Source organism: Nocardia sp. NPDC057440, assembly GCF_042802915.1.
GTDB lineage: Bacteria > Actinomycetota > Actinomycetes > Mycobacteriales > Mycobacteriaceae > Nocardia.
This window is the reverse complement of sequence record NZ_JBHVDF010000014.1, coordinates 101117-158787: the sequence shown is the minus strand read 5'-3', so window position 1 is coordinate 158787 and position 57671 is coordinate 101117. Positions and strand designations below refer to the sequence as shown.

49 protein-coding genes (1 of these 49 cut by a window edge) are annotated in these 57671 nt (G+C 67.0%); 14 read left to right on the top strand and 35 right to left on the bottom strand.

All coding sequences use genetic code 11. From position 1 onward, the window contains the following. The 8 genes from ACFU4Z_RS26555 to ftsY all read right to left on the bottom strand — a co-directional run. Nucleotides 1–400, bottom strand: the 5' end (the start) of a protein-coding gene (locus tag ACFU4Z_RS26555; RefSeq protein ID WP_379067618.1) for an LLM class F420-dependent oxidoreductase. 584 nt of this gene lie to the left of the window's left edge; the window shows 400 of its 984 coding nt (coding positions 1–400); it begins with the start codon at nucleotides 398–400; the stop codon falls past the left edge of the window. Between the two features lie 213 nt (nucleotides 401–613). Continuing rightward, nucleotides 614–1672, bottom strand: a complete 1059-nt coding sequence (locus ACFU4Z_RS26550) for an amidohydrolase family protein (RefSeq protein ID WP_379067861.1) — start codon at nucleotides 1670–1672, stop codon at nucleotides 614–616. 508 nt (nucleotides 1673–2180) lie between these two features. Beyond that, on the bottom strand, nucleotides 2181–3755 hold the full coding sequence (gene ffh, locus ACFU4Z_RS26545; RefSeq protein ID WP_379067616.1) for a signal recognition particle protein: 1575 nt from the start codon (nucleotides 3753–3755) through the stop codon (nucleotides 2181–2183). 120 nt (nucleotides 3756–3875) lie between these two features. After that, nucleotides 3876–4190 carry a hypothetical protein gene (locus tag ACFU4Z_RS26540; RefSeq protein ID WP_379067614.1) on the bottom strand — a complete coding sequence of 105 codons (315 nt, stop codon included), beginning with the start codon at nucleotides 4188–4190 and terminating at the stop codon, nucleotides 3876–3878. Between the two features lie 118 nt (nucleotides 4191–4308). Next, complete coding sequence (locus ACFU4Z_RS26535) at nucleotides 4309–6756, bottom strand: [protein-PII] uridylyltransferase (protein ID WP_379067612.1); 2448 nt, start codon at nucleotides 6754–6756, stop codon at nucleotides 4309–4311. 88 nt (nucleotides 6757–6844) lie between these two features. Next, nucleotides 6845–7183 carry a P-II family nitrogen regulator gene (locus ACFU4Z_RS26530; protein ID WP_040780799.1) on the bottom strand — a complete coding sequence of 113 codons (339 nt, stop codon included), beginning with the start codon at nucleotides 7181–7183 and terminating at the stop codon, nucleotides 6845–6847. Nucleotides 7184–7188: 5 nt separating this feature from the next. Continuing rightward, complete coding sequence (locus ACFU4Z_RS26525; RefSeq protein WP_379067610.1) at nucleotides 7189–8568, bottom strand: ammonium transporter; 1380 nt, start codon at nucleotides 8566–8568, stop codon at nucleotides 7189–7191. A gap of 257 nt (nucleotides 8569–8825) precedes the next feature. Then, nucleotides 8826–10364, bottom strand: coding sequence for a signal recognition particle-docking protein FtsY (ftsY, locus tag ACFU4Z_RS26520; protein ID WP_379067608.1), 1539 nt, complete (start codon nucleotides 10362–10364; stop codon nucleotides 8826–8828). Between the two features lie 111 nt (nucleotides 10365–10475). Here ftsY and ACFU4Z_RS26515 point away from each other — a divergent pair, with 111 nt between their 5' ends. Continuing rightward, complete coding sequence (locus tag ACFU4Z_RS26515; protein WP_328404030.1) at nucleotides 10476–10865, top strand: DUF2237 domain-containing protein; 390 nt, start codon at nucleotides 10476–10478, stop codon at nucleotides 10863–10865. A 290-nt stretch (nucleotides 10866–11155) separates the two neighbouring features. On the opposite strand, the gene ACFU4Z_RS26510 is transcribed toward ACFU4Z_RS26515, so the two are convergent. Beyond that, nucleotides 11156–11956, bottom strand: coding sequence for a TetR/AcrR family transcriptional regulator (locus tag ACFU4Z_RS26510; protein WP_379067606.1), 801 nt, complete (start codon nucleotides 11954–11956; stop codon nucleotides 11156–11158). A gap of 119 nt (nucleotides 11957–12075) precedes the next feature. On the opposite strand from ACFU4Z_RS26510, the gene ACFU4Z_RS26505 reads away from it, so the two are divergent. Then, nucleotides 12076–12993, top strand: coding sequence for an NmrA family NAD(P)-binding protein (locus ACFU4Z_RS26505; RefSeq protein WP_379067604.1), 918 nt, complete (start codon nucleotides 12076–12078; stop codon nucleotides 12991–12993). A 156-nt stretch (nucleotides 12994–13149) separates the two neighbouring features. Here the strand turns inward: ACFU4Z_RS26505 and ACFU4Z_RS26500 are convergent, their stop codons facing one another. Next, entirely contained in the window at nucleotides 13150–13956 is an 807-nt protein-coding gene (locus tag ACFU4Z_RS26500; protein WP_379067602.1) for a hypothetical protein, read from the bottom strand. Between the two features lie 88 nt (nucleotides 13957–14044). Further along, nucleotides 14045–17656 carry a chromosome segregation protein SMC gene (gene smc / locus ACFU4Z_RS26495; RefSeq protein WP_379067600.1) on the bottom strand — a complete coding sequence of 1204 codons (3612 nt, stop codon included), beginning with the start codon at nucleotides 17654–17656 and terminating at the stop codon, nucleotides 14045–14047. 843 nt (nucleotides 17657–18499) lie between these two features. Here smc and ACFU4Z_RS26490 point away from each other — a divergent pair. Beyond that, complete coding sequence (locus tag ACFU4Z_RS26490) at nucleotides 18500–19471, top strand: hypothetical protein (protein WP_379067598.1); 972 nt, start codon at nucleotides 18500–18502, stop codon at nucleotides 19469–19471. A 51-nt stretch (nucleotides 19472–19522) separates the two neighbouring features. On the opposite strand, the gene ACFU4Z_RS26485 is transcribed toward ACFU4Z_RS26490, so the two are convergent. Next, nucleotides 19523–19948, bottom strand: a complete 426-nt coding sequence (locus tag ACFU4Z_RS26485; protein ID WP_379067596.1) for a DUF1707 domain-containing protein — start codon at nucleotides 19946–19948, stop codon at nucleotides 19523–19525. Nucleotides 19949–20235: 287 nt separating this feature from the next. On the opposite strand from ACFU4Z_RS26485, the gene ACFU4Z_RS26480 reads away from it, so the two are divergent. Further along, nucleotides 20236–21828: a long-chain-fatty-acid--CoA ligase gene (locus ACFU4Z_RS26480; protein WP_379067594.1), complete on the top strand. Its 1593-nt coding sequence runs from the start codon at nucleotides 20236–20238 to the stop codon at nucleotides 21826–21828. Nucleotides 21829–21901: 73 nt separating this feature from the next. Here the strand turns inward: ACFU4Z_RS26480 and ACFU4Z_RS26475 are convergent, their stop codons facing one another. The 7 genes from ACFU4Z_RS26475 to ACFU4Z_RS26445 form a co-directional block, all read right to left on the bottom strand. Further along, nucleotides 21902–22351 (bottom strand): DUF350 domain-containing protein, encoded by a 450-nt coding sequence (locus ACFU4Z_RS26475; protein ID WP_379067858.1) that lies wholly within the window; start codon nucleotides 22349–22351, stop codon nucleotides 21902–21904. 28 nt (nucleotides 22352–22379) lie between these two features. Further along, nucleotides 22380–23543: a glutathionylspermidine synthase family protein gene (locus tag ACFU4Z_RS26470; RefSeq protein ID WP_379067592.1), complete on the bottom strand. Its 1164-nt coding sequence runs from the start codon at nucleotides 23541–23543 to the stop codon at nucleotides 22380–22382. Beyond that, a complete protein-coding gene (locus ACFU4Z_RS26465) occupies nucleotides 23543–24073 on the bottom strand; it encodes a hypothetical protein (RefSeq protein WP_379067855.1) in 531 nt (176 codons plus the stop codon). The genes ACFU4Z_RS26470 and ACFU4Z_RS26465 overlap by 1 nt, the downstream gene beginning before the upstream one ends. Nucleotides 24074–24549: 476 nt before the next feature. Beyond that, nucleotides 24550–24855, bottom strand: a complete 306-nt coding sequence (locus tag ACFU4Z_RS26460) for an acylphosphatase (RefSeq protein WP_379067590.1) — start codon at nucleotides 24853–24855, stop codon at nucleotides 24550–24552. A gap of 173 nt (nucleotides 24856–25028) precedes the next feature. Further along, a complete protein-coding gene (locus ACFU4Z_RS26455; RefSeq protein ID WP_379067588.1) occupies nucleotides 25029–25496 on the bottom strand; it encodes an OsmC family protein in 468 nt (155 codons plus the stop codon). A gap of 262 nt (nucleotides 25497–25758) precedes the next feature. Beyond that, nucleotides 25759–26466 carry a response regulator gene (locus ACFU4Z_RS26450; protein ID WP_379067586.1) on the bottom strand — a complete coding sequence of 236 codons (708 nt, stop codon included), beginning with the start codon at nucleotides 26464–26466 and terminating at the stop codon, nucleotides 25759–25761. Nucleotides 26467–26540: 74 nt separating this feature from the next. Beyond that, entirely contained in the window at nucleotides 26541–29351 is a 2811-nt protein-coding gene (locus ACFU4Z_RS26445) for an ATP-binding protein (protein WP_379067584.1), read from the bottom strand. A 449-nt stretch (nucleotides 29352–29800) separates the two neighbouring features. Here ACFU4Z_RS26445 and ACFU4Z_RS26440 point away from each other — a divergent pair, with 449 nt between their 5' ends. From ACFU4Z_RS26440 to ACFU4Z_RS26420, 5 genes are read left to right on the top strand one after another with little or no spacing between them, the layout of a single operon-like run. After that, nucleotides 29801–29899 carry a potassium-transporting ATPase gene (locus tag ACFU4Z_RS26440; protein ID WP_379067582.1) on the top strand — a complete coding sequence of 33 codons (99 nt, stop codon included), beginning with the start codon at nucleotides 29801–29803 and terminating at the stop codon, nucleotides 29897–29899. Further along, nucleotides 29896–29982, top strand: coding sequence for a potassium-transporting ATPase subunit F (locus ACFU4Z_RS26435; RefSeq protein WP_379067852.1), 87 nt, complete (start codon nucleotides 29896–29898; stop codon nucleotides 29980–29982). Before ACFU4Z_RS26440 ends, ACFU4Z_RS26435 begins: the two co-directional genes overlap by 4 nt. Then, a complete protein-coding gene (kdpA, locus tag ACFU4Z_RS26430) occupies nucleotides 29983–31653 on the top strand; it encodes a potassium-transporting ATPase subunit KdpA (RefSeq protein ID WP_379067580.1) in 1671 nt (556 codons plus the stop codon). 1 nt (nucleotide 31654) lies between these two features. After that, nucleotides 31655–33826 (top strand): potassium-transporting ATPase subunit KdpB, encoded by a 2172-nt coding sequence (gene kdpB / locus ACFU4Z_RS26425; RefSeq protein WP_379067578.1) that lies wholly within the window; start codon nucleotides 31655–31657, stop codon nucleotides 33824–33826. 1 nt (nucleotide 33827) lies between these two features. Further along, nucleotides 33828–34715 carry a potassium-transporting ATPase subunit C gene (locus ACFU4Z_RS26420; RefSeq protein ID WP_379067576.1) on the top strand — a complete coding sequence of 296 codons (888 nt, stop codon included), beginning with the start codon at nucleotides 33828–33830 and terminating at the stop codon, nucleotides 34713–34715. Between the two features lie 60 nt (nucleotides 34716–34775). On the opposite strand, the gene ACFU4Z_RS26415 is transcribed toward ACFU4Z_RS26420, so the two are convergent. Next, entirely contained in the window at nucleotides 34776–35381 is a 606-nt protein-coding gene (locus tag ACFU4Z_RS26415) for a QsdR family transcriptional regulator (protein ID WP_379067574.1), read from the bottom strand. 170 nt (nucleotides 35382–35551) lie between these two features. On the opposite strand from ACFU4Z_RS26415, the gene ACFU4Z_RS26410 reads away from it, so the two are divergent. From ACFU4Z_RS26410 to ACFU4Z_RS26400, 3 genes are read left to right on the top strand one after another with little or no spacing between them, the layout of a single operon-like run. Next, nucleotides 35552–37045, top strand: coding sequence for a carboxylesterase/lipase family protein (locus ACFU4Z_RS26410; RefSeq protein WP_379067572.1), 1494 nt, complete (start codon nucleotides 35552–35554; stop codon nucleotides 37043–37045). Further along, nucleotides 37042–37875, top strand: coding sequence for an enoyl-CoA hydratase (locus ACFU4Z_RS26405; protein WP_379067570.1), 834 nt, complete (start codon nucleotides 37042–37044; stop codon nucleotides 37873–37875). Before ACFU4Z_RS26410 ends, ACFU4Z_RS26405 begins: the two co-directional genes overlap by 4 nt. Then, the gene (locus ACFU4Z_RS26400; RefSeq protein WP_379067568.1) at nucleotides 37868–39355 is read left to right on the top strand and encodes an AMP-binding protein; all 1488 of its coding nucleotides are present in this window, start codon (nucleotides 37868–37870) and stop codon (nucleotides 39353–39355) included. The genes ACFU4Z_RS26405 and ACFU4Z_RS26400 overlap by 8 nt, the downstream gene beginning before the upstream one ends. A gap of 179 nt (nucleotides 39356–39534) precedes the next feature. Here the strand turns inward: ACFU4Z_RS26400 and ACFU4Z_RS26395 are convergent, their stop codons facing one another. Next, nucleotides 39535–40623, bottom strand: a complete 1089-nt coding sequence (locus tag ACFU4Z_RS26395; protein ID WP_379067566.1) for a winged helix DNA-binding domain-containing protein — start codon at nucleotides 40621–40623, stop codon at nucleotides 39535–39537. An 80-nt stretch (nucleotides 40624–40703) separates the two neighbouring features. Between ACFU4Z_RS26395 and ACFU4Z_RS26390 the strand changes: the two genes are divergently transcribed. Next, the gene (locus ACFU4Z_RS26390; RefSeq protein ID WP_379067564.1) at nucleotides 40704–40988 is read left to right on the top strand and encodes a hypothetical protein; all 285 of its coding nucleotides are present in this window, start codon (nucleotides 40704–40706) and stop codon (nucleotides 40986–40988) included. A gap of 91 nt (nucleotides 40989–41079) precedes the next feature. Here the strand turns inward: ACFU4Z_RS26390 and ACFU4Z_RS26385 are convergent, their stop codons facing one another. The 11 genes from ACFU4Z_RS26385 to ACFU4Z_RS26335 form a co-directional block, all read right to left on the bottom strand. Then, nucleotides 41080–43236 carry a glycogen debranching N-terminal domain-containing protein gene (locus tag ACFU4Z_RS26385; protein ID WP_379067562.1) on the bottom strand — a complete coding sequence of 719 codons (2157 nt, stop codon included), beginning with the start codon at nucleotides 43234–43236 and terminating at the stop codon, nucleotides 41080–41082. Beyond that, a complete protein-coding gene (locus ACFU4Z_RS26380; RefSeq protein WP_379067849.1) occupies nucleotides 43233–44333 on the bottom strand; it encodes a glycosyltransferase family 4 protein in 1101 nt (366 codons plus the stop codon). Before ACFU4Z_RS26380 ends, ACFU4Z_RS26385 begins: the two co-directional genes overlap by 4 nt. 348 nt (nucleotides 44334–44681) lie before the next feature. Beyond that, on the bottom strand, nucleotides 44682–45113 hold the full coding sequence (locus ACFU4Z_RS26375) for a carboxymuconolactone decarboxylase family protein (RefSeq protein WP_379067846.1): 432 nt from the start codon (nucleotides 45111–45113) through the stop codon (nucleotides 44682–44684). 93 nt (nucleotides 45114–45206) lie between these two features. Next, nucleotides 45207–46748, bottom strand: a complete 1542-nt coding sequence (locus ACFU4Z_RS26370; RefSeq protein WP_379067560.1) for a PstS family phosphate ABC transporter substrate-binding protein — start codon at nucleotides 46746–46748, stop codon at nucleotides 45207–45209. Between the two features lie 183 nt (nucleotides 46749–46931). Then, entirely contained in the window at nucleotides 46932–47990 is a 1059-nt protein-coding gene (locus ACFU4Z_RS26365) for a PHP domain-containing protein (protein ID WP_379067558.1), read from the bottom strand. Between the two features lie 5 nt (nucleotides 47991–47995). After that, nucleotides 47996–48577, bottom strand: a complete 582-nt coding sequence (locus ACFU4Z_RS26360; RefSeq protein WP_379067556.1) for a dihydrofolate reductase family protein — start codon at nucleotides 48575–48577, stop codon at nucleotides 47996–47998. 58 nt (nucleotides 48578–48635) lie between these two features. Continuing rightward, nucleotides 48636–49502 carry a bifunctional DNA-formamidopyrimidine glycosylase/DNA-(apurinic or apyrimidinic site) lyase gene (gene mutM / locus ACFU4Z_RS26355; RefSeq protein ID WP_379067554.1) on the bottom strand — a complete coding sequence of 289 codons (867 nt, stop codon included), beginning with the start codon at nucleotides 49500–49502 and terminating at the stop codon, nucleotides 48636–48638. 1 nt (nucleotide 49503) lies between these two features. Then, nucleotides 49504–50226, bottom strand: coding sequence for a ribonuclease III (gene rnc / locus ACFU4Z_RS26350; RefSeq protein ID WP_379067552.1), 723 nt, complete (start codon nucleotides 50224–50226; stop codon nucleotides 49504–49506). 22 nt (nucleotides 50227–50248) lie between these two features. Further along, nucleotides 50249–50431, bottom strand: coding sequence for a 50S ribosomal protein L32 (gene rpmF, locus ACFU4Z_RS26345; RefSeq protein WP_014987105.1), 183 nt, complete (start codon nucleotides 50429–50431; stop codon nucleotides 50249–50251). A gap of 62 nt (nucleotides 50432–50493) precedes the next feature. Next, a complete protein-coding gene (locus ACFU4Z_RS26340) occupies nucleotides 50494–51123 on the bottom strand; it encodes a YceD family protein (protein WP_379067550.1) in 630 nt (209 codons plus the stop codon). A gap of 102 nt (nucleotides 51124–51225) precedes the next feature. Next, nucleotides 51226–51972, bottom strand: coding sequence for a DivIVA domain-containing protein (locus ACFU4Z_RS26335; RefSeq protein WP_379067844.1), 747 nt, complete (start codon nucleotides 51970–51972; stop codon nucleotides 51226–51228). Nucleotides 51973–52367: 395 nt separating this feature from the next. On the opposite strand from ACFU4Z_RS26335, the gene ACFU4Z_RS26330 reads away from it, so the two are divergent. Continuing rightward, nucleotides 52368–52880: a GtrA family protein gene (locus tag ACFU4Z_RS26330; RefSeq protein ID WP_379067548.1), complete on the top strand. Its 513-nt coding sequence runs from the start codon at nucleotides 52368–52370 to the stop codon at nucleotides 52878–52880. A 120-nt stretch (nucleotides 52881–53000) separates the two neighbouring features. On the opposite strand, the gene coaD is transcribed toward ACFU4Z_RS26330, so the two are convergent. The 3 genes from coaD to ACFU4Z_RS26315 are packed head-to-tail and all read right to left on the bottom strand — an operon-like array spanning nucleotide 53001 to nucleotide 57466. Then, a complete protein-coding gene (coaD, locus tag ACFU4Z_RS26325; RefSeq protein ID WP_379067546.1) occupies nucleotides 53001–53486 on the bottom strand; it encodes a pantetheine-phosphate adenylyltransferase in 486 nt (161 codons plus the stop codon). Nucleotides 53487–53489: 3 nt separating this feature from the next. Then, complete coding sequence (rsmD, locus tag ACFU4Z_RS26320) at nucleotides 53490–54065, bottom strand: 16S rRNA (guanine(966)-N(2))-methyltransferase RsmD (protein WP_379067544.1); 576 nt, start codon at nucleotides 54063–54065, stop codon at nucleotides 53490–53492. Continuing rightward, the gene (locus tag ACFU4Z_RS26315; protein ID WP_379067841.1) at nucleotides 54062–57466 is read right to left on the bottom strand and encodes a pyruvate carboxylase; all 3405 of its coding nucleotides are present in this window, start codon (nucleotides 57464–57466) and stop codon (nucleotides 54062–54064) included. Before ACFU4Z_RS26315 ends, rsmD begins: the two co-directional genes overlap by 4 nt. Between the last annotated feature and the right edge of the window lie 205 nt (nucleotides 57467–57671).

Genomic DNA, 57671 nt, shown 5'->3' with positions numbered 1-57671 from the left:
GTTCGGTGAAGGTGCCGAATTCGAAACCATAGGACTGGTGTTCGAGCTCGAACCAGCCCGCGCCGATGCCGAGCACGGCCCGGCCACCGCTCACGACGTCGAGCGTGGTGACGGTCTTCGCGAGCAGCGCGGGATTGCGATAGGTGTTGCCGGTGACCAACGCCGACAACTGAATTCGCTCGGTCGCCGTGGCCAGCGCACCCAGCGCGGTGTAGGACTCGAGCATCGGCGCATCCGGCGCGCCGAGACCGGGCAGCTGATAGAAGTGGTCCATCACGAAGACGGTGTCGAAGCCCGCGGCTTCGGCCTCCCCGGCCTGCGTGATAACGGTCGGGAACAACTCCCGCACCGACCGGCCGTAACTGAAGTTGGGCATCTGATAACCGAGGCGAATGGTCACATCGATCGACCCTACGCCTTTGACCTCTCGTTTTCCGGCCGATCGCCCGCCTCTGCCGCAGAAAAGCCCGCGCTCGCCACCGCAGGCCGAGCCGCCACGAGAGACCCCACTGGAACGCAAACCCCGCGGACGCGCCGACCCGGCGGAACGCACCAACCCGGTGACAACGCGGATTGGGTGGGCGCTCGGATGCGGCCTACCTCCGGTCGACGTTCACCGATGTCCGGTCACTGGGTTCCTGGCCTTCACGACCCGCCCGCGCAGGACCACCGCGTAGGGCTCGGTGAGGGCAGCCGGGGTGACGCGAGGGTCGTCCAGGTAGACGACGAAGTCCGCGGGCGCAGCGTGCTCGATGCTGGGGCGGCGCAGCCACGCACGGGCATTCCAGGAGGCGGCGCCGAGGGCATCGTGGGCGGAGAGCCCGGCCCCGGACAGGGCGGCGATTTCGTCGGCGATGCGGCCGTGTCGGACGGAACCGCCCGCGTCGGTGCCCGCGAAGATCGGGACGCCCGCGTCGTGCGCATTGGCGACGGTGGTGCGGACGCGGCGGTGCAGGTCCCGCATGTGGGCGGCGTAGGCGGGGAATTTGGTCGCGCTGTCGGCGATCTCGGGGAAGGTGTCGATATTGACGAGGGTGGGGACGAGGGCGGTGCCGTGCTCGACCATCAGCTCGATGGTGTCGTCGGTGAGGCCGGTGCCGTGTTCGAGGCAGTCGATGCCCGCGTTGATCAGGCCGGGGAGAGCGTCCTCGCCGAAGACGTGGGCGGTGACGCGGGCGCCGTTGGCGTGGGCGGCGGCGATGGCGTCCTTCAGGATGGCGTCGCTCCACAGTGGCCGCAGGTCGCCGGCGGAGCGGTCGATCCAGTCGCCGACGATCTTCACCCAGCCGTCCCCGAATCGGGCCTGCTCGGCGATGATCTCGGGCAGGTCGCGCTCGTCGTCGAGCTCGATGCCGAGTTCGCGGATGTAGCGGCGAGGGCGGGCGATGTGGCGACCCGCTCGGATGATCCGCGGCAGGTCCTCGTGGTCGTCGATGAAATGGGTGTCGATCGGCGACCCGGCATCGCGCAGCAGCAGCGCGCCGGCATCGCGTTCGGTCTCGGCCTGCGCGATCGCGCCGTCCCGGTCCTCGTCTCCCCCGCCGTACCGGATACCGACGTGGCAGTGCGCGTCGACCAGCCCCGGCACGATCCATCCTGAGCGGCACAGTGTTTCGGCACCGGACACCGGTTCGAACGACACCAGCCCGTCGCGCACCCACAGGTCACGCATGTCGTCATCAGGGAGAACCACACCTCGCAGATGCACAGCTACCTCCTGGACGGCGTCGGCTGCCTACAACCTACTGTCCACGCCGCAGGACAGTCACGCTGGAGCGAGGGCACTCCGAATGCGTACGGCCGGTCGGGAGTGCGTCGAGCCCACCCTCGCAACGCAGCCACCGCTACTACCCGACAGGCCGGACGGACTCCCGCCTCTCCCCCGCAAATCGAGCGTCCTGCGCAGTCACCGGACGCTCGACCACTGACGGCACGTTCGGGGCGGACGCCCGATCGGCCGCAGGCCGGTTGACACCGAACGAACCGGTCCGTCCTCGACTGCCCCGACGGTGATGGGCCGCCGCTCACACTGTCGCCCCCGGGTTACGGCCACGAGCGTGGCACGCCATCTCGGGCGCATCCGTCGGCACGGCAGTGGAGCATGCGTTCGAGCACCATGAAACAGCAGTGCGCCGCACGCGAAATCACATGCGGCACACCACGATCTGCGGACTGGAGGACTACTTCTTGGGGAACTTGAGCTGCGAAAGGTCGATGCCCTCCAGACCCGGGGGCAGCTGGTCGAGTCCGGCGGGCATCCCCGACAGATCCGGCATCCCGGGAGGCATACCGGGCATTCCCGGCATCCCGGCAGGCAGGCCCGGGAAACCGCCGCGCACCTTCGGCGGCGTCGGTCCGCGACCGCCCTTCTTGCCCTTTTTGCCCTTCTTGGCATTGGCGCGCCGCGCTCCGGGCATGCCCATCTGACGGCCCATCGCGGCCATCATCTTCCTGGCCTCGAAGAAACGGTCGACGAGCTGGTTGACCTCGGAGACCTGGACACCGGAGCCGTTGGCGATGCGCAGCCTGCGGGAGGCGTTGATGATCTTCGGGTTGTCCCGCTCGGCGGGGGTCATGCCACGGATGATCGCCTGAACCCGGTCGAGCTGCTTGTCATCGATCTGGGCCAGCGCGTCCTTCATCTGGCCCGCGCCCGGCAGCATGCCGAGCAGGTTGCCGATCGGGCCCATCTTGCGGATGGCCAGCATCTGGTCGAGGAAGTCCTCGAGGGTCAGCTCACCGCTGCCGATCTTGCGGGCGGCGTCTTCGGCCTGCTGTGCGTCGTAGACCTGCTCGGCCTGCTCGATCAGGGTGAGCACATCGCCCATGCCGAGAATGCGGCTGGCCATCCGGTCGGGATGGAAGACGTCGAAGTCTTCGAGCTTCTCACCGGTGGAGGCGAACATGATCGGCGCGCCGGTCACATTGCGCACCGACAGTGCCGCGCCACCGCGGGCGTCGCCGTCGAGCTTGGTGAGCACGACACCGGTGAAGCCGACGCCGTCGCGGAAGGCCTCCGCCGTGTTGACCGCGTCCTGGCCGATCATGGCGTCGAGCACGAACAGCGTCTCGTCAGGCTGCACCGCGTCCCGAATGCCCGCGGCCTGCGCCATCAACTCGGCGTCGATGCCGAGACGGCCCGCGGTGTCGACGATGACGACGTCGTACTGCTTGCTGCGCGCCTCCGCGATACCGGACTCGGCCACCGCCACCGGATCTGCGGCCGAGACACCCAGCGCGTTCTCTCCGCCGCCGATGGAGGTGCCCGGGTGCGGCGCGAACACGGGCACGCCCGCACGCTCACCGACCACCTGCAGCTGGGTGACAGCGCCAGGGCGCTGCAGGTCGCAGGCCACCAGCAACGGCTGATGCCCTTGGCCCTTCAGCCATTTCGCCAGCTTGCCGGCAAGGGTCGTCTTACCGGCACCCTGCAGACCGGCGAGCATGATCACCGTCGGCGGATTCTTGGCGAGGGTCAGCCTGCGGGTTTCACCGCCGAGGATGCCGACGAGTTCCTCGTTGACGATCTTGACGACCTGCTGCGCGGGATTGAGCGCCCCGGACACCTCGGCGCCCTTGGCCCGTTCCTTGATCTTCGCGATGAAACCGCGAACGACGGGCAGCGCGACGTCCGCCTCGAGCAGAGCAAGACGGATCTCGCGAGCGGTGGCGTCGATGTCGGCCGGTGACAGACGCCCCTTACCGCGAAGATCCTTGAGGGCACCGGTAAGCCGGTCGGACAGGGATTCGAACACCGATCGCGCTCCTGATCTCGAGGGACGTCACTTTGGTATCCCAGGGTAATGGGGCCGCCCACCTGTTCGCGCAGGCGGTGTGTCCTTCGAGGTAGAAGAGCTCTGCTATTCGAGGAACGGTTACTCGAGGGTACGGCGGCGCGGTTTGGCCGTCTTGCGATAGTCGCGATTCTCGATGGCCACCATGTAGACCGCCTCGCGGGCCGTCAGGCCCAGGTCGAGGGCCAGATCGTCGAGCATGGCCCACGCTGCCTCGGTCGGCTCGTCGTGCGCCTCGACCGTGGTGGCAATCGTCATCGCCGTCACCGCCTGCTGGCCGGTGAGCGTCCGGCCGGGCAGCCATGAGACGACCCACCGGTCGCCGCCGACACACCGTGCCATGTGCGTGGTCTCGTCACTCGTCATCATCGACGCTGATACGACTTCAATTGCCACCGACTTGCTCCCCTCATGCTCGCGACAGCCAGACGCTCTGATGTTAGGGCCCACCGACCACCCTGCATACGACTTCTAGCAAATTGTGCGCAACAGTTTGGTTATTCGTCCGGCCGTGTCAGGAGCCGCTCCCGGAGCCGGGCGCACCAACGCCCTCGGGCGGCTTCGGCGCGGGCCGGGGAACGACGCCCATAATGGCCTTTTCGATGGCTTCGCGACGGCCAGGACCATCGTCGGGGCCGAGGTCGAGGCAGAAGGCGTCGACCACCGCGGAACCCATCGTGACCACCTTTGCCCAGCGTACCCCCGCCCCGCAGCCGGACAGCGCGGCGGCAAGCCGGCTCAACAGGCCGATCCGATCCTCGGCACGCAGCTCGAGGATTACCTGACCCGGCGTCGAAGTCGCCGACCAGATCAGCCGCGGTTGTGCCTGCGCGTACGGGCTCGGGCCCACTCCGGCGGCTTCGCGTTCTCGCTTGGCAAGCAGCGCGGGCAGGTCGAGATCGCCCGCGATGGCGCGGATCAGCTCCTGCCGCAACAGCCCCGCATCCGGCGGGTCACCGAACTTGGGCGACACCACGAAAGTGTTAACTGCCGCAGCGCCTTCGCCGCCGAGAGCCGCCGAGAGCACCCGCAGCGAGTGCAACGCCAGCACGCCCGCGGCATCGGAAAGCAGGCCGGGAGCGTCGGGTGCGATGACGGTAACGGTGTAGGTGTATTTGCCCTCGCCCGGCCGGAGATCGACGTGTACCCCGCCGGCCGCTGCCTTGGCGAGCAGCTCCGGCGCGATCGGCTCGGGTACCGGCAGCTGTTCACCCGCCATGACGAGGCGGCAGCGGCGGACGAGTTCGCCGATCAGCGAGGCCTTCCAGTCACCCCAGACACCAGGTCCGGTGGCCAGCGAGTCGGCCTCGGCAAGGGTGTGCAGCAGCTCGAGCAGCTGCACATCGCCACCGAGCGCATCGACAACGAACTGCACCGTGTCGGGATCGGCGAGATCGCGGCGGGTCGCGGTTTCGGGCAACAGCAGGTGGTTGCGCACGATGGCGCTGAGCGTCCGCACGTCCGAGGGCCACAGGCCGAGCCTGCGGCCGATATGGGTGGCAAGTTCGGCGCCGACGACGCTGTGATCGCCTGCGCGGCCCTTGCCGATGTCGTGCAGCAGCGCACCGAGCAGAAGCAGGTCGGGGCGAGCGACCCTGGTGCTGAGCGCGCTCGAGTAGGCGACCGTCTCCATCAGGTGGCGATCGACGGTCCAGGTGTGCACGGCGTCGCGCGGCGGCAGGTCGCGTACGGCGCCCCATTCGGGAAGTAGCCTGCCCCACAAGCCCGTTCGATCCAGCGCCTCGATCGCGTCGATGACACCGCGCCCGGTGCCCAGCAGGACCAGTAGGTCGTTGAGCGCGTCCTTCGGCCATGGCTCGCGCAGTTCCGGCGCGTCTTCGGAGAGCCGGTTCAATGTGGTCGCCGACATCGGCAGCATCGTCTGCGCCGAGGCAGCGGCCACCCGCAGAATGAGCCCGGGATCGCGCTGCGGCCGCGCGTCCCGTGCCAGCACGACCTCGCCCGCGTGCTCGACCACCCCCTCATCGAGTGGTCGACGCACCGGCATCCGCCGCAATCGGGCGAGGCCGCGCCGTGGCAGCGCGTTCGCGGCGGTCCGCAGCCCGACATCGACGGAGTAGCTCACCGTCCGGGCGGAATCGCTCAGTGTGCGAGCAAGATCGAAGCGATCACCGATCCGCAGCGCGCCGCCGATCTCGTCGGCGTCCTGGGCGCGAAGCTGGTCGCGGGCCCGACCGGCCACCCTGTGCAGCTCCGTGCGAACATCCAGCAAACGGCGATGAGCCTGTTTGAATCCACCTCCTGGTACCTCGGGACCGAGCCCCGGCATGGCGTCGGTCAGCTGGGCGATCGACAGCGCGTCGAGCAGTTGGATATCGCGCAGGCCACCGCGGCCGTTCTTCAGGTCGGGCTCGGCCCGATGGGCGATTTCACCGCTGCGCTGCCACCTGGCTTCGGCCTGCGTGATCAATTCGTCGAACCGGGAACGGATGCCGGTCCGCCATTCGCGGCGCACCCCGCCGATGAGCAGGTTGCTCAATTCCGCGTCACCGACAATGTGCCTGGCCTCGAGCATGCCGAACGCGGCGATCAGATCATCGGAGGCGACCCGCAGTGCCTGCGGGACGGTCCGCACGCTGTGGTCGAGCTTGATGTGGGCGTCCCACAACGGATACCAGAGTTTATCGGCGACGTCGGCGACCCTGGCGGGGTCGACATCGTCGTGCAAGAGCACCAGATCCAGATCGGAATACGGCAGCATTTCCTTACGGCCGAGGCCGCCGACCGCCACAACAGCGAGTCCACTATCCGCGGTGATACCGAGTTCGGCGCCCTTACTTGTCAGCCAGAGTTCGAACAAATCGACCAAGGCCAGCCGCAGCGATTCGGCATCGAGTCGGGGATTGCGGGGCAGCCCGCCGTCGAGCAATTGGGTCCGAGCGCGGACCAGATCTGCCGCGCCATTGGAAACTTTTCCGTCTTTGGCGTCCTGACTAGCCACAAACCCACCGCCCATTCAATACGTGCGGCCCCGCCCCGACCGGGCGATCCGGTGGGAGCGGGGCCGCCGCTCGATTCGATTTTCCGTGTTACAGAGCGTCGGTCCCGCGTTCGCCGGTCCGGACCCGGATTATCGATTCCACCGGGGTCACCCAGACCTTGCCGTCACCGATCTTTCCGGTGCGAGAGGCCTCGACGATCACCTCGACTACTTTGTCGACCGAGGCGTCGTCCACGACTACCTCGACGCGAACCTTCGGAACGAAATCCACGGAGTACTCGGCACCGCGGTAGACCTCGGTGTGGCCCTTCTGGCGGCCGTAGCCCTGCACCTCGCTGACGGTCATCCCGAGCACACCCGCCTGCTCGAGTCCGGTCTTGACGTCCTCGAGCGTGAACGGTTTGACAATTGCGGTGATCAGTTTCATTGTCGTCATGCCTCCTTGACGGCCGTACGTGCCATGCCACCCACAGCAGCGAAATCGTATGCCGTTTCAGCGTGCTCGGACTCGTCCATGCCCACCGCCTCGGCTTCCTCGCTGGCGCGCAGCCCAATGGTGAACTTCACGATATAGGCAATGACCAGCGTCGCGATGAAGGAGAAGGCCAAGACAACGCCCGCGCCCACCGCCTGCCGCCACAGCTGATCGAGACCGCCACCGTAGAACAGGCCGGTCTTGGCCGCGCCGGTCTCCGGAGCGGCGACCAGGCCGATCATCAGGGTGCCGACAATGCCGCCGACCAGGTGGACACCGACCACGTCGAGCGAGTCGTCGAAGCCGAACTTGAACTTCAGGCCGACCGCCAGCGCACACAGTGCACCCGCCACCGCACCGATGATCAGCGCGCCGAGCACGTTGACCGAGGAGCAGGACGGAGTAATGGCGACCAGACCGGCCACGATGCCCGAGGCCGCGCCCAGCGAAGTGGGCTTGCCGTCGCGGAACTTCTCCACGAGCAGCCAGGCCAGCATCGCGGCACAGGTGGCGACGGTGGTGATGATGAAGGTGGAACCGGCGAGACCACCCGAGGTGATCGCGGAGCCCGCGTTGAAGCCGAACCAGCCGAACCACAGCAGACCGGCGCCGAGCATGACGAACGGCAGGTTGTGCGGACGGAACGGCGTGGTCGGCCAGCCCTTGCGCTTACCGAGCACGAGGACCAGAGCCAGGCCGGCCGCACCGGCATTGATGTGGACCGCGGTGCCACCGGCAAAGTCGACCGCGAGGAGTTTATTGGCAATCCAGCCGCCTTCGTGCACAACAGTGCCGTCGGCGTCCTTCACATCGAAATCGAATACCCAGTGCGCCACCGGGAAGTACACGACCGTCACCCAGATACCCGCGAACAAAAGCCAGGCACCGAACTTCAGCCGGTCAGCAACCGCACCCGAGATGAGGGCAACCGTGATGATCGCGAACATCAGCTGGAACGCGACGAACACGCTCATGGGAATCGTGCCCGCGAGCGGAATGTTCACCGCCTCGGTGGTCACCGCGCCGGCTGCGTCCTTGACCTCGGCAGTGGCGTTGCCACCGATCAGGCCCTTCAGTCCGAAGAACTGCGCGGGATCACCGATCACGCCGAATTTGTTGTCGCCGAAGGCCGTCGAGTATCCGTACAGCGACCACAACACGCCGACGAGGCCCATTGCGCTGATGCTCATCATGATCATGTTCAGCACGTTCTTGGAACGCACCATGCCGCCGTAGAAAAATGCCAGACCCGGCGTCATCAACAGCACGAGTGCTGAACTTGCCAGCATCCATGCGGTGTCACCGGTGTCCGGTGCACCGGTAAGGGGAAATGCCACCTTAATGTCCTCCTCATCTCGGGCCCAGCCGACTCCGGCAAATGGACCTGAACGAAAGGGTCCTCATTCGGTGTTTCATCCGCGGCGCTGTCGTGTTTCACCTAGGTGAACGCATGACGCAGTTGTGTTGCTAACACGTTTCGCGATGCAAACCGGACGTTTTGCCCTGTCGTGAGGTGCGTGTCGGAGGATCAGCACACTCGGTTACCGATGGGTAGGTCTGGCAAATCTTCCGCTCGGCCGAGTTGGTTGGCCGCTCAGCCGAGCAGTGCGTCGACGAAAGCGCCAGGTTCGAAGGGAGCCAAGTCGTCGGCGCCCTCGCCGAGTCCGACCAGTTTCACCGGCACACCGAGTTCGTGCTGTACCTGGAAGACGATGCCGCCCTTGGCCGTTCCGTCCAGCTTGGTGAGCACGACACCGCTGATGTCGACCACATCGGCGAAGACCCTTGCCTGCATCAGCCCGTTCTGTCCGACAGTGGAGTCGAGCACCAGCAGCACCTCGTCGACTACCGCCTTCTTTTCCACCACACGCTTGACCTTGCCCAGCTCGTCCATCAGGCCGGTCTTGGTGTGCAGCCGTCCCGCGGTGTCGATCAGCACCACGTCGACGCCACGTTCGATGCCCGCGCTGACCGCGTCGAACGCGACCGCCGCAGGATCCGCGCCCTCGCGCCCTCGCACGGTATCCGCGCCGACGCGCTCGCCCCAGGTCTGCAGCTGGTCGGCAGCAGCGGCGCGGAAGGTGTCGGCGGCGCCGAGCAGTACGCGCCGGCCGTCGGCCACGAGCACACGCGCGAGTTTGCCGGTGGTGGTGGTCTTTCCGGTGCCGTTGACCCCGACGACGAGCAGGATCGACGGATGATCGTCGTGCGGCAGCGCGCGGATCGAACGGTCCAGTTCGGGGCGCAGCGCCTCGATCAGCACCTCACGCAGTACGGCACGGGCTTCGTCGGTGGTGCGGACGCTGCGCGCGGCCATCTCCTCACGCAGCCGCGTGACGATCGCCGCGGTGCTCGCGGTGCCGAGATCGGCGAGCACGAGGGTGTCCTCGACCTCGTCCCACGAGTCGTCGTCGAGGTCGCCGCCGCCGAGCAGGCCGAGCAGGCTCTTGCCGACGGCGTTCTGCGACCGGGACAGCCGTCCGCGCAGCCGGACGAGGCGACCTTCGGTGGGCTCGATCTCGTCGAGGGTGGGAGCCGGGGCTGCTGGGGCGGCAGCGTCGGGCTGGGCCGTGGTTATGGCAGGCGCTGCGGTGTCGGTGGGTGCGACGGTCTCGGCCGGCGCGCTCTCGGTCGGCGCGGCAACTGTCGGAGCCTCGGCCTCCGGCGCCTCGGCCTCCGGCGCTGCGGCGGCGGTATCCGATTCGACCGCTGTCGTCGCGGCCACAGCAGGAGCCGAGTCGTCCGCGACGGCGGTCTGTTCGGCCGCCGCGGCCGACCCGGGCTCTAGTAGGTCGACATCGCCCTCGGGCAGCGGGACATTGGTGATGCCGCGCTTGGGCGCGTCGCGCGGAATCGCCGCATCGTCACCGACATGTGGCTGCCCGTCGGTGTCGGTGCGCTCGATCGGCGCGGGTTCGGGGCGTGTCGCGGTGGCCGTACCGCCCTGGCTGAAGTTGAAGCCGCCCGACGCCGAATAACCCCCGGACCGGTCGGTCAGTTCTTTCTCGGGGGCGGCCGGGGTCAGCGTGATGCGACGGCGTTTGTACAGGACGAATCCGGCGACAAACACCACCAGCAGCAGGGCGGCAACCGCGGCGATCAGGATCCAGGCTTCGGAACTCACGCGGACCATCCTTGCAGAACCGCTTGGTCCGCATTACCACGCCGCCCGGGCACCGACACACAACCCCCGAGATTTCTTGTCCTGCGGAACTTCTCGCGAACTGACAATAGGATCGTCGACGTGACCGATCGAAACGTGCTTGGGGGACCGCTGGAAGAGTGCGGCACCGATCCTCTCACCGGCTTCTACCGGGATGGCTGCTGCAGTACCGGGCCGGAGGATCTGGGCAGCCACACGGTGTGCACTGTCGTCACGGCCGAGTTCCTCGAACATCAGGCGTCCATCGGCAACGATCTGAGTACGCCGCGCCCGGAGAACAACTTCCCGGGCCTGCAACCCGGAGACCGGTGGTGCGTGGTGGCCGTGCGCTGGCTGCACGCCCACGAGGACGGTGTCGCCGCACCCATCGTGCTGGCCGCCACCCATGAGAACGCGCTGGAAGTGATCTCCATGGATATCCTGCGCAAATACGCCGTCGACGTGCCCGACGACGTCAGCGACCTGCTCTGAGGCCTGCCGCCGTCCGGCGACAATCCGAGCAGGCTCGGGTCGCCCGCGAGCGAGCGTCCGCTAGTCGCTTCCGGCATTCCGGACCGCTGGATCAGCATCTCGACGCCGTCTCACCGCGTGTGGCGAAGATGGCCACCAATGCGGCGGACATCGCATGCCTCGTCTGTGACGCTGCGCACATCGCGACCGCAGCAGCATGGCAGCGCTGAGGATCCGGCCGTGGCCTGCCCGGAGGGGCGATGGTTGGACTACGTCGTCGCTGCGGCCATACCGAGTGGGCTCGGAACAGGTCAGCTCGCGGCCCCGGCCCGAATCAGTGCCGCGCGGGTAGCGCGTAGGCGGTGCGCCTTCTGGCGACAAGCCGGGGAGCAGTAGCGGGCCGGCCTGCCGGTGCCGGTATGCCGCACTGCCGAGCCGCAGATCGGACAGCGGGCGGCGTCGACAGTTTCGTTACGTTCCGCAATTTCGTTACGACTCCCCGACTCGATGTCGAATTTCGTTACGGGCGCTGCGGGGTGTGCGCGCATCGCGTCCAACACGAGCACAGCGGCGCGGACCAGACTCCCGTCCGGGCGCTGATGTCGCTGGATCGCAACACATCCGGTGAAGATGTCGAGCACATCGGCAAGGGCGATGTCGGCACGGACCGCGCCCTGCCGTTGCGCGGCGGCCAGCAACGCGCCGAGTGACTGATGGAACCGCTCTCCCGCGCTGCGCACCAGGGCTTTCGGCCAGCCGTCGTCGGACTGCACCATGTCGCATAATGCCTGACTACCGGGGGCGCTGGACACCACCTCGGTGCATACCGCGAAGAAGGCGGCGCCCGGGTCCGGCGCGTCGAGGTGGTTGGCCGCCAACGTGGCGAGCCGGTCGACGCGCTGCTGCATAACCGCTTCCAGCAGATCGGTTTTCGTGGGGAAATGCCGGTACACCGTGCCCGCGCCGACCCCTGCCCTGCGCGCGACCTCGGCCAGCGACACCGAGGTGCCCTGCTCGGCGAAGGCCCGTTGCGCGGCGGCCAGCACGCGCGCGCGATTGCGTCGGGCGTCGGCCCGCGCAGCACTGCTGAGCGGTGATATCGGAGCGGACATTCGTTACGGCCTTCCATTCCTGACCTGGCCAACCGGGTCGACGCGCCCGTATGGTCTCGAATACGGGTCGCCCGACCCGATTCTATCGAGCACAGTTCGATCGAGCAGAGAAGGCACGAATGTCCCCTCAGCAGTACCCCATTCTTGTCACCGGCGGCACCGGCAGGCAGGGCGGCGCCACCGCCCGCCGACTGCTGGCCGACGGCGTCGCGGTGCGTGCGCTGGTGCGCGATCCCGCAGCGCCCGCGGCACGCGCCCTCGCGGACGCGGGCGCCGAATTGGCAGTCGCCGACTTCGACACTCCGAGCACGTTGGACGGCGCCGTCGCAGGCGTTCGTGGCGTATTCCTCATCCCCCCTGCGGCTTTCGGCCCGACCGGGTGGAATAGCGATATGGAGGCCGAACGCGGCCTCGCGGTGCTGGACGCGGCGAAGCGCGCGAATGTCGAGCAGATCGTGTTCACGGGCGTCGCCTCGATGGGCGCGGACTCTGCCTGGGGCCAGGACGGAAAACGAGTCATCGAGGACGCCGTCGCAGCCAGCGGCCTGCGATACACCCTGTTGCGACCAGTCCGGTTCATGGAGAACTACCTGCTGCGCACCTCACCGGTAGACGGAATCATCGACGGCGTCCACAAGCACATCTTCCCTGCCGATCAGCCGCTGCAGGTGGTGGCACTGGCCGATATCGCGGCCTTCGCCGCGCTCGCTTTCGCCGATCCGGACCGCCTGCACGGCCGCACCATCGAACTGGCCAGCGACGCAGTCCTGCCTTCGACAGCAGTCGCGCTGATCAGCGCGGCCATCGGACACCAAGTCAGCTACCACGAGCTCGAAGAATCCGAGGCGGACGCCATCGGCGAACAGATCGGCAACACGTGGCGGCTGGTCCGCGAGACCGGCGGCTGGCATGCCGATCTCCCGCAGCTGCGGCACATCTACCCCGAGCTGACAACCTTCGAATCCTGGCTCGCCACAACCGGAGCCGCGAAAATCAAGGCGCTGCTGGGCAGCGACCAGGTGGGTTCGACGTACTGACACCCACGCAGGTTGCGGCCGGACATTTCGCTCCGTTGGCCCGGAACCCGTCTCATGCCGCCGGTCCCGACTACACGAGCGTGATACGCGAGAGGATCAGCCCGACAACAGGCTTCGCTCATCGCCCGGTTGCGTCCCTGCTCGGCGTCACCCGGGTCAGCCGCTGATGTCGTTTATGCAGTAGCCCTCCGGACCGATGTTCAGCGTGAAGACCATGGTCTGGGTGGCGCCGGACGAATTCGTCACCGGCACCGATACCTCGACGTCGGCGATACCCGTCGACCTCGAGGTCAGCTGGTTGTCGGCGAATGCGGTGACGCCCGTGAGCCTTCCCGGGTTGGCTGCCGGCACCGACCCCGGGCAGACGAGCGGGTACTTGCCCTCGGTGTCGTCCGGATGCACCGGCTTGCCGATCCATCGGGACAGGTAACGCTGGACGGCGTAGCGGGCGTCGCCTTCGTCGAGGCTGGTATCGGACCCGGCCGGAGCCACCCTCGGGCACGCGTACCCGGAGGCGACCTCGCTGCGCTTCACGCTGACGGTCTCGGTCGGCCCCTTCCAGATGATCGCGAACTGACCATCGATGCCGGGTTGCGCGATCGCGGCGAGGATCCCGTCCTTGTCGGCGTACATGTCCCTGACATTCTTCGGGTCGATGGTCCAGCATGTGCGAACCAGCCGGTCGATGTCATCGGCGACCAGATCCCGTGCCCACGGTTGCAACGCCGTCGCGGCGTTCGCGTTGCCGGGGACCTCGCCGATCGGCACGTTCGAGGTCGGGGCCGACGGAGCAGCGCCCGTCGTCGAACTCGATTGCGGCAGTACAGATGTCGCCGTCCCCGGCGCATGCGAAGTCGTCGCCGAGTGGCCCGCATGCGGATCGTCCGAGCCGCAGCCGGTCAGCAATGCGCACCCGACGATGGCGGCAAGGCCACCCATTTCCCACCCGCGGCTGTTGCTCATGAGCACGACGATAGCGATAAAACATCCCAGGACAGCAGCTTTCGACCCGGACGCCGCACCAGCGGCACAATTGCCCGATTCCCCGGGCTCAGCCGGCCGGCGCCAGGTTCTCCCGGCTCAATCGCTGGCTGATCACCTGGGTGATGCCGTCGCCGCGCATGCTGACACCGTAGAGAGCATCGGCGATTTCCATGGTCGGCTTCTGGTGGGTGATGACGATCAGCTGACTCTTCTCGCGCAGCTGCTCGAACAAGCCGATCAATCGGCGCAGGTTGGTGTCGTCGAGCGCCGCCTCGACCTCGTCCATCACGTAGAAGGGTGAGGGGCGGGCCCGGAAAATGGCCACCAGCAAGGCGACCGCGGTCAGCGACTTCTCGCCACCGGACAGCAGCGAGAGGCGCTTGACCTTCTTGCCGGGCGGGCGGGCCTCCACCTCGATGCCGGTGGTGAGCATGTCCGAAGGGTCGGTGAGCAGCAGCCTGCCCTCGCCGCCGGGGAACAGCTTGGCGAACACGCCGACGAATTCTCGTTCGACGTCCTCCCATGCCTCGGTGAAGACCTGCAAGATGCGGGCATCCACCTCGCCGACCACATCGAGCAGGTCCTTGCGGGCGCTCTTGACGTCTTCGAGCTGTGTGGACAGAAAGTTGTAGCGCTCCTCCAGCGCCGCGAACTCTTCGAGCGCAAGGGGATTCACCTTGCCGAGGGTGGTGAGGTCCTTCTCGGCGCGTTTGGCCCGGCGCTCCTGGGTCTGCCGGTCGTAGGGCATGGGCGCGGGCGCGGAGACCTGCTCGCCGCGTTCCTTGGCCTGCTCGTATTCCAGCCATTCCAGATCCGACGGCGGTGTCGGCACGTCGGGGCCGTACTCGGCGACCAGGTCGTTCAGCGCGATGCCGAACTGTTCGGAGATGGTCGCTTCGATCTGTTCGATTCGCAATGCCGCCTGTGCTTTCGCCACCTCGTCGCGGTGCACGGCGTCGGTGAGCTGAGCCAGCTGGGTCGCGAGGGCACGGGAGCGCTCCTTCACCTGATCGACCTGCGCGGCGCATTCGGTGCGACGTCGCACCAGATCGTCACGGCGCGTGGCGGCCTCGGCGACCACGATCTCCAATTCGGCGGCGACACGGGCGCCGGATTCGGCGACGGCGGCCGCCACCTCAGCGGCCTTGCGCCGTGCCGCGTGGGCGCGTTCGGCGCGTTCACGAGCCTCACGCTCGGCGCGGGCGGCCCGGCGCAGCGAATCCGCTTTACCGCGAACCGATTCCGCGCGTTCCTCCGCGGTGCGCACCGCGAGCCGTGCCTCGACCTCCATCGAGCGGGCCTCGGCCAGCGCGGCGGCGGCTTCTTCGCGGTCCCGGCCCGCGGATTCGGTGCCTGCCGCGCCGATGCCGTCGGCGTCGATGTCAGCGTGCTCGAGTTCGGCGTTGCGCAGCCTGGTCTCGAGGTCGGCGAGCGAGGCAAGCGATTCCTCGCGACTGGCCTCGGTGTCGGCGCGCTGACCGGTCAGCTTTTCGAAGTCGGTTTGCGCGGTGCGCGCGACCTGCCCGAGCCTGCCGAGCCGATCGTAGATCGCCACCAGAGCCTGATCGGATTCGTGCAGCGCGAGCAGCGCGTGGTCGACGGCGTCCTTGCGATCGGTTTGCTCGGCGAGCGCGCCGGACAGCGCGGCTTCCAATTCCTCCGCGCGGCGCTGGGCGGCGACGAGGTCGGCCTTGGCGGTGTCGATATCGGCCTGGATCTCCAGCTGGCTCGGCGCACGGTCGGATCCGCCGAGCACCCAACCGGTGCCCGTGAGGTCGCCGTCGCGGGTGACGACCCGCAGCTCCGGCCGGACCCCCAGCAGTTCGACAGCGGCGGCCAGGTCATCGACCACCGCGACACCGGTGGTCAACGCCACGATGGCACCGCGCACGGTGTCCGGGCCGTCCACGACGTCCGACAGCCAACGGGCACCGCCCGGAAGCGCGCCGCGCTGCGCGATCGAGGCATCGGACGCGCCGAATACCAGTGCGGCGCGACCGCCATCGGCTTCTTTCAACGCCCGCACCGCCGCATGCGCGCTGGCACCGGTATCGGCCGCCACCGCGTCGGCGAGCGGACCGAGCGTCGCCGCGACCGCTGCCTCGAATCCGCCGTGCACCCGGATCAGGCCCGACAATGGCCCGAGCAGACCCTCGGCGCGATGCTCGACCAGCCAGGCCGCGCCGTCACGCCGGGCAAGACCCATGCCGAGCGCTTCGATGCGGGCACTGAGCGAGGCGACCCGCTTGGTCGCGTCGCGGTCCTGTTCGCGCAGTTCGGCGACGCGCTGATCGGCCAGCGTCAGCGCCTGCACCGCATGCTCGTGCTGCGCGTCCAGACCCGCCTCACCCGCGTCCAGTTCACTGAGTTCACCCTGCACCGTGTCGTATTCGGCCTGCGCGGCATCCCCGCGATACCTGGCTTCGGTGATCGCGACCGAGAGCCTGGCGATCTCCGCGTCCACCGACTGCGCCCTGGTCCGCAGGGTGTCGACCTGTCCGGACAGCCTTGCCAGACCCTCGCGTCGATCGGCGATGGCCCGTACCGCGGCCAGGTGCGCCTGCTCGGCGGCCTTGGCAGCCTGCTCGCGTTCGCCGAGCTGGTCACGCGCGGCCTCCAACGTCTCGACCGCGATCTCGACCGACTCACGCAGCTCGGCCTCCTCGGCCTCCACCCGCTGCGCCTCGGCCTCGAGCTGATCGGGGTCGCGGCCGGTGCCGACCGGGGTTTCGGTGTCCAGGTGCCGGGCCCGATCGCCCGCGATGCGGATGGTGGCGTTCACCCGCTCGGCGAGCGCGGAAAGCTGGAACCAGATCTGACCTGCCGCCTCGGCGCTGGGTGTCAGCCGGGAGAGCTGGAATTCCTGCTGCGCCAGTGCGGCGTTCGCGGCATCGAGCTCGGTGTGCACGGTGATGTGCTGCTCGCGCGCGTAGGCCTCTTTGCTCTGCTGACTCTCCAGCTCGCCGCGCCTGGTGACCAGGTCGTCGGCGGCAAGGCGCAGGCGTGCGTCGCGCAGATCGGCCTGCACGGTCTGCGCGCGCCGCGCCACCTCGGCCTGCCTGCCGAGCGGCTTGAGCTGGCGACGCAGTTCGGTGGTGAGGTCGGTGAGCCTGGCGAGGTTGGCCTGCATGGCCTCCAGCTTGCGGACCGCCTTCTCCTTGCGCTTGCGATGCTTGAGCACGCCCGCGGCTTCTTCGATAAACGCACGGCGGTCCTCGGGACGCGATTCCAAGATGGCCGAGAGCTGGCCCTGCCCGACGATCACGTGCATTTCCCGCCCGATACCGGAGTCGCTGAGCAGTTCCTGCACGTCCATCAAGCGGCAGGAACTGCCGTTGATCTCGTATTCGCCCGCACCGTCGCGAAACATGCGCCGGGTGATGGACACCTCGGCGTAGTCGATCGGCAGCGCACCGTCTGAGTTGTCGATGGTCAGCGTGACCTCGGCGCGGCCGAGCGGCGCGCGGCCGGAGGTGCCCGCGAAGATGACGTCTTGCATTTTGCCGCCGCGCAGCGCCTTCGCGCCCTGCTCCCCCATCACCCACGTGAGTGCGTCGACGACATTGGACTTGCCCGAGCCGTTCGGGCCGACCACACAGGTGATGCCCGGCTCGAAGCGCAGCGTCGTCGCGGACGCGAAGGACTTGAAGCCCTTCAACGTCAGGCTCTTCAGGTGCAAGTTCGACGACCCTTCCGTGCGGTGGCCGGAGATTCGGACTGGTCGCCCAGCCCTGCGGAGCGACCAGTCATGGTATCCGTCGCCGGCCGGTTACCTCGTCAGCGGGCGGCACCACGCGAACGGGGTGCACTCCGGTGCACGAGTTCTCCCCATACTGCAACCACGGACACAGGTAGGTTATCGAGTCGTCCCGGGATTTCCAGCACTTGGGTGTGCTCGAGATTTGCCATGTGGCCGCGCGGATCGAGTGGCGCTTGTCGGCCACGAGCGGTCCCGGTGGTGATGAAGACGGCCGGGGTCCGGCCCGCACGCTGCTGGAAGTGCTTCGAGGAAGTTCGAGGCATCGTCGAAACCGAGCCGGTCGGCGATCTGCGCGACCGAATCCGGCGCATTTGTCAGCAAGCGCCCGGCTTCGAGACGACAGGTTCATCGATCAGCTGTTCGGCGCAACGTTCAGCCGAGCCCATCGCGCCAACCGACCACTTCCACCTATCGATTCGTCACCGTCCGACCGTCCGGCCTGGTCGAACACCTGATGGCGCGCGCAACAGGGCGACCGGTGCGCGGCTGAATGTCCTTGTCGCACACCATTTCACCGTCTGCGGCGGGCTCATCGTCCGCTTCGAACAGTTCGTCGACACCGTCCTTGTTCGCGGCGCCGCGAACATTCGGGAGAAGATCCGTCGAGCGGCATTCTCGACCGCGCGTTCCTCGATCTCGACGCCAACCTCACACCGGTCACGTGACCGGCGACCGCAGTTCCGGCTTGTCCTGTCGCGATGCCCGGGCGGCGCATACGATCCACTCTGATCGCCCGCCGGAATTCATTGGGGAGCACAGCGCATGCCAGCCGCGTCGGCCACAACCATCGTGGCGCTGCGGCTTGCCCGGATTACCGCATTGGTGCTCGGCAGCCTGCTCTTCCTCTATGCCTGCGAGTTCGGCGACAGCTCGAAATCGACGAGCTGGTGGGTGGAAATCGGCGTCGCGACCGGGTTGGGGATCACGGGCCTTGCCGCAGGATATTTCCAGATCACGGTGGCGCAGCGGGTCGGGGAGCACGAGTTCCTGATCGCCTCCGCGGGCCGGTCCGTGCGCGCAGGCATTTCCACCTCGGGGAATCTGGTCTTCCACGGACACGACCTCGGCGGCCCCGATCCGGAATACGAATGGACCTGGACCTTCCGCCCCACGTCCTTCCCCGCTATTCGGGCGGCGCTCGGCGGCGGCGACGGCGATCTGCTCGTCCTCCTCGAGGACACCGTCCCCGAACTCGACCACCACTGCCGCTACGATCCTGGAGCCTGGTTACGCCACCACGGCATCCCGGCCCGCTACCGCGAGAAGGGCGTCGACCCCGCGCATCCCACTCGTAAGCTACCGGTGATCAAACCCGCTTTGCCCCAGCCCATTTCGTCCGGTCACGATCGTTCCTCGGCAGCGCGACGCGATAAGCCGGCAACCTCGCACCGCCCCGGATCGGCAGCATCCCACCGCGACAACGCCTCCACCGCACACCGCGACAACGCGTCCACGTCGCACCGCGATCGTTCGCGGACGTCCCGCAGCAGCAAGACAGCACCGGCAGACCAGGACCAGTCGCCGACTTCCCACCGGCCCCGATCTCAGGATCAGCGCTGGAACGAACCCGCAATCCCGCGGCGCGGCGAGCTACCGAGCCGTCGGGACGAGTCGCCGAACGCGCACCGGCATGCCTTGTCGGGCGCGCAGCGCAACGAACCACCAAGGCACCACCGCGAAGAAAAGCAAGGCGGACGTCGGAACGAGCCGCCCGGAGGGCGGCGCGGTAGGTGAAGTGCAGGAGGGATAGCCCAGCGCCACCGGATCACCGAGCATGGCGACGTTTCAGCTCGTTCGGCGACCGAAGCGGCCGGACTCGAAACCGGCCAGCATGCGAAAGGCGAGGACCGCGCCCCACGGGCCGATCACCCATATGGGCCAGGGGTAGGTGAACTCACCGACGCTGAGCGAGATAGCGCCCCAGATCGCGAGGACAAGCACGCTGACCCCGAGCCACGAGGTGCCCTCGATCTGCTGCCAGATCGGGAACCTGGCGGGCGCCTGGGCCGGAGCCGATGACTCTTTCGACAGCTTGGGCAGGTCCGACAGCACCAACTGCAGGTCGTCGCGGGTGGCGGTGGCGTAGACGCGCGCGACGCGCTGGTCGTATTCGACCAGATCGATGCGTCCGTCCGCCAGATGCCTGCTGAGCAGCTTCACGACCTTGTCACGCTCCGCGTCGGAAGCCCGAGTTCCGGGTGAGATTTCCATTTCCAGGTCCTAACGACGAGTTCAATGCTCCACAGTGGAAGGTGACATCAGAATGCACCCTCCAATGTGGAATGTCAAGGCGTCGAAGACGCGAGAACGACGACAAAGCTCACACCGAAGCGGCCCACCCGCGCGACGTACGGCCATTCGGCCCGTTTCGGCGCGCGCGGCACCACCCACCAGGGCAGAAGGTCGCCGCGGCAACAGCCCGAGTCGACTATTGCGCGAGTGGTCTGCGTCACGTTAGGCTCCGCCACCTAAGTGAATACTGATTAACCAGCTCCGGGATGCGGCCGCATCACAAGGTCGCGCAAACGGCAAGTAAGGAAACGATGTATCTCACCCAGTCGCTGCATCGCGCGGTGCAGCAGCGCCCGGATTCGATCGCCACCGTCTTCGGTGATCGAGTTCGCACGGTGGCCGAATCCCACAACCGCATTGCCCGGTTCGCCGACGCGCTCCGCAATCTCGGTGTGCGGCAGGGCGACCGGGTCGCCATCCTGGCATTGAACTCCGATCGCTATCACGAATACTTCTTCGCGGTGCCGTGGCTCGGCGCGGTGGTCAACCCGGTCAATATTCGCTGGAGTCCCGCGGAAGTCGTGTACTCCCTACGGGATTCGGACACCAGGGTGCTGCTTGTCGACGACGCGTTCGCGCAGGCGATCGGGCCGATCCTGGCGGAGTTCCCGCAATTGCGCACGGTGATCTTCATCGGCGACGGCGCACTACCGGCGGGAACCCTCGATTACGAAACGCTGATCGCGCAAAGCGAGCCGGTCGAAGACGTTCGGGTCGGCGGTGACGAACTGCTCGGCGTCTTCTACACCGGCGGGACGACCGGCTTCCCCAAGGGCGTCATGCTGAGTCACGCCAACGTCGTCACCTCGGCGCTCGGCTCGCTCGCCACCAACCATGTCATCTCCATCGGCGGTCGATTGCTGCACGCCGCCCCCATGTTCCACCTCGCCGACTTCGCGGTCTGGGGGTGCGGCAACGTGGCGGGCTCGACACACGTCATCGTCCCGATGTTCACGCCCGCCGGTGTGCTGCGGGCCATCTCGGAGCACCGGGTCACCGACGGTCTGCTGGTGCCGACGATGATCCAGATGCTTGTCGACGACCCCGCGGCGGCGGATGTCGATCTCAGCAGCGTCGAGCACCTCGTCTACGGTGCGTCCCCGATCTCCGAATCGGTCCTCGCCAAGGCGCGCAAGACCTTCCCGGCCGCCGGGTTCACCCAGGCCTACGGCATGACCGAATTGTCGCCGATCGCGACCCTGCTCTCCCCCGCCGACCACGACGATCCGGTGCTTGCCAAAACAACGGGCCGCGCCGCGCCGCACGTGGAGGTCCGGATCGTGGACGCCGACGACAACGAGGTTCCGCGCGGCACCGTCGGTGAGGTCGTGGTCAAGGGCGCCAACGTGATGCTCGGCTACTGGAACAAGCCGGAGGCCACCGCCGAGGCGATCCGCGACGGCTGGATGCACACCGGTGACGGCGGCCGTATGGACGACAACGGCTACATCTCCGTCGTCGACCGCCTCAAGGACATGATCATCACCGGCGGCGAGAACGTCTACAGCATCGAGGTCGAGAACGCGCTGGCCAAGCACCCCGCCGTCGCGACGTGCGCGGTCATCGGCATCCCCGACGACCAGTGGGGCGAACGCGTCCACGCGGTCGTCGTCCTGCTACCCGACCGGCAAGCAACCCCCGACGAACTCACCATCCACTGCAAACAACTGATCGCCAACTACAAAATCCCCCGCAGCATCGAATTCGCCGACGCCCTCCCCATGTCCGGCGCCGGCAAAATCCTCAAACGCGACCTCCGCGGGCGCTACTGGGACTCTGACGGCAGCCAAGTCTCGTGAAAGACGTCCGACGAGTGGCACATGGCGGTGCTCGAGGCCGGGAACACCCTCCACGGTGTGCCACTCGGCGCGGCTAGAGGATGGCGAACGCGACGACCAGGCCGAGGGCGAAGTGGGCGGCGGCTACGACGAGAACTTCCGTGGTGTAGGTCTCGGCGTGCAGAGCGGCGCCGATATCGATGCCGAGGGCGCGTTCGATGACGCGGACCGAGATGACCTGCGCGATGATGCCGACGAGGCCGTAGACGAGGGCGGCGATCAGGCCCTCGGACAGTTTGCCCGCCGAGGCGTAGGTGGCCAGAACCACGATGAGGGCCATGCTGACCATGCCCGCGGCGGTGACGATGATGGCGTTGGGCTTGCCCTCGGCCACCAGCGTGCGCAGTTTGCCGGGGGTGGTCAGGTCGATGGCGTAGAAGCCGACGAGCATGAGGGCCAGCCCGATCATGGCATAGAGGATGATCGCCCCTACGCCCTCGCCGAGCGAGTTCCAGTACCCCGATTCGAGGGCGACTGCGGTCATCATGGTCCTTCCGAGGTGAAGTGAATAGTCAGCTGATGATGCGGTGCGGGACGAACGCCGAGCCGTCGTCGGTGATCAGACCGGCGGTTTCACGGATGCCGAGCCCCGCGGCGGTGTCACCGACGATCCACGCGCCGAGCACCGGACGCATATCGTCGAATTCGGGGAGCGGGTCGAGCAATTGGTAGACGAAGCCCTCTTCGCCGTAGACACCACCGGTGGCCGTCTCCAGGCCCGCGCCGACGATCGTCATATTCGCGCCTTCGCGGCCGAGTTTCGGTTTGCGGATGTATTCGGTGAGCTCGTTGGGTTGATCGAGGTAAGCGGGCAACAGGTTCGGATGACCGGGGTACATCTCCCACAGCACAGCGAGGATCGCCTTATTGCTGAGCAGCGTCTTCCATAGCGGTTCGATCCACATGGTCTGGGGCAGGCTCTCGACGACCCGCTTACCGAAATCGTCGTCGAGCACCCACTCCCACGGGTAGAGCTTGAAGATCGCATCGATCGGGGACTCGGCCAGATCCACGAACCGGTCCAGGTCGGTGTCGACACCGATCTCTTCGATCGGCAGCGCGATGGTGTCGAATCCCGCCTCTGCCGCAGTCTCCTGCATGTAGGCCGTGGTGACATTGTCCTCACCGGTGGCGTCCGCGGAGGACCAGGTGAAGTGCAACTGCGGTGACGGCAGGGTGTCACGCAACTCGGTCCAGCGCTCGACGAGCTTCTCGTGCAAAGAGTTCCACTGGTCACCGCCCGGGTACCGCGCGGTCAGCCAGTGCCACTGCACAATTGCCGCCTCCAGTAGCGAGGTCGGCGTATCGGCGTTGTACTCCAACAGTTTCGCCGGACGCCGCGCGTCATAGCGCAGGTCGAAGCGGCCGTAGACGTGCGGGTCGCTGCGCCGCCAGGATTCGGCGATCGGACCCCAACTCCATTCGGGCAGACCGAAATCCTTGAACCGCTCGGTGAGCACAACGTGCTCGACCGCGTTCAGGCACATCGAATGCAGCAGCTCGACATCGGCCTCCAGCGCGAGGATCTCCGCCATCTCGAATTCGTAGTGCACCGATTCGTCCCAGTAGGGCCGAGGCTGGCCACTGGCATCGCGCCCCGGCGAGCCGTAGACCAGCCCCTGCTCCTCGGTGATCTGCTGCCAGCCCTGCCGTGGCGTACCGCGCACGCGCCGCATTACGATCCGCTCCCGCTCTTGCTGCTGCTACCGAGGCCCCCGCGCTGAATGCTGGTGCCGCTCTTGGTTGTGATGTCGGCGCCCTTGGGTTGAATGGTGGTGCCGCCGGTCGGCGGCTTGCCGACCGAGTTGTTGCCGCCGTAGTAGTACCGGTACTGGCTGCCGTTATAGATGAAGATGCCGTTGAGACCACTGTGGCCGCCGCTGGAACTGGCCGACGCTTTGTCGCAGACATCATCGTCGACGACGACCTCTTTGCCGTTCTGGTCGATCTGGGTGCAATACGCGGTTACCTGATCGGGCTTGGTGAGCGCACGGTAGGCGAGATACCCACCGCCGACCAGCCCTGCGACACCGACAATCGCGACACCGCCGATCAGTATCCGCTTGCGTGTGCGCTTCTTGGCCTCCTCGGCGACCACGGCAGCACGCTGCTCTTCCTCGGCCCGCTTGCGCGCTTTGTCCCGCGCTCGCGCCTCCGCCACGGTCGGCGGACGCGGCTGTGTGACACCTGGCTCTTGCCGCTGAATGCTGCCGGGCCGCGGCGGCGTCGAGAAACGGCGCTGCTCCTGGCCGGTCTGCGGGTACCCGGGCGCGGGCGAACCCGCTTCCTGGGCGCCGGAATCCGATCCCGGCGGTGTCGCAGCGGCAGGCCCGGGTCCCGAATACTCTGCGATTGTCGGTGTATCCCATTGCGGCACAGCTGTTTCCGGCGATGTCGGCGAATACTCGGCTAGCGTCGGGGGCCCCGGCTCGGGCTCGGTGTACTCCGCGAGCGTCGGCACGTCCGGCTGCGACTCAGAGGTATCCGGCGTCTCCGATCCGGATCCCCGCGTAGATTCGGAATCGGCGGGTGGGCGAGTGGGATCCGGTGTCACGGGTGGGGTGGGCGCGGGCGTACCGGGGGTCGAATCGGGGTCGTCGGCAGCGGGCCGGTCGCCACGGTGTCCGCCGCCCGGATCCTGCGTACTCAACGATCACTCCCCTTGGTCGCCGCTCGCACCACTCAACGCTCCTCGAATCCGGTCACATCGCCCCGCGGGGCGTCCCAGCTTTCCACAACGAGGTCCACCCGGCCAGGCGTATCCCCGGAACGCAGCAAACCCAGCAGCCGCACGCAGTCGCGCCGCGGACCCTCGGCCACCACGTGCACTCGTCCGTCGCGGGCGTTGGTCGCGTACCCGACCAGGCCGAGTTCCAGCGCGCGAGCCCGGGTCCACCAGCGGAATCCGACACCCTGCACCCAGCCGTGCACCCAGGCGCTGAGCCGGGCGACCTCGGACGCCGCGTCGACATGCGATGTTTCGCTCATCGGGCCTCAGGTGTCCGTTCAGCCAGGACAGACACCCGAACCCGGCGGGCGCGGATCCGCATTGCCCGATCGAATCTCATCCAGCCTCCAGCATCTGTCGGGATACCCGCACCGGACGATACCGATAGTCGGCGCGCAATCGCCCGACCGGACACCGAGGGGCCCGGCGCGGCTCAGCCCTCGACGTCGAAGGACAACGTCACCTTGGTGCCTGCCTTCAAGGTCCGACCGACGGTGCACACCTTGTCGATGGCGCGCTGTACGGTCACCAGCAGCCGCTCGCGGGCCTGCTCGTCGAGCTCGCTGAGGTCGAGTTCGAAGACCTCGTCCAGTTGCGGGTACACCTCGTTTTCGCGATCGGCGTCACCGGAGACCCGAATGGTCGCGTCGAAGCTGTCGCCGAGCTTGCGCGAGAGCGGGAAGTCCGCGCTCAGACCCGAGCACGCGGCCAAGGCGATTTTCAGCAGCTCGCCGGGAGTGAAGGCGCCGGGCACACCCTGTGAGGCGATCAACACCTCGGCGCCGCGCGAGCTACGGCCGGTGTAGGCCCGGGTCCCGGTGCGCTCGACCCACAGGGCGGTCTCCCCGGTCGCGGTCGGTGCGGTGATCTGGGGCGCGGGTGCAACGGTCTGCTCAGACATGGTTTCGATCCTGCCATCCTCGTCGGAAACGGAGCACGCCTGGCAACGCCCCGGCGTCCGCCCGCATTCCACACCGAGTGCACGTCACACCGCGCTGCGGCGTTCTTGTGTCGAGATACGCCCCCGCCGCGGCCACCCGGAAATACGCGGATTCGTGTCCGGGTGTGCGACACGGGACACAGCCCCCGGGCCTGGATGCGGATCATTCCCAGGACGTCGGGTGCGGGCCCGGAGGGGGATGCCGCGTCGCTTGAAGCGGTGGCTACTCCTGGAAGCGGTAGCCCATGCCCGCTTCGGTCAGCAGATGCTTGGGGTGCGAGGGGTCTACTTCCAGTTTGCGGCGCAGCTGCGCCAAATAGACACGGAGGTAATGGGTTTCGGTGGCGTAGGACGGACCCCAGACCTCGCGCAGCAGCTCCTTGCGGCCGACGAGTTTGCCGCGATTGCGGACGAGCATTTCGAGCATGCCCCATTCGGTGGGCGTGAGGTGCACGGTCTCGCCGTTCTTGGTGACCTTCTTGGCGGCGAGGTCGACGGTGAACGAGGACGTCACCACCACCGGGTCCCCCGCTTCGCCGTCGGTGGCGCCGCGGCGGACGGCGGCGCGCAGCCTGGCCAGCAGTTCGTCCATGCCGAACGGCTTGGTGACGTAATCGTCAGCGCCGGCGTCCAACGCCTCCACCTTGTCCGCCGAATCGGTGCGCGCGGACAGCACGATCACCGGCGTCTGGGTCCAGCCGCGCAGACCCGCGAGCACCTCGATGCCGTCCATATCGGGCAGCCCGAGATCCAGGATCACCACGTCGGGATGTTTGTCGGCCGCCGCGCGCAAAGCCGCGGCACCCGTCGGCGCGGTGATCACCTCATATCCGCGCACCGACAGGTTGATCCGCAGAGCGCGCACGATCTGCGGTTCGTCGTCGACCACCAGCACCCTGGTCGCGGGCGCTTCCTGTTTCTTGTCGGTCATCGCGGCTTCCTGTGTCGTGTGAGCTGCGGCGCCACCGTCGACCACAGTGCCACCGTCGATTACGTTCGCTGTCATCATCGGCTCCCAGCCTCGTGATCGTCGGCAGGCACATCGATACGTGTCGTAAGTCGGTGATCCGAAGTCCGGTCAGCGGGCGGATCACCCGGCCCGCGATCGCCGCTCGCCGGATCGGCACGGATACCCGGGCCGATATTCATCGTCGGTTCGGCGTGCAAGGGATCATGTCTCGGCACGCCGACCTTCGATGTCGAACCGGCACCCGCAGATCGTCCGGGCACTGCTCGGCCGGCGGAGGCACTCGGCCCGGGTGTCGAGGTCGGTTCGGCGGACGGGATATCCGAGCGCCCAGCGGACGCGGCGTCATCCGGCGGCCCGGTGGTGTCGTCGGCAGGTAGGTCCACGAGCATCGTCAATCCGCCGCCCGGAGTCGGTTCGGCGTGCACGGTGCCGCCCATGGCCTCCACGAATCCGCGTACCACCGACAGTCCCAAGCCGACACCAGTGGTGTTGTCCCGGTCGCCGAGGCGCTGGAACGGTTCGAACAGCTGCTCCTCGGCGCCGGGTGGCACACCGGGACCCGCGTCGATCACCGCGATCGAGACACGGTCACCGGTGTTTTCGGCGGTCACTCGCACGGGGGTGTCGCGCGGCGAATGGCGCAGCGCGTTGTCGATCAGATTGGCGAGGACCCGTTCCAGCAGACCGCCGTCCGCCAGCACCGAGACCTCGCCGACCTCCACCTTCACCCGATCCATCGCCGCGCGCCGCAGTCCGCGCGTCCCCATCCCGACGCTCACCAGTGCCCGGTGCGCCACCTCGTCCATGTACACCCGCCGCATTTGCGGGGTGATCACACCGACCGCCAGTCGCGACGAGTCGAGCAGATTGCCGACCAGCGCGGTCAGCTGGTCTACCGATTCCTCGATGGTTTCCAGCAATTCGGTGGTGTCCTCCGCGGAGAACTCGATGTCGTCACTTCGCAGGCTGGAGACCGCGGCCTTGGCCCCGGCCAGCGGCGTGCGCAGGTCGTGGCTGACCGCGGACAATAGCGCTCGCCGCAATCGATCGGCCTCCAGCAGCGCCGCCGACGCACTCGCCTCCTCGGCGAGCCGGGACTGGCGGACCAATCCCGCGGCCTGATTGGCGACCGCGTGGAGCACCGGCCGGTCGCCCGAGTCGAGCGTTCTGCCTGCGAGCAGCAACCAACTGGTAGTGTCGCCCGCCTCGATCGCGGTCTCGGCATCGGCAACCCGCTGTGGCGGGTCGACGCCGACCGCGGCGACCACCTGGCTGCCGCCGACCATGCTGACCGCGCGCAAGCCGTAGGTCTCCCGGACCTGCTCGAGCAGGTTGGGCAGATCCGCGCCGTGCAGCACCGCGCCCGCGAACATCGTCAGCAGCTGGGCCTGCCGGGAAGCCTTGCGCGCCTGCCGGGTTCGCTTCGCCGCCACATCGACGAGCGCCGCCACCGCGACCGCGACAATGAGCAGCACCACCACGGTGACGAAACTGTCGGGTTCGGCGATGGTCAGGCTGTAACGGGGATCGGCGAAGAACCAGTTCAACAGCACACCGGAGAACAGCGCCGAAAATGCCGCGGGGACAACGCCTCCCAACAGCGCGACGGCGACGACGCCGATGAAGAACATCGCGCTCAGACCACCGAGCTCGAGCAGACCGTCGAGGAACGCGGCGCTGACCCCACACACGACGGCGGGCACCAGCACCGCGGCGAGCCAGGCGAGGACCGGTTGACGCGGCCAGAACGAGCGCCAGCGCAGGCCACGATTGGCCTCCTCGTGCGTCACCATGTGCACGTCGATCCGGCCCGACTGCTGCACCACCGAGGACCCGATGCCTTCGTCGAAGATGCGCGCCCATCGCGAACGCCGGGAAGTGCCGATCACCAACTGGGTCGCGTTCACCTCGCGCGCGAATTCCAGCAGTGCCGTCGGCACATTGTCACCGGTCACGGTGTGCAGACTGGCGTCGAGACTGGCGGCGAGCTCGCGTAACCGTGCCATCCGTTCGGTCGAAACCCCCGCCAACCCGTCGCCGCGCACGACGTGCACGAGCACGAGTTCGGCGCTCGACTTGGTGGCAATGCGACTCGCCCGGCGCACCACCGTCTCCGACTCCGGACCACCGGTCACCGCGACGACGACGCGTTCGCGGGCCTCCCACAACTCGGTGATCTTGTGATCGGCACGGTACTTCGCGAGTGCCGAGTCGACCTGGTCGGCGAGCCACAGCAGCGCGAGCTCGCGCAGTGCGGTGAGGTTGCCGGGGCGGAAGTAATTGCGCAACGCCGCGTCCACCTTCTCCGCGGCGTAGACGTTGCCGTGAGACAGCCTGCGCCGCAGCGCCTCTGGCGTGATATCCACGAGCTCGACCTGGTCCGCGCCCCGCACCACCGCATCGGGCACCGTTTCGCGCTGCTGGATGCCGGTGATCTGTTCGACGACATCGTTGAGGCTCTCCAGGTGCTGAACATTGACCGTCGAGATGACGTCCATGCCGGCGTCGAGCAGCTCCTCGATGTCCTGCCAGCGCTTTTCGTGCTTGCTGCCCGGTGCGTTGGTGTGCGCCAACTCGTCGACGAGCACGACCGCGGGATGCCTGCGCAGCACCGCCTCGACATCGAGTTCCGGGAAGCTCGACCCTCGATACTCGATCATCTTGGGCGGTATCCGCTCGATCCCCGCCAGCAACTCGGCGGTTTTGGCGCGACCGTGGGTCTCGACTACCGCAGCTACCACGTCGCGGCCGCGTTCGAGCCGTCGGTGCGCCTCGCCGAGCATGGCGAAGGTCTTGCCGACTCCCGGTGCCGCACCGAGGTAGATACGAAGTTGCCCGCGCTTCACTCGTCCATCATCGCGCGCGATGTCGTCCCACCGGTAACCCGTATTCGGCTCGTCGCCATGTCAGTTTCCCATGAGCGGCCTTCGCGCAAGTTCGCGGTCGCCAGCGCGCGGATGACCAACGCGCAACACACGAATCCGACGATCACAGCAACCGTGACAGCCGACATGAGCAATCCTCTCCACACCCGATAAGACACCCGGTCGCGCTGGATCGATCCGCCTGGCCGGTGTTGTCGTTTCTACCTCGCGATCGCGCCATGAACTGGATTTTTACGGTGTGTTGACGGGTTGTCCCCCCACCTTGACGGCATCCTTTCACCTGTCGGGCACGCACCCCGTAAACGAAGCGTCAATGCTCACCGACGCGGCGCTAAGGACCCGTAAGGAAGCTACGCACCAGCTCAAATGACCGATTGACTCACCCTGTCGCGCTCCATGAAGGAGCGCCAATGGAGGTTGTAAAGATGTCTGTCGTGGTGTTCACGGTGCTCACCGTGGCGATCTTCGCGCTGCTGGGCCTGATCCAGCGGGGGGTGGAAAAGCTGTGATCGCGAATCTGATCGGTCTGATTCTGGCCATCGGCGTCGCGGTGTACATGGTCGCGGCGCTGCTTTTCCCCGAGAGGTTCTAGGTGAACACGACTACCGCGGGGATCGCCTTTCTGGCGTCCCTGATCATCGCGCTCGCGCTGGTCCATGTACCGCTCGGCGACTACATGTACCGGGTCTATAACAACAAGAAGCACTCCCGCGCCGAGCGCGTCATCTACCGGGCGATCGGCGTCCATCCCGAGGTCGAGCAGACCTGGGGCGTGTATGCCAGAAGTGTGCTGGCCTTCTCGGCGGTCAGCGTGGTATTCCTGTTCTTCTTCCAGCTGCTCCAGGGCAAGTTGCCGCTGCACCTGAACGATCCGGGCACGGAGATGACTCCGGCGCTGGCCTGGAACACCGCGATCAGCTTCGTGACGAACACGAACTGGCAGAACTACTCCGGCGAGTCGACCCAGGGACACCTGGTGCAGATGGCCGGTCTCGCGGTCCAGAACTTCGTCTCCGCCGCGGTCGGCATGGCCGTGGCCGTCGCGCTGGTCCGCGGTTTCGCGCGGCGGCACACCGGCGATCTCGGCAACTTCTGGGTGGACTTGGTGAGGGGTACCATCCGCATCCTGCTGCCGATCGCCTTCGTCTTCGCGATCGTGCTGGTCGCCGGTGGCGTGATCCAGAACTTCCACCTGCACGATCAGGTCGCGCACACACTCAACGGCGCCGAACAGACCATCACCGGCGGCCCGGTCGCCAGCCAAGAGGTCATCAAGGAACTCGGCACCAACGGCGGTGGCTTCTACAACGCCAACTCCGCGCACCCGTTCGAGAACCCGACCACCTGGACGAACTGGGTGGAGATCTTCCTGATCCTGATCATCAGCTTCTCGCTGCCGCGCACCTTCGGCCGCATGGTGGGCAGCAAGAAGCAGGGCTACGCCATTGTGGCGGTGATGGGCACCATCGCGCTGATCAGCACGGTGCTGCAGAACGTCTTCCAGCTGGCGCACCACGGCACCGTGCCGACCGCGGTCGGCGCGTCGATGGAGGGCGTCGAAACCCGTTTCGGCGTGGCCGATTCCGCGACCTTCGCGTCCGCGACGACACTGACCTCCACCGGAGCCGTCGACTCGTTCCACGACTCCTACACCAGCCTCGGCGGCATGATGACGATGTTCAACATGCAGCTGGGTGAGGTCGCGCCCGGCGGTACCGGCTCCGGTCTCTACGGCATGCTCATCCTCGCGGTCATCACCGTCTTCGTCGCCGGCCTGATGGTCGGCCGCACACCGGAGTACCTCGGCAAGAAGATCACGCCGCGCGAAATCAAGCTCGCCGCGTCGTATTTCTTGATCAGCCCGCTGATCGTGCTCGTCGGGACCGCCGTCGCTATGGCGATGCCCGGCCAGCGAGCCAGTATGGCCAACACCGGACCACACGGGCTCTCAGAGGTGCTGTACGCCTTCACCTCCGCGGCCAACAACAACGGCTCCGCGTTCGCCGGTCTGAGCGGAAACACCGAGTGGTACAACACCGCCCTCGGCCTCGCGATGGTGTTCGGCCGGTTCCTGCCGATCATCTTCGTCCTCGCACTCGCCGGTTCACTCGCCAGGCAGGGCACCACCCCCGAGTCGATCGGCACGCTCCCCACACACCGGCCGCAGTTCGTCGGCATGGTCGTCGGCGTGACCGTGATCCTGGTCGCGCTCACCTTCCTGCCCGCACTCGCACTCGGGCCGCTCGCTGAAGGAATCCACTGAAATGACCAGTCCCACTACCGAATCGACCGGCTCCGCGGCCGCGTCCGAGCACCCGAAGAAGAAGGTCGAGCCCAAGGGCGGTCGCGTCGCGCGTGGTGCGCTCGACCCGAAGATGCTGCTGACGTCCCTGCCGGACGCGGCACGCAAACTCGACCCACGCATCATGTGGAAAAACCCGGTGATGTTCATCGTCGAGATCGGCGCCGTCTGGTCGGCCGTTCTCGCAATCGCCGACCCCACTTTCTTCGCCTGGGCGATCGTGGTGTGGCTGTGGCTCACCGTCATCTTCGCCAACCTCGCCGAGGCAGTCGCCGAAGGGCGCGGCAAGGCGCAGGCCGACACGCTGCGCAAGGCGAAGACCGACACCATCGCCCGACGCCTTGTCGACTGGTCGCCCGGCGGCCGCGTGGTCGAGGAGAAAGTCGGCGCACCCGAGCTGCAGCGCGGCGACTACGTAGTCGTCGAGGCGGGCCAGATCATCCCCGGCGACGGCGACGTCGTGGAAGGCATTGCGTCGGTGGACGAGTCGGCCATCACCGGCGAATCCGCTCCGGTCATCCGGGAATCCGGCGGCGACCGCTCGGCGGTGACCGGTGGCACCACGGTGCTGTCGGACCGGATCGTCGTGAAGATCACCCAGGAGCCCGGCGCGAGCTTCATCGACAAGATGATCGCCCTCGTCGAGGGCGCCAGCCGGCAGAAGACGCCGAACGAAATCGCGCTGAACATCCTGCTCGCCTCGCTCACGATCATCTTCGTGTTCGCGGTGGTCACCCTGCAGCCGCTGGCGATCTTCGCCAAGGCGAACAACCCGGGCGTGCCGGATACCTCGGCACTGGATGTGCACGGCATCACCGGAATCGTCATGGTCTCGCTGCTGGTCTGTCTGATCCCGACCACCATCGGCGCACTGCTGTCGGCCATCGGCATCGCGGGCATGGACCGGCTGGTCCAGCGCAATGTGCTGGCCATGTCGGGCCGGGCGGTAGAGGCCGCGGGCGACGTCAACACCCTGCTGCTGGACAAGACCGGCACCATCACTCTCGGCAACCGGCAGGCCTCGGAGTTCGTTCCGATGCCTGGCATCCCGGACGACGAATTGGCCGATGCCGCCCAGCTTTCCAGCCTCGCCGACGAGACCCCCGAGGGCCGCTCCATCGTCGTCTACGCCAAGCAGGCGTTCAACAAACGCGAGCGCACCCCCGGCGAGCTGACCGGCGCGACCTGGGTGGAGTTCACCGCGCAGACCCGCATGTCGGGTGTGGACCTGTCCGATGGACACCAGCTGCGCAAGGGCGCGGCCAGTGCCGTCGTCGAATGGGTTCGCGCACAAGGCGGGGACGTACCCCACGAGATCGGCGTGATCGTCGACGGCGTCTCCGCATCCGGTGGCACGCCGCTGGTCGTCGGAGAGGCCACGGACGGCAAGGCCCGCCTGCTCGGCGTCATCCATCTCAAGGACGTCGTCAAGCAAGGCATGCGCGAGCGATTCGACGAGATGCGCAGGATGGGCATTCGCACCGTCATGATCACCGGTGACAACCCGTTGACCGCCAAGGCGATTGCCGACGAAGCGGGTGTGGACGACTTCCTCGCGGAGGCCACGCCGGAAGACAAGCTGGCGCTGATCAAGAAGGAGCAGGACGGCGGCAGGCTGGTCGCGATGACCGGTGACGGCACCAACGACGCCCCGGCGCTGGCGCAGGCCGACGTGGGTGTCGCCATGAACACCGGCACGTCGGCGGCCAAAGAAGCCGGCAATATGGTCGATCTGGATTCGGACCCGACCAAGCTCATCGAGATCGTGGAGATCGGCAAGCAGCTGCTCATCACCCGTGGTGCGCTGACCACGTTTTCGATCGCCAACGACATCGCCAAGTACTTCGCGATCCTGCCCGCGCTGTTCATTGTGCTGTTCCCCGGCCTCGATGCCTTGAATATCATGCGGCTGGCCAGCCCGCAGTCGGCGATCCTGTCGGCCGTCATCTTCAACGCGCTCGTCATCATCGCGTTGATCCCGTTGGCGCTGCGCGGGGTGAACTACACACCGACCAACGCGTCGAAACTGTTGAGCCGCAACCTGACCATCTACGGACTCGGCGGCATCGTCGCGCCGTTCATCGGCATCAAGCTCATCGACCTCGTCGTCCAACTCCTCCCCGGGATGTCCTGATATGCGTATGTCAACTTGGATCCGGCAGCATCTGGCCGCAGTGCGTGCGCTGCTCGTGCTGACCGCGATCACCGGAATCGTCTATCCGCTAGCAGTTTTCGCGATAGCCCAGTTACCCGGCCTGCGCGACAACGCGGAAGGGTCGCTGATCGAGTCCGACGGCGCGGTGGTCGGCTCCAGCCTGATCGGGCAGTCGTTCACCGACACCGACGGCAACGCGCTGGCGCAGTACTTCCAGAGCCGCCCGTCGGCGGCAGGTGACGGGTACGACCCGACTGCCACCGCGGCGTCGAACCTCGGTCCCGAGAGCATCGTGGACACGCTGGACGTCGATCCGGCGAATGTGAAGCTGAGTCTGCTGTCCACGGTCTGCTCGCGCAGCAAGGCGATCGGCGACCGTGAGGGGGTCGACGGCAGCCGTCCGTTCTGCACGAAGGACGGTGTGGGCGCGGTGCTCTCGGTGATCGGCCCGCGCGATGCCGACGGTGATGTCTCGCATCCGGTGCAGGTCGTCAGCATCAACGAGGCGTGCCCGGCGACGCCGTTCGTGGCCGCCTACAAGGGCGTTCAGGTCGAATGCGCCAAACCGGGCGAAGACTACTCGGTCGGCCGGATCGTCCCGATCCACGGTGACGCCACCACCGACACCCCGGTGCCCTCCGACGCGGTCACGGCCAGCGGCAGCGGCCTCGACCCGCACATCTCCCCCCGGTTCGCGGACATTCAGGTGGCACGAATCGCGGGCGCCCGCAACATCTCCGCGGATCAAGTACGTGAGCTCATCGCGGCGAACACAGACGGCCGCACCCTCGGCTTCCTCGGCGAACCCCGCGTCAACGTGGTCGAACTGAACCTCGCCCTCGACAGCCGCTATCCCTTCCGCGGCTGACGGCGCACACCGAAGGCCACCTCCCGTGCTGGACGGCAGGTGGCCTCCGGCCATGAGCGCTCACTGTTCACGACCGTGCAGGAGAGCTGTCAGCACGCGCTCGGCGCCGTCGGGATCCGGCGGCGCACCGACGATCGTCGGCAGATAGTGGAACGACTCGGCGATTCGCACACTCGCATAGGCGAGTTCGTCCAGCGTGAGTGTTGTCGTAATGCGCTGCTCCTCCAGGTCGCGGGCGAGATAGTCCACGACAGCACGCACGAGCCGCGGCTGAAACCCGTTGCTCGCCAAGGTGAGCAGCTTCATCGCGCGCTCGTTTTCTTCCAGCGCGAACTTGCGGGCTCCCGGCTGCGTCAGGATCGACCTGAGGTAGGCGGCGAGCAGCGCGGGCACCCGCGCCCCTGGCGCATCCCGCAGCCGCTCCCATTCGTCGCGCAGCGTGGCGTCGGTCAGCGACCAGATGACCTCCACCAGCAGTTCGTCGCGGCTGCCGACCCAGCGATAGAGCGTGACCCGGTTGACTGCGAGCTCGGTCGCGAGCTGGCCGACATCGAGCCGCTCCCCACGCAAGAACTTTCGTTTCGCCAACCGGAAAGCATCCAGCGGCTCCGGCCGCCGCTGCACCGTGTCCGACAGCGCTCGCTGCAGTGGCGTGGTGTTTTTCATGCCCGAAGGCTACCCGAAATGCAACATGCACGCATAATGTTGCAGTTGCCACCATTAGAGCAACCTTGTTGCACAAGTGGGACGAAACCACACTGACACCGCTCTTGACGTGGGCATTTCCATGGGGCTTGATTGCAACATGCACTGACTTCTGATCAAGGATGAAACAGATGACAGATTTGTTGCACACCGTTGAAACCCGGTACGGCCCGGTGCGCGGACAGAAACGCGGCCCGGTACACGCGTTCCTCGGCATCCCGTATGCGACGGCCCCGGTCGGAAAGCATCGTTTCCTTCCACCGAGCCCACCACCGCCGTGGCGCGAACCGCGGGATGCGACCCGACCGGGACCCACCGCGGCACGAGCGCCGTACGTACCCGCTTACGACGGTCTGGTTCCCGAGCTGTCGATCCCGGGCGACGAGCTGCTCAACCTCAGCATCTGGACACCGGCGACCGACGGTGCGCTGCCCGTTCTCGTCTGGATCCACGGCGGTGCGTTCACCAACGGATCCAACGCCCTGCCGACTTATGACAGCACGGCATTCGCCACCGGCGGCGTGGTCGTCGTCGCCGTCAACTACCGTCTCGGCGGCGAGGGGTGGCTCCATTTCGGCGGTGAGACAGTCAACCTCGGCATTCTCGATGTGGTGACGGCACTCGAGTGGGTGCGCGAGAACATCGCGGCATTCGGCGGGGACCCGACCAGAGTGACCATCGCAGGCCAATCCGCGGGCGCCATGCTCGCCACCACACTGACCGCTGTGCCGCGCGCTCGCGGCCTGTTCCACGGCTTGATCGCGCACTCCGGCGCCGGGGCGAACACGATCAGCCCCGACGAGGCGCGTCTGCTGATCGACAACCTCGCCGCACACATCGGTATCGAGCCGACGCTCGCGGCCTTCGAGAAGCTCTCGATCGATGAATTGTCGGTGCACGTCCGTGACGTGTTGCACGAGGTGCAGACCGCGGCGGACCCGACGAAATGGGGCAGGCTGGCGCTGACGATCCTGCCGTTCGCCCCGGTGGTCGACGGCTCGATCGTCACGGCGGAGCCGCTGGCCGCGATCGCGGCGGGTGCGGCGTCGGATGTCGCGATCCTGTCCGGCAGCAACGCCGAGGATGCGCGCCTGATCCTGGTCTCCTCGGGCGCGATCGACCAGATCGACGAGGCCGCCCTCGCCGCCGCAGGCAGCGCCTATGGGTTGGATGTCGGCAACGCCCTGCCCGAATACCGCCGATCCCGCCGCGAGGCGTCCCCAGGAGACCTGCTGTGTGCGGTGGTCACGGACTGGTTCTTCCGCATCCCGGCAATCCGGCTCGCGGAGGCGCAGGCGGCAGCGGGCGGACCGGCATGGGCATTCCGATTCGACTGGCGCTCACCACGCCTCGGCGGCAGGCTCGGCGCGGCGCACGCGGTCGATCTGCCCTTCGTCTTCAAAACGCACACCATCGCGGAGAGTCACACCTTGGTCGGCGCCCACGCGCCCGATCGAGTCGCCGACACCCTGCACGGCGCATATCGCGCGTTCGCCGCCGAGGCAGACCCGGGCTGGGCGCCCTATGACCCGCTGCGCCGGACCACCGGCCTCATCGCGGACACCGTGACGATCGTCGAAGACCCGGACGCCACGGAACGACAGCTGTGGGACGGTGTGCGATGACCGACCTGGTGAAATATGACGACAGCACCGACAAGGTCGCCAGGATCGTCCTCGATCGTCCCGACGCACGCAATGCGCAGAACACTGAACTGCTCTACGCCCTCAACGATGCCTTCGACCGCGCAGCGCGCGACGACGGCATCCACGTGATCGTGCTCGCAGCCAACGGTCCACACTTCTCGTCCGGCCACGATCTGCGCGAACACGATTGGCGCGACAACATGCGCCGCCACGAGCCGGTCGGCACGTGGGCCGGCTTCGGCAGCCCCGGCGCCGAAGGGCTCATGGGTCGCGAGGAGGAGATCTACGCCGGATTCAGCGAGCGCTGGCGCAACATTCCGAAACCGACCATCGCGGAGGTGCACGGAAAGGTGATAGCGGGCGGTCTCATGCTGGTGTGGCCGTGCGATCTGATTGTCGCCGCCGAGGATGCCGAGTTCGTCGATAATGTCGTCGCGATGGGCGCCAATGCAGTGGAGTTCTTCAACCACCCGTGGGAGTTCGGGATACGCAAGGCGAAGGAATTGTTGTTCACCGCAGGGACATTGAGCGCGATAGATGCCGAACGGATCGGGATGGTCAACCGCGTGGTTGCGCGGGCGGAGCTCACCGAGCACACGATGGCGCTGGCCGCGACGATCGCCGCCATGCCTTTGTTCGCGCTGAAGCTCGCCAAGCGGTCGGTCAATGCCGCGCAGGACGCCCAGGGGCGACTGACTGCCCAGCAGACGGCATTCGCCCTGCATCAGCTCGCGCACAGCCACAACGTCCAGGTGCACGGCGAGATCGTGGATCCGGACTTTCTCTCGAGGTTCACTCGTCGTGGCTGAACTCGCGGGCCCGAGACCGCTCGGGCAGATTCTCACCGAGCTGGCCGCCGACACTCCGGAGGCCGCGGCAATCACCATGGGCGGCGAAACCTGGACAAGACGAGACCTCGAGTCCGCCGCGAACCGCCGGGCCAGGTACTACGCCGCGCTGGGCGTCGGTCACGGCGACTATGTCACCGTGGCGCTGGCCAACGGTCCCTACTTCTACGCAACAGTCTTCGCGATCTGGAAGCTCGGCGCCACACCGCAACTCATCTCGCCACGGCTGCCCGCACCCGAACGCGCCGCGGTTATCGGGCTCGCGCGACCGAGGCTGGTCGTCGGCGCACCGGAACCGGGCCTGCCCACGCTGCCCGGCGAGTACGACGGCGGTGCCGAGATCTCCGACGCGCCGTTCGACAGCTACCCGATCGCACCAGCGTGGAAGGCGCCGACCTCCGGCGGCACCACCGGTCGCCCCAAACTGATCGTGTCCGGCCAGGACGGGCAGCTCGATATCGCGTCGCTGAACTCGATCCTGCGCCAGCGTCCCGACGACGTCCAACTGGTCACCGGACCGCTGTATCACAACGCCCCCTTCAACACCTCGTTCTTCGGGCTCATGGCAGGCCAACACCTCGTCGTGCTCCCGAAATTCGAGACCCGTGCCGCGCTCGATGCCATCGTTCGCCATCGCGTCAGCTGGCTCACGGTGGTGCCGACCATGATGTCGCGCATGCTCACCGAGCTACGTGCCCGGCCGACCGGCTACGACCTCGGCTCCATCCGTGCGCTCTGGCACATGGCAGCACTCTGCCCGCCCTGGCTCAAACGGGCGTGGATCGATCTGCTCGGGCCCGATCGGATCTTCGAAATGTATGGCGGGACAGAGAATCAGATGATGACGCTGATCGACGGCCGCGAGTGGCTCTCCCATCCCGGCTCCGTCGGGCGGGCCGTCTTCGGTGAGTTCCGCGTCCTGAATTCCGCGGGTCGTCCGTGCGCCCCCGGCGAGGTCGGCGAAATCTTCCTGCGGCCGCCCGAAGGCAACGGTCCGAGCTACCGCTACATCGGCGCCGAACCACGGACCCATCCGGACTGGCCGGGGTGGGATTCACTCGGCGACCTCGGGCACGTGGACGAGGCGGGCTACCTCTACCTCAGCGACCGCCGCACCGATCTGATCATCAGCGGCGGCGCCAATGTATTCCCTGCCGAGGTGGAGGCCGTCGTCACCGAGTACCCCGGCGTCCGGGGATGCGCGGTCCTGGGTTTGCCCGACAACGACCTCGGCGCGCGCGTACACGCCGTGGTCGAAACCGATGAGCCGCTGATCGAGGCTGATATCCGGGCCCATGTCGAGGCGCGGCTCGCCCGCTACAAGTGCCCGCGCAGCTACCGCTTCAGCAACGTGCCGTTGCGTGACGACGCCGGAAAGCTGCGCCGAAATGAGCTCCGCGACATCGAAATACAGCTGACGACAAGTTGCACCAATCCCTAGGAATGAGCTGAGTCCGGAGTTGGACGGAAAGTACTCGGCGGCCGACCCACTCCCAGATCGAGCGCGGGCCGTTGGCCGGTGGACAGTTCCAGCTGCACGCCCTTACCCAGCGATTACGATTGGCGACGTTCTGCGGGGAGTCACCGTTGGCGACACCTGATCGTCGAGCCCGCGGCGGGTCAAGCGTCGATGACCACCTTGCCCGTCGCCTCCGCAACCACGAAGGTGAGCAGGTGTTCGGCTTCCGCGCGGACAGCCTGCTCGTCGGCGGGGGAGAGCGGGTGCCACGGGATGATGCGCACCGTGGCGTCGTCGAGCACCCAGCGGCCATGGACGAAACCGTCGACGAGGTACATCGGGACACCGCCGGATGCCTCTGTGGCGATCCGGCGGCGGTCTTCGTCGCTGATGATTCGGCGGCGGTCCTTGTGGCCGAGCAGGGAGTTGTCGAATGCGGGCAGAAAGCGGACCGGGACAGGCAGATTCGGGTCGGCCAGCGGCGCGTCGGGCAAATCGAACAGCTCCTTGCCCTGCTCGTCGCGAAAGACCCGCAGGCTCGCGCGCATGCCGTCGACCACTCCGGCCAGCCGGGTGATGCCCGCCCAGGCCTGGATATCCGCGACGCTCGCCGGACCGAAGCCCGCAAGGTAGCGCAGGATGAGGGTCTCCCGCTGTGGTTGTGCGGACATCGGCGCGGCCATCCATTCCTCCGCGAGACCGATGGTGACAGTGCGGTTGCGCCACTTGCCCCATGCGCCGGTATCCGGGCCGTGCACCAGTGGAACCATGAGCTCGACCGCCTCGGCGAGCCTGCGGGTGTGCCGGTCCGGAAAGCGTTCGGCGAGTAGCAGTCCCAGCTCGCTGCGGGTCAATGTCCGGCCGGCGAGCAGCTCCCGGCCCGCGGCGGCGAGCGCGTGGTGGTCGACGCCGTCGATCTCGTCGCGGAAGTACGGCGCCTGCAACGCCGCGCTGACGACCGGTTGCACCGTCGGCCGCAGCCAGCGGAAATCCTCGGCGGCGGCCAGGTGCACAGTGCGCCGAATCATGCCCGAGCGCACCAGCTTCCGCTCTCGCAGCAGTTGCTCGAGCTCGTCGTGCCGGAACTGCGCCAGCCGGGCCCACAGTCCGACGTACGGCCAGTTCGGTTCCTGCCCTTGCACCGCGACCAGGTGCTGCACGAGCTCGAGCGGCGCCATCGACACCCGCTCCACCAACAGCTGGCGCGTCAACAGGGTTCGATTGAGCTCACGCAGCGACAGTTCGGTCATCCCGCCATCCTGGCCGATGCCACCGACACCTCGGCGCCCCACAGCTGGACCGTCGATATACGCATACATATACTGACTGCATGTTCGACCCCATCACCTTGACCGTCGGCGCGGCGGTCGCCGGAGTCGGCTGGGCGGTGGGTCGATTCAGCCGACGCGGCAAACGGGCCGCCTCGCCCGCCCCCTGCGGCTGCGGCCACGACCTCGCCATGCATGACCCGCACGAAGGCATCTGTCACGCGGAGAGCTCCCGCAAGAGCAGCTACGGTTTGCGCGAATGGGTTCGCTGCGGCTGCCGCCGGTATACGGGGCCGACGCCCATCGAGGACTACTTCGCCCGGCCGATCCTGCCGCCTGCGGAGTAGACCCGGACCGTCGTTCCACCGACACCTGCCGAGCCGGAACACGCGACCCCACAACGAGCATTGCGGACCGAGGCTTGCCCCGCGGCGGAAATCAGCGGGTGACCACCTGCCAGTCCTCGGGCACCCGCACTGAGATCACCTGTGTGCCCTCCGCCTCCAGATCGACGGTCACCGAACCGAGGCGCAGATCGGTCAGTGAGATCCGGCCCCACTCCGGCGGCAATTGTGGATGCAGCGTGAGGGTGCGGGCGGGCACATTCGGGTCGAGCCCGAGGAAGGAGCGCACCAGCAACAATGGCGCCGCACTCGCCCATGCCTGCGGTGAACACGAGGTCGGGTACGGCACCGGCACCGCGAACTGATCACGCGGAAATCCGCAGAACAGCTCGGGCAGTCGACCGCCGAAAGCCGATGCGGCATCGAGCAATCCGCCCGCGATGCGCGTCGCCAACTCCACCGCACCGGGGACCTGCCGATACCGGAACAGCCCGGCGACGGCGATGGCGGTGTCGTGCGGCCACACCGACCCGCAGTGATAGCTCATCGGGTTGTAGGCGCCCATCGATGACGACAGCGTGCGCAACCCGAAACCGGTGTCCATGTCCGCGCCGGACAACCGCCGCACCAACTCGGCGGCATGCTCGTCGGTAGCGATCCCGGCCCAGAGACAGTGCGCCACATTGCTTGTCAGCGCATCGACCTGGCGCTTGCCGCCGTCCAGCGCCACCGCGTACCAGCCTCTGTCGGCCAGCCAGAATTGCTCGGCGAACTTGCCGCGCAGCTCGGCGGCCCGCTCGCGCAGCAGGCCCGCGGCGCGGAGCTCACCGAAAGCGTCGGCGAGCTCCGCCCGCGCGAGCAACGCGGCGTGCACATAGCCCTGCACCTCGCACAGTGCGATCGGGGCCTCGGAGAGATGCCCTGCGGCATCGTTGATTCCGTCGAAGCTGTCCTTCCAGCCCTGGTTGATCAGACCTCGATCGGTGGCCCTGCGATACTCGACGAAACCGTCGCCGTCCCGATCGCCGTACTCGGTTATCCAGCCGACCGCGGCGTCGGCGGCGGGCAATAAGGCCTTGATCGCATCGGGATCCGCGCCCCACCGATGGCATTCGGCGAGCAGCATCACGAAAAGTGGTGTGGCGTCGGCAGTTCCGTAGTAGATGTTGCCGCCGAGCGCCTGTCCGCTCGCCGGGCCGCGGCGCATCTCGTGCATGATCCGCCCGGGTTCCTCCTCGGTGAGCGGATCGACTCTCTGCCCTTGCAATTCGGCCAGCTGTTGCAGCGTGCCCAGCGCCAGGTCGACCTCCAGCGGCAGCGCCATCCATGCGGTCAACAGGCTGTCGCGACCGAACAGCGTCATGAACCACGGGGCCCCCGCGGCGACGAACGGCCTGCCCTCGCCGGTTTCGTCGTGAATCTGCAAGGCGCCGAGATCACTTTCCGAGCGCCGCAACACTTGGGAGAGCAGCGGGTCGTGCGCGGCGATCTTCGTCGCGGTATCGCGCCACGCCTCGATCTTGCGGCTCGGTGCGCTGAGCCCATGATGCTCACCCGGTGCCAGCGGCGCTTGGACACGCTGGTTTCCCACGGTCGGCTGGGCGATGATCTCGGTCTGCCAGCTCTCCCCTGGCGGCACCACGACCCGCCAGACCAACGTGCCGGGCAATACCGCGGGTTCGACAGTCGCGGTGACCGAGAGCCCACGCATCCGATCGATGCGATCGTGCAGCAACAGCTCGCCTTCGGCCACCGCTACATCGGCCCTCCCGTGCCCGGCCCGGCCTTCTTTGACCGCGAACAGATCGACGAAATCGGCGTCGACATGCAGTTCCAACGTGACAGCCGTTGGTTCGCGGCCCATATTCTCCAGCGTCAGTATCTCGTGCATCCCATCGGCGATGAGCCGCTCGCGCACCACGAGCAGCGTGCTGTCGGCCAGCCCCGCCTGCGGCGGTCTTCGCAGCACGAACCGCGCCGCGAACGCTTCGGGGCTCAGCACCGAAAGCGGTTCGGCGGGCTTGCCGTCCACCAGCAGCTCCCAGCGCGAAATGACGCGGGCATCCCGGAAGAACAGACCGTGCGGACGGCCCGGCTCGACATCGCCGAGCCGGTTCGACAGACAGAACGTCGCGCCCTCGACCAGCGTCACCGAACTATCGCAGCCGCCGAGGCCGGTGGGCTCGCCGGAGTTCAACGGTCGTGGGCTCTGCGATTCGGAGTTCGGCGCCGCGCCGATCTCTGCTGTCATGCCAGTTCGCTCGCCGGGACCCGGACCGGAATGGTCTCGTCGCCCCAGCGGGCGGCTCGGGCCTTGCGTCCTTGCCGCAGTAGCCGCTGGTAGACCTGCTCGTAGCCGTAACCGAGCGTGTCGGCGCCGAACTTCGCCTCGACATGCGCCCGGCATGCGGCCGGATCCAGCTCGCCCACCTGAGCGATCGCCGCGGGTAGCTCGGCCGGATCGTCGCAGATCCAGCCGGTCACGCCGTGGACGATCACCTCGTCGACCGCACCGCCGCGCAGCGCGACCACCGGAGTGCCGCAGACCATCGATTCGATCATCACCATGCCGAACGGTTCCTCCCAGCGGATGGGGAACAGCAGACAACGCGCACCGGAGAGCAGCTTACGTTTTGCCGCCGCGTCGGCGAGCCCGAAAACATGATCGTGCTCGGTCAGCAGCGGTCGCACCTCCTTCTCGAAGTACGCCTGCTCCGGCGGTTCACTGCATTTGCCTGCGAGCACCAGCGGAATACCGGCCGCGTGCGCGGCCTCCAGCGCGAGGTGGGGTGCTTTGCACTCGTTGAACCGACCGAGGAACAACGCGTAGTCGCCCTTGTCCGCGCGGAATGGCCATTGGTCCACGTGCAGCGCGTTGTGCACGCGCCCAACCCAATTCAAGTCCGGCGCCAGTGTGCGCTGCCGATCGCTGATCGCCACGAGCGCGACCTCGTTGCCGAGTTCGCGGTAGTACCGATAGGAATCGTCCTCGACCGGGCCGTGCACCGTCACCACTGTCGGTAGTCCGAGCTTTTGGTAGGCGGGCACGTTGAGGGGTCCTGCGAAGGTGTGGTCGTGCACTACGTCGATACCCGAGGTGGCGGCGATGTGCTCGATGGCCCGTCGCGACTTGAGCGCATGGACTACTTCCGGAAACGGCTCGCCGAGCCGCTCGGGCAGCGCCCGATCCCACACCGGGACGAACTTGGCCTTGGTGCCGGGTTCACCCGCGCCGATGAGTGTCACGTCGTGGCCGCGGGCGACCAGCGCATCGACCAGATCCGCGACGACCGCCTCGACGCCGCCGTACGCCTTGGGCGGCACGTCGAAATACGGGGGAACAACCATCGCGATGCGGAATCGCTCACCGACGTGGTCGACCGACAGCAGATCCGAAGACGCAATCGGCGCCGAGCTGGGCGCGGATAACCGTTGACTCATGACCATCCTTCCAAGCAACCGTTGGCACTCGCATCCACCCAGCACTCGGAGCACTGGGCGCCGAACGTGGCGGCCGCCGCGGCGGAGGTGGAGACAATGCCTGCACCGCCGTCCATCAGGGCTTGGTTGGCCTGGTCGCGCCGGGGCGCGAGCAGGGGGGCCGACAGAGACGTACCTCATGATCAACTATTCAAACCACGCAGCCGGTCCCAATTTTGGGCCCGACCGAGCAAGCGCTCGGCCGGGTTACCGGCCTCAGGGCAACTCGGGCTGCATCCGCAGCGGCACACCGATCCGATTCCACAGGTTGATCATCGCGGTGATCGCTACCAGACCGGCGCGCGCGCCCGTCTCGAAGTGCTTCTCGACATCCGCCCAGATCTCATCGCTCACGCCATGCTCACCGAGCTTGGTAACCGCCTCGGCATAGGCTAGCGCCGCACGCTCCTGCTCGGTGTACAACGCCGATTCCCGCCAGGCGTCGAGCTGGAAGATCCGCTTCTCGGTTTCGCCTGCCAGGCGGGCATCGGTGGTGTGCATATCGATGCAATACACACAGCCGTTGATCTGCGAGCCGCGGATCTTCACCAACTCGCGGATCGTCGCATCCAACGGGCCACGGCGGATCGCCGATTCCGCGGCAAACCAGGCGTGGTAGATCTCGGGGGCAACCTCGGCCATATTCATTCGTGCCACGGTGTTCGTCCTCTCCTCGGTGCTTACTCCTGCACCTTGGAGACGACACAGCCGCCGCGGCTGTGACACCCGGGGACCTCGCCCTCACACATCCGGCTGGCATCGAGTCGGATCCGGCAGATCACCGCAGGCCACATTGCCGTGTGCGGTCAGCACATTCCGCCCCGCCTCGTCGGTCAGATAGCGCCGGAAAGCGGCCGCCAGCGAGTCGCCGGGCAATTCCCCATAGCTGTAGGCGAATTCGATCCCCCAGAACGGGTACGTGCGGTCGATCGCACTGTCACGGGACGCGGCGACGCCATTGATCGCCACGGTCGGCACCCCCACCCTCGTCGCCTCGGAGAACTCGCTGTAGCCGATCGCGCCGCGCAGGTCCGCGACGGCTTGCAGCATGTCCTTGGTGACCTGTACGTCGCAATGCGCGGCATCCGGCGGCGGGAGGTCCTCCAGCGCCTTACAGCTCACGTGGGAACGGATGACCTGTGGCTGGGTCAGCAGTCGCCGTTCGAAGGTATTCCTGGTCCCGGAACCGGGGATGCGATTGACCAGGACGATCGGCAGATCCGGTCCGCCGACGTCGCGCCAGTTGGTGATGCGATCCTGGTAGATGTCCTCGATCTGTGCGGCCGTCAGGCTGCGGACACCCACGTCCTTGTGCACGACCATGGTGAACAACGACAATCCGAGTGGTCGCTTGAGCAATGCCGCGTACCCCTCGCCCTTCGGCCCGTCGGTGATCGCCAGCAGTTCGCGGTTGTTCTTGCCCTCCTCGATGAGCCGGTCGAGGCCGCGTTCGGTGCCCTCGAAGGCGAAGGTGAATTCGGCTCCGGTGCAGCGCTTCCGGTACTGCGCGGCAGCATCCAGGATGACGGGGGCGAACGCGGACGACCCGACCAGCGTGAGCTTGCCCGCGGCACAGTCCAGCGGTGTCGGATCCGGCTCGACCGCGGCGACGACGAGCTGGACGACGATCACCAGCACCAGAAAAGCGGTGAGCGCCAGCATCACTCGGGACGCGCCGGTACGACTCTGGGTCTCGGTGACCGTCCCGCCCTTGATACCGCCTTGCAGCACCGGCGCGCGGTATTCCCCCGTCCCTTCGGAGCGCTGCAGGATGGCCAGGATCTTGTAGTGATCGCCACGGTTCAACGACACCTTCGGCAGGTCGATCACGCCGATGTGCCCGATCATGTCCTCCCGCACCGCGATTCCCGAGTCGCGGTCCAGACTGTCGGCGAGGCCAGGTTCGCTCAGCTCGGTCACCGCCATGCCGATGACTCGGCGCTGCGGAAAATGCAGGTGCAGGCCGACCCGGCCGACATCGGGGGCCTGATAGTCGCGGCTGTCGATGGTCGTGGCACCGCTGTTCTCGATGCGGACCAAGACCACAGACAGATCTTTCAGCTCCGGACTGGAACCGTCCAGATCCGGGCGAAGCTGCGGCAGCACCCCGGGGAAGACCGATTCGATCTCACCGGTGACAGGCGTATCCATCTGCACCCGGTAGCCGAGCTGCCTGCGCCCCACGAAGACGAACTCCCACAAGAAAGCACCAGCCGACAACAGGATTGCGATGATCGCCAGCACGATCTCGACCGGAAAGTCGCCGCCCACCAGAAAATCCACTCCCCAAGAGATCGTCGTACCAACCATTTTCGGGTGAGATCGGCGATCGGCCCATGGACGGCACCATTATTCGACAACAGTTAACCCGGCGGCCACCCGCGACGCGTGGTCAGGGTGCCGCGATCGAGCCGATCTGCCGCGCCGGAATTACGCTGCGGACAGCGACGCAAACCCGTCCGGGTGTCACGCCGACTTGGTCCAGGCCAGCAGGTCATCCAACGGCCATGTATTGATAACCCGCTCCGCCGCAACGCCATTCGCGACCGCTCGCTCGCAGCCGTAGCCCTGCCAGTCCAATTGGCCGGGCGCGTGCGCATCGGTGTCGATGGAAAAATCACAACCCATCTCGACCGCGAGCCGGATCAGCCGGGACGGCGGGTCGCGGCGTTCGGGGCGGCTGTTGATCTCGACGGCGGTGCCGTAGTGGCGGCAGGCCTCGAACACGACCTCAGCGTCGAACGTCGACTCGGGACGGGTGCCGCGCGACCCCTCGACGAGTCGTCCTGTGCAGTGCCCGAGCACGTCGACATTCGGGTTGGCCACGGCATAGACCATCCGCTTGGTCATCGTCTCGCTGTCGGCGCGCAGGTGCGAATGCACACTGGCGACGACGATATCGAGCGCGGCGAGCAGATCGGCGTCCTGGTCGAGGGCGCCGTCGTCGAGGATGTCCACCTCGATGCCGGTGAGGATGCGAAACGGCGCCAGCTGGTCGTTCAATTCCGCGATGACGTCCAGCTGGCGACGCAACCGGCTCGCCGAGAGCCCATTGGCGACGGTCAGCCGTGGCGAATGGTCGGTGAGCGCACAGTATTCGTGGCCGAGCGCCGCCGCGACGCCCATCATCTCCGCGATCGGGCTGCCACCGTCGGACCAGTCGGAATGGGTGTGCAGATCGCCGCGCAACCGGGCTCGCAGCGCCTTGCCCGGCACACCGATGGGCTGCGCGGCCGCACGCAGATCGAGCAGATACTGCGGCATCGCGCCGGAACACGCCTGCTCGATCACGGCTGCGGTCTTCGGTCCGATACCGGCGATGTCACGCCAGCTGTGCGCTGCCCGATGCGCGGACAGTTCATCGGAAGGCAGCTCCGCCACAATGTCGGCGGCGCGCCGGTAGGCCTTCACTCGATGTGTCTGCGACCGCGAACGTTCCAGCCAGAAACCGATCTCGCGCAGCGCCTCCACCGGACCCGGCACACCACTCGGGTCCGATTCGGCGATCGGATCATGGTCTGCCACAGCGGCTATCGAATCCTGCTGTACTTCATGAAGGCCACCCCGTCCTCGAACACCCGGCTGGTGATCATCCGGAACCTGGCCGCGTCGGGCAGCCGCGGACCGGAACCGAACAGCGACCGGCCCCGACCGAGCACCACCGGATACAGCTTGAGGAAGATCTGATCGATCTCCGGCAGCAGCACCTGGGCGAGCTCACCACCGCCGCACAGCCAGATCCCGAGACCGTCCTCGCGCTTGAGCTCACGCACCTTCGCCAGCGGGTCGGCGGAGATCAGCTCCACCGCGGGATCGGGACTCTCCGGCAACGTCGTCGACACGACGAACTGCCGCAGGTGCGCATACGGGCTCGAGGTCCCGGTCCTGACTCCGAAGTCGTGGGTCTTGCGCCCCATCAGCACCGCGTCGAAGTAGCGGTTGCGCTTGTCGATGCCGAGGGACTCCCGCACCTTCGTCGGCAGCGTTTCCGGGTACTGCGCGATGATCGCCGGACCGTGATCACCTCCCACCGGGAAGAAATCGACCGAGCCGTCCTCGGTGGCGATGAATCCATCGATGGTCGATGCGACGTAGTAGGTGAGCTTGCGCATATGTCCTTCCTCCACGGCCGGGCGCGACTCCCGAACCGCCTAGAAGAACCGTAGCTCGCTAGCGTGTCCGGGGGCGAGGCTTCGGCTGGCAGCGGGGGCAGGAATAGGACGAGCGGTTCATGAAACGCTCACGACGGATCGCCGCGCCGCAGCGGCGGCACGGTTCGTCCTCGCGGCCATAAACGGCCAGCGAGCGCTCGAAGTAGCCGGATTGACCGTTCACATTCACATACAAGGCGTCGAACGAGGTGCCGCCCGCGGCGAGCGCCTCGCCCATTACGACGCCGACCTCGGCGAGCAGGGTGCGCAGGGCGGGTCTGGTCAGTCCGGAAGCCGGCCTGTTGCCGTGTATTTTGGCTCGCCACAGGGATTCGTCGGCATAGATATTGCCGATACCGGAAACCACGGACTGGTCGAGCAGCAGCCGTTTGATCTCGCTGTGTTTGGCGTGCAGCGTGGACACCACGGACTCGGAGTCGAAGAGCGGATCCAGCGGGTCGCGAGCGATGTGCGCGACGGGCTCGGGCAGCAGCGTGCCATGGACTGTGACCAGCGGTGCGAGGGCCCAGCCGCCGAAGGTGCGTTGATCGACGAAGCGCAACTGGGTGCCGTCGTCGAGGGTGGCGAGGATGTGGGCGTGCTTCTCCACCGGAGTATCGGCGGGCTGCACCAGCATCTGCCCGCTCATCCCCAGGTGCACGACCAATGCGGTGTCGGGATCGTCGAAGGTGAGCCACAGGTATTTGCCGCGGCGCTCGGCCGCGGCCACGCGCAGACCGGTCATCCTGGCGGCCAAGTCTGCCGGACCCTCGAGGTGCCTACGCACCGAACGAGGGTGAGTCACCGTCACCGATTCGACGGCATGGCCGACCACGTGCTCGGCGAGTCCCCGCCGCACGACCTCGACCTCGGGGAGTTCGGGCACGTCAGGCTTCGGCGGTCAGCGCCTGGTAGGCGGCGCCCGCGGCCTTCTGCTCCGCTTCCTTCTTGGATCGGCCGATACCGGAACCGTACGGGCGGCCACCGATCACCGTGGTCGCGGTGAATTCCTTGTCGTGGTCGGGACCCGTCGAAGTGATCTCGTAGCTGGGCACGCCGAGACCGCGTTCGGCGGTGAGCTCCTGCAGGCTGGTCTTCCAGTCGAGGCCCGCCCCCATTCGGGGACCGCGCTCGAGCAGGTCGGCGAACAGCCGCAGCACCACCTCGCGCGCCACATCGATGCCGTGCTCGAGATGCACCGCGCCGAGCAGCGACTCCATACCGTCGGCGAGGATGCTCGGCTTGTCCCGGCCGCCGGTGAGCTCTTCGCCCTTACCCAGCAGCAAGTGCACGCCGAGGCCGCCTTCGCCCAGCCCGCGCGCCACCTCGGCGAGTGCGTGCATGTTCACCACGCTCGCCCGCAGCTTTGCCAGTTCGCCCTCGGACTTCTCCGGGTGCTCGTGGTACAGCCGCTCGGTGATGCTCAGGCCGAGGACCGAGTCGCCGAGGAATTCCAGGCGCTCATTGGTCGGCAGTCCACCGTTTTCATAGGCGTAGGACCGGTGGGTCAGCGCGAGGCGCAACAAATCCGGCTGCACGCCGACGCCGAGCGCGGCGAGCAGCCGGTCATGATCACCGGCTAGGCCCGGTTCGTCCTTACTGACGGTCACGTCGATACGACAGGTCGAACGATCAGACAGCGGCGGTAACCTGGCGGCCCTTGTACGTGCCGCAGGAGGGGCACGCAATGTGCGGCAGGGTCTTCTCGCCGCAGGCGCGGTTCGGGCACGTGATCAGGGTCGGCGCGGTGGCCTTCCACTGACTGCGCCGCGACCTGGTGTTGGAACGGGACATCCGGCGCTTGGGAACGGCCACGACTACTTCTCCTCTTGTCTTATTGCTTGCCAGTTCACAGATCGGTCTTGCTGATCCGGGTCTTAATGATCGGGGTCGGCGGCACCCGAATCGGGGCTGCCACTGCCGGGCGACTCGGTGGCGAACTTCGCCAACCCGGCCCAGCGAGGGTCAAGTATCTCATGCCCATGGCCAGAACCCGCAATCGCCATCCGTACACCGCATTCCGAGCACAGTCCCGCGCAGTCCGGCGAGCACAACGGCTGCAACGGAAGTTCGAGACCGATGGCGTCGATGATCACCGGTTCCAGGTCGATCGTGTCGTCGATCAGACGGTGGATCTCGTCGTCCTCTGTGGTCTGCTCGGTCGCGCTGTCCGGGTAGGCGAACAGCTCGGTCAGGTTGAGCTCGACCTCGCCGGCGAACGGTTCCAGGCAGCGCGTGCACTCCCCTGCCGTCGACGCCGCCACCGTTCCGGTGACCAGCACACCCTCGGATACCGCCTGCACCTGCAGGTCGAGTTCGACATCGGAGCCCGCCGGTATGGCGATCAGGTCCAGCCCGATTCGATCCTTCGTGGTGACGATGCGATGGAACTCCTGCATCGTTCCTGGGCGACGGCCCAGGCTGCGAGTGTCCAGCACGAAGAACGCGTCCGGATTGCGGCGCGCAGCCGCAGAGGGACGCGAGGCAGAACCGGAACCGGCGGACATCACGAAACTCACTCACGTTCGAAGGGAAATGGGCAACCACACCACAATACGCGAGGGGTCACCCGAAGCCCAAAACGCCACCGCCGTCCTGCCGGTAGGCGGCTAGTGGCGATAGTCCCCCGCATAGTCCGGCGCACCCGCGCCGGAACGCAGCTGGTGACGCCCACGACCGACGAGACGCAGGGTGGTGTCGAGGGTCTCCTCGAACTCGGCGAGCTTGCTGTCGACGTAGTGGTCACACTCGTCGCGCATGCGGTCGGCCTCCGCGTGCGCCGCGTCGATCACGCGCGCCGACTCGATGTGCGAGGCCCGCACCACCTCGGTCTGTGTGACAAGGCGATCCCGCTCGGCCTGCCCCTCCGCGACCGAGCGGTCATAGGAGGCCTGGCCCGCCTCGGCCATGCGCTCGGATTCCGCGCGGGCCCGGCCGGTGACGGCCTCGAATTCCGCATTGCCGTCGGCGACGACGCGGTCGGCCTCGGCCTGAGCGGTGTTCACCAGATGATCGGCGTGCGCGCTCGCCTCGGCCACCATGCGATCGGCATGCGCCTTGGCGTCGGCGAGGATCCGATCAGCCTCTTCGCGCGCGGATTCGAGGGTCTCACGGGCCTGCTCATCGGCGCTTGTCACCGTCGTCTCGGCGGCCGAACGGGCGTCCGAGACGATCTTGTCGCGATGATCGAGCACGTCCTGGGCGTCGTCGAGTTCGCCGGGCAACGCGTCACGCACGTCGTCGAGCAGCTCGAGCACGTCACCGCGCGGTACAAGGCAGCTGCGGGTCGGCGGGATGCCGCGCGCCTCCTCGACGATGGCGACCAGCTCGTCGAGTGCTTCGAATACGCGATACATGCTCACTACCCCACTCTCCTGCGGACTACGGCGAACTTTCTCACCGAAGCCCAGTGTGCCCCTCGTCACCGTAAGTACCGAGCCATCCTCCGGTGTGTCGTGCCAGTGTCTCGCACGCCACAAAATCAAGTGGAGGATATACCTCCACTTGGTGTTACATTTATCCAGAAGGTCGCAACAAGATCTTCGTAAGCGAATCCCAGGCCCCCACCGGGACAGTGGGACAGGAGGACGCCGAAGGCTGGACATCCGGAAGCTGATGATTGACAAGTTCCAATTGTTCAGTACATACTGAACAAGCAGTAACCAAGGAACTTGCGTGAGAAGTCGGCGGGAAGGAAAGCGATGACCATCGCTGTTGTCCCAACCAAAGGCTCTGTTCGATCGGAAAGACAATGACTGTTCTGGAAATCCCGCGACCGGCGGCCGCCAGCATCTACACCCCCTGGGTTGGCCCGTACCCGGTACTGCGGTCGGCAGCATCGGTTGCCCCCCGGTTCGAACAGCTCATGCAGTACCTGCGCGGCGACCGTCCCTTCGCCCAGCTGATCCGCTTCGCACTGGTCGGCGGATCGAGCAATATCGCCTACGTCCTGCTGTTCTTCGCGATGCACGGCATCGGTCCCCTGATCGCCAACGTGGTCGGGTCGATCGTCAGCACCATCATCGCCAACGAGCTGCACCGTCAGCTCACCTTCCACGCATCCGGCCGGGTCGGCTGGTTCACCGCACAGTGGGAAGGCGGCGGCCTGGCGCTGATCGGCCTCGGCATCACCACAGCGGGGCTGGCCGCCCTCGATGTCTGGACACCCGGCATCGGCGGCGCCGCAGAAGCCGGCGCCATCCTCGCAATCACCGCCGTAGTCGGCGGAATGCGCTTCCTGGCGCTGCGCGATTTGGTCTTCTAGGAACTGGTTTCGTGAGTACATGGGTAACTCACCGGGAACCAGCTAACCGACCGATCGCCTCACGGCCTGCCGCCAACGCCACTGCTACCGCGTCTGAGCCGGCCTGAAGACGCGGACGACTCAGCTGCGCTGCTCGGCGAGGCGGTCGAGCAGGCGCTTGTGGACCGAAGGCGGAAGCATGTCGGTGATATCGCCGCCGAAGGTCGCCACTTCCTTGACCAGAGAGCTGGACAGGAAGCTGAACGACGGGTTGGTGGCGATGAAGAAGGTGTCGACTCCGGAGAGCTTCTTGTTCATCTGCGCCATCTGCAGCTCGTAACCGAAGTCGCTCGCGTCGCGCAGGCCTTTGACGATCGCGGTGATGCCCTGCTCCCGCGCGAAATCGACAAGCAGGCCGTACCACGACTCCACCCGGATATTCGGCAAGTGCGCGGTGGCCTCGCGCAGCATCTCCATGCGTTCCTCGACGCTGAACATGCCCTTCTTGCTCTTGTTGATCATGACGGTCACCACGACCTCGTCGAACTGGGCCGAAACCCGGTTGAAGACGTCGATATGCCCATTGGTCACCGGGTCGAACGAGCCCGGGCACAACGCTCCTGCCATAGCTCAAACGCTAGCAGGCGGCCCGCAGGCGAATTCCGCGAGCTCGATCCTGGTCTCGCCGTACTTGCGCACCTTCGCCGGGACATACCCTGCGGGCCAATCGATCTCGGGCGAGCGGATGGAGCGTTCCACCACGACGAGCGCGCCGGGCGCGAGCCAGCCGCGCTCGGCAAGGGCACGGACATCGTCGGTCACCGCGGCGGTGTCCAAGTCATACGGTGGATCGGACAGCGCCAGGTCGTAGTCACCGGCGCCTGCGTGCGCCAAGACGGCCGTGACCGCGCCGACACGCAGTTCCGCGCCGGGCAGGCCGAGGTCGGCGATATTGCCGCGCACGATCGCCGCGGCCTTGCGGTCGGATTCGATCAGCAGCGCATGCCGTGCGCCACGCGACAGCGCCTCGAGGCCGAGTGCGCCTGAACCCGCGTAGAGATCGAGCACGCGCACGCCGTCGAAGTCCATCCTGGCCTCCAGCGCGCTGAACAGCGCCTCACGCACCCGGTCGGAGGTGGGCCTCGTGCCCGCGGGCGGCACCCGTAGCCGCCGCCCGCCCGCTGTTCCCGCGACGATCCGCGTCATTCGCCCGCGGACTCGCGCACGACCAACTCGACGAGCAAATCGCCGCCCTCGACCTGCTGCACCCGGCCGATCGCGATCCGCCCGACCGTGCCCGCGCGCGGCGCGGTGATCGCGGCCTCCATCTTCATCGCCTCGATGGTGCCGATGGTGTCACCCGCGCCGATCGAATCACCTTCCGACACAGCCAGAGTCACCACACCCGCGAACGGAGCGGCGATATGGCCCGGGTTGGTCTTGTCCGCCTTCTCCGCGGCCGGGATCTCGCTGGCGATGGACCGGTCGCGAACCGCGACAGGACGCAACTGGCCGTTGAGGATGCACATCACCGTGCGCATACCGCGCTCGTCGGGCTCGGAGATGGCCTCCAGACCGATGAGCAGAGTCACGCCCTTCTCCAATTGCACCCGATGCTCGTCGCCGCGGCGCAGGCCGTAGAAGAACTGGTTGGCCGACAGGCCCGAGGTGTCGCCGTACTGCTCGCGGTGCGCGAGGAATTCGGCGGTGGGGCCGGGGAACAACAGCCGGTTCAGCGTGTCCCTGCGGTCCTGCGAGGACCCGGCGAGCCCGGCCTCGTCCCCGGCCGTCAGCGGGGTCTCCGGTTTCGCGGGTCCCCGACCTGCCAGTGCCCTGCTGCGGAACGGTTCCGGCCAGCCGCCTGCCGGCGTGCCAAGTTCTCCACGCAGGAAGCCGATGACCGAATCGGGAATGTCATAGCGGCCAGGGTCGGTGGCGAAGTCGTCGATATCGACGTCGGTGCCGACCAGCGCGAGCGCGAGGTCGCCGACCACCTTCGACGACGGGGTCACCTTCACCAGGCGACCGAGCAGCCGATCTGCCGCCGCGTATTTCGCTTCGACCTCTTCGAACCGGTCACCGAGCCCGAGCGCGATCGCCTGCTGACGCAGGTTCGACAACTGACCGCCGGGGATCTCGTGGGTGTAGACGCGACCGGTCGGGGCGGGCAGCCCGGACTCGAAGGGCGCGTACACCTTTCGCAGTGCCTCCCAGAACGGCTCCAGATCGCAGACGTTCTGCAAGTTCAGACCGGTGTCGTACTCACTGTGCGCGGCGGCGGCGACGATCGCCGACAGCGCGGGCTGGCTGGTGGTGCCCGCCATGGCGGCGCTGGCGCCGTCGACCGCGTCGGCGCCGGCCTGCCAGGCGGCGAGATAGGTGGCCAGCTGGCCGCCGGGAGTGTCATGGGTGTGCACGTGCACCGGCAGGTCGAAGTTACGGCGCAGCGCGGTCACCAAGGTGGCGGCAGCGGGGGCACGCAGCAGACCTGCCATGTCCTTGATCGCGAGAACGTGTGCGCCCGCGTCCACGATCTGCTCGGCCAGCTTGAGGTAATAGTCGAGGGTGTAGATGGTCTCGTCCGGGTTGGACAGGTCACCGGTGTAGCTCATCGCGACTTCGGCGATGGCGGTGCCGGTTTCGCGCACCGCATCGATGGCGGGGCGCATCTGATCGACATTGTTGAGCGCGTCGAAGATGCGGAAGATATCGATGCCGGTCGCGGTGGCCTCGGACACGAATGCGCGAGTCACCCGCTCGGGGTACGGGGTGTAGCCGACGGTGTTGCGGCCACGCAGCAGCATCTGCAGGCAGATGTTCGGCACGGCCTCGCGCAGCGCGGCCAGCCGCTCCCACGGATCCTCGTACAGGAAGCGCAGCGCCACATCATAAGTCGCGCCGCCCCATGCCTCGATGGACAGCAACTCAGGGGTCATCCGCGCGACATGCCCCGCTACCGCGAGCAGGCCGTTGGTCCGAACCCGGGTGGCCAGCAGCGATTGGTGCGCGTCACGGAAGGTGGTGTCGGTGACGCCGACAGCCTTCTGTTCGCGCAGCGCGCGCGCGAAACCCTCGGGGCCGAGGCTCAGCAACCGCTGCCTGGAACCCGGGGGCGGCGGCACCGTCAGATCGAGCGCGGGCAGCTTGTCATGCGGATAGACCGTCGTCGGTCGCTCACCGTGCGGCTTGTTCACGGTGACATCGGCCAGATAGGTGAGGATCTTGGTGCCGCGGTCGGCCGACCCGCGCAGCGTCAGCAGCTGCGGGCGCTCCTCGATGAACGAGGTGGTGACCCGGCCCGCACGGAAATCGGGGTCGTCGAGCACCGCCTGCAGGAACGGAATGTTGGTTGCCACGCCGCGGATTCGGAACTCCGCCACCGCGCGCCGGGCCCGCGCGATCGCGGTCTCGAAATCGCGGCCTCGACAGGTGAGCTTCACCAGCATGGAGTCGAAGTAGGCGCCGACCTCGGCGCCAAGGTTCGCACCGCCGTCCAGACGAATTCCCGCGCCGCCGGGGGTGCGGTAGGCGGTGATACGGCCGGTGTCCGGACGGAAACCGTTGGCCGGGTCCTCGGTGGTGATGCGGCACTGCAGCGCCGCGCCGCGGATCTGCACGGTCTCCTGGCTCAAGCCGAGCTGCTCGAGGGTCTCCCCTGCCGCGATACGCAGCTGCGACTGCACCAGGTCCACATCGGTGATCTCCTCGGTCACCGTGTGTTCGACCTGAATACGCGGGTTCATTTCGATGAAGACGTGACGACCGCGCTCGTCGAGCAGGAACTCGACAGTGCCCGCGCAGCTGTAGCCGATCTGCCGAGCGAAGGCGACCGCGTCGGCGCAGATCTTTTCGCGCAGTGCGGGATCCAGATTCGGCGCGGGCGCGAGCTCGATCACCTTCTGGTGCCGCCGCTGCAGCGAACAGTCCCGCTCGAACAGGTGCATCACGTTGCCGTGCTGATCGGCCAGGATCTGCACCTCGATGTGACGCGGGTTCACCACGGCCTGCTCGAGGAACACCGTCGGATCACCGAAGGCCGACTCGGCCTCCCGCGATGCCGCCTCGATCGACTCACGCAGGTGCTCGGGGGCGGCGACGCGGCGCATGCCGCGACCACCGCCACCGGCGACCGCCTTCACGAAAATCGGGTAGTCCAGCTGCTCGGAGGCCTCGACCAGTGCCTCGACGTCCGCCGACGGCTCACTGGAGCGCAGCACCGGCAACCCGGCCGCCTTCGCCGCCGCGATGGCGCGCGCCTTGTTTCCAGCCAGCTCGAGCACCTCCGCCGAAGGACCGATGAAGGTGATGCCCTCACGCGCACAGGCGGCAGCCAGGTCAGGGTTCTCGGACAGGAAGCCGTAGCCGGGATAGATCGCGTCGGCGCCCGCCGACTTGGCGGCCTCGATAATCGCCTCGATGGAGAGATACGCCCGGACCGGGTGGCCCTCTTCACCGATCTGGTAAGACTCGGCCGCCTTCAACCGGTGGACCGAATTGCGGTCCTCGTAGGGGAAAACCGCGACGGTTCCGATGCCGAGCTCATAGGCCGCGCGGAAGGCCCGGATCGCGATTTCACCGCGGTTGGCAACCAAGACTTTCGAGAACATTGGCCTAAGGTACCCGGCCCCGACGATGCTTCTGACACAGAAGGCCCCTTCGCAGGGTTCTTCACAACGCGACCTAGCAAGCTTGCGAAGTTGCGGTAATGCTGTGTTCATTTGCAGCGCCTTCGGCGCTGCGTGTTCGCGGCCCCCTTGGTGAGCGTGGGGGAGGGAGGGGTGGTGTTGGGGAGGGGGGGGGGGGGGGTGGGGT

Coding starts and splice junctions, on each gene's coding strand:
- ACFU4Z_RS26415 (WP_379067574.1), bottom strand. CDS start 35,381: ATGAAAAACACCACGCCACTGCAGCGAGCGCTGTCGGACACGGTGCAG.
- ACFU4Z_RS26470 (WP_379067592.1), bottom strand. CDS start 23,543: ATGCGGCGCGTGCGCGGTACGCCACGGCAGGGCTGGCAGCAGATCACC.
- ACFU4Z_RS26385 (WP_379067562.1), bottom strand. CDS start 43,236: ATGACAGCAGAGATCGGCGCGGCGCCGAACTCCGAATCGCAGAGCCCA.
- ACFU4Z_RS26315 (WP_379067841.1), bottom strand. CDS start 57,466: ATGTTCTCGAAAGTCTTGGTTGCCAACCGCGGTGAAATCGCGATCCGG.
- ACFU4Z_RS26475 (WP_379067858.1), bottom strand. CDS start 22,351: ATGACCGCAGTCGCCCTCGAATCGGGGTACTGGAACTCGCTCGGCGAG.
- ACFU4Z_RS26485 (WP_379067596.1), bottom strand. CDS start 19,948: ATGGAAATCTCACCCGGAACTCGGGCTTCCGACGCGGAGCGTGACAAG.
- ACFU4Z_RS26410 (WP_379067572.1), top strand. CDS start 35,552: ATGACAGATTTGTTGCACACCGTTGAAACCCGGTACGGCCCGGTGCGC.
- ACFU4Z_RS26390 (WP_379067564.1), top strand. CDS start 40,704: ATGTTCGACCCCATCACCTTGACCGTCGGCGCGGCGGTCGCCGGAGTC.
- ACFU4Z_RS26440 (WP_379067582.1), top strand. CDS start 29,801: ATGGAGGTTGTAAAGATGTCTGTCGTGGTGTTCACGGTGCTCACCGTG.
- kdpB (WP_379067578.1), top strand. CDS start 31,655: ATGACCAGTCCCACTACCGAATCGACCGGCTCCGCGGCCGCGTCCGAG.
- ACFU4Z_RS26480 (WP_379067594.1), top strand. CDS start 20,236: ATGCGGCCGCATCACAAGGTCGCGCAAACGGCAAGTAAGGAAACGATG.
- ACFU4Z_RS26335 (WP_379067844.1), bottom strand. CDS start 51,972: ATGTATCGCGTATTCGAAGCACTCGACGAGCTGGTCGCCATCGTCGAG.
- ACFU4Z_RS26395 (WP_379067566.1), bottom strand. CDS start 40,623: ATGACCGAACTGTCGCTGCGTGAGCTCAATCGAACCCTGTTGACGCGC.
- ACFU4Z_RS26405 (WP_379067570.1), top strand. CDS start 37,042: ATGACCGACCTGGTGAAATATGACGACAGCACCGACAAGGTCGCCAGG.
- ftsY (WP_379067608.1), bottom strand. CDS start 10,364: ATGGTCCGCGTGAGTTCCGAAGCCTGGATCCTGATCGCCGCGGTTGCC.
- ACFU4Z_RS26490 (WP_379067598.1), top strand. CDS start 18,500: ATGCCAGCCGCGTCGGCCACAACCATCGTGGCGCTGCGGCTTGCCCGG.
- ACFU4Z_RS26500 (WP_379067602.1), bottom strand. CDS start 13,956: ATGAGCAACAGCCGCGGGTGGGAAATGGGTGGCCTTGCCGCCATCGTC.
- ACFU4Z_RS26450 (WP_379067586.1), bottom strand. CDS start 26,466: ATGACCGACAAGAAACAGGAAGCGCCCGCGACCAGGGTGCTGGTGGTC.
- ACFU4Z_RS26505 (WP_379067604.1), top strand. CDS start 12,076: ATGTCCCCTCAGCAGTACCCCATTCTTGTCACCGGCGGCACCGGCAGG.
- ACFU4Z_RS26510 (WP_379067606.1), bottom strand. CDS start 11,956: ATGTCCGCTCCGATATCACCGCTCAGCAGTGCTGCGCGGGCCGACGCC.
- coaD (WP_379067546.1), bottom strand. CDS start 53,486: ATGGCAGGAGCGTTGTGCCCGGGCTCGTTCGACCCGGTGACCAATGGG.
- ACFU4Z_RS26455 (WP_379067588.1), bottom strand. CDS start 25,496: ATGTCTGAGCAGACCGTTGCACCCGCGCCCCAGATCACCGCACCGACC.
- ACFU4Z_RS26330 (WP_379067548.1), top strand. CDS start 52,368: ATGACTGTTCTGGAAATCCCGCGACCGGCGGCCGCCAGCATCTACACC.
- ACFU4Z_RS26360 (WP_379067556.1), bottom strand. CDS start 48,577: ATGCGCAAGCTCACCTACTACGTCGCATCGACCATCGATGGATTCATC.
- ACFU4Z_RS26375 (WP_379067846.1), bottom strand. CDS start 45,113: ATGAATATGGCCGAGGTTGCCCCCGAGATCTACCACGCCTGGTTTGCC.
- ACFU4Z_RS26380 (WP_379067849.1), bottom strand. CDS start 44,333: ATGGTTGTTCCCCCGTATTTCGACGTGCCGCCCAAGGCGTACGGCGGC.
- ACFU4Z_RS26340 (WP_379067550.1), bottom strand. CDS start 51,123: ATGTCCGCCGGTTCCGGTTCTGCCTCGCGTCCCTCTGCGGCTGCGCGC.
- ACFU4Z_RS26420 (WP_379067576.1), top strand. CDS start 33,828: ATGCGTATGTCAACTTGGATCCGGCAGCATCTGGCCGCAGTGCGTGCG.
- rsmD (WP_379067544.1), bottom strand. CDS start 54,065: ATGACGCGGATCGTCGCGGGAACAGCGGGCGGGCGGCGGCTACGGGTG.
- ACFU4Z_RS26530 (WP_040780799.1), bottom strand. CDS start 7,183: ATGAAACTGATCACCGCAATTGTCAAACCGTTCACGCTCGAGGACGTC.
- ACFU4Z_RS26550 (WP_379067861.1), bottom strand. CDS start 1,672: ATGCGTGACCTGTGGGTGCGCGACGGGCTGGTGTCGTTCGAACCGGTG.
- ACFU4Z_RS26460 (WP_379067590.1), bottom strand. CDS start 24,855: ATGAGCGAAACATCGCATGTCGACGCGGCGTCCGAGGTCGCCCGGCTC.